The organism is Microbacterium sp. 10L49, from assembly GCF_056395125.1.
Map to the genome: position 1 here is coordinate 846,303 of NZ_JBFTIW010000001.1, position 55,169 is coordinate 901,471.

Annotated in this window: 53 protein-coding genes, 1 pseudogene and 1 riboswitch (2 of these 55 cut by a window edge); of the genes and pseudogenes, 25 read left to right on the forward strand and 29 right to left on the reverse strand. The window is 70.0% G+C overall.

Going from position 1 to position 55,169, the window contains the following annotated elements; all coding sequences use genetic code 11:
- The 3 genes from AC1DCT_RS04025 to AC1DCT_RS04035 all read right to left on the reverse strand — a co-directional run.
- On the reverse strand, window positions 1–787 hold the 5' end (the start) of the coding sequence (locus tag AC1DCT_RS04025; RefSeq protein ID WP_441976048.1) for a ribonuclease J. The gene continues 890 nt to the left of window position 1, outside the view; the window shows 787 of its 1,677 coding nt (coding positions 1–787); its start codon is at window positions 785–787; its stop codon lies beyond the left edge, outside the window.
- Window positions 788–916: 129 nt separating this feature from the next.
- Window positions 917–1,894 (reverse strand): 4-hydroxy-tetrahydrodipicolinate synthase, encoded by a 978-nt coding sequence (gene dapA, locus AC1DCT_RS04030; RefSeq protein ID WP_440732110.1) that lies wholly within the window; start codon window positions 1,892–1,894, stop codon window positions 917–919.
- A 28-nt stretch (window positions 1,895–1,922) separates the two neighbouring features.
- Window positions 1,923–2,345, reverse strand: coding sequence for an EF-Tu/IF-2/RF-3 family GTPase (locus AC1DCT_RS04035; RefSeq protein WP_440732111.1), 423 nt, complete (start codon window positions 2,343–2,345; stop codon window positions 1,923–1,925).
- 39 nt (window positions 2,346–2,384) lie between these two features.
- Here AC1DCT_RS04035 and AC1DCT_RS04040 point away from each other — a divergent pair, with 39 nt between their 5' ends.
- Window positions 2,385–2,924: an NUDIX domain-containing protein gene (locus tag AC1DCT_RS04040; RefSeq protein ID WP_441976047.1), complete on the forward strand. Its 540-nt coding sequence runs from the start codon at window positions 2,385–2,387 to the stop codon at window positions 2,922–2,924.
- A 139-nt stretch (window positions 2,925–3,063) separates the two neighbouring features.
- Here the strand turns inward: AC1DCT_RS04040 and AC1DCT_RS04045 are convergent, their stop codons facing one another.
- The 4 genes from AC1DCT_RS04045 to AC1DCT_RS04060 form a co-directional block, all read right to left on the reverse strand.
- Entirely contained in the window at window positions 3,064–3,978 is a 915-nt protein-coding gene (locus AC1DCT_RS04045) for an endonuclease domain-containing protein (protein WP_477427618.1), read from the reverse strand.
- 284 nt (window positions 3,979–4,262) lie between these two features.
- Window positions 4,263–5,024: an SDR family NAD(P)-dependent oxidoreductase gene (locus tag AC1DCT_RS04050; RefSeq protein WP_477427620.1), complete on the reverse strand. Its 762-nt coding sequence runs from the start codon at window positions 5,022–5,024 to the stop codon at window positions 4,263–4,265.
- Window positions 5,025–5,056: 32 nt separating this feature from the next.
- On the reverse strand, window positions 5,057–5,533 hold the full coding sequence (locus AC1DCT_RS04055; RefSeq protein WP_440732114.1) for a dihydrofolate reductase: 477 nt from the start codon (window positions 5,531–5,533) through the stop codon (window positions 5,057–5,059).
- Window positions 5,530–6,339 carry a thymidylate synthase gene (locus tag AC1DCT_RS04060; RefSeq protein WP_440732115.1) on the reverse strand — a complete coding sequence of 270 codons (810 nt, stop codon included), beginning with the start codon at window positions 6,337–6,339 and terminating at the stop codon, window positions 5,530–5,532. Before AC1DCT_RS04060 ends, AC1DCT_RS04055 begins: the two co-directional genes overlap by 4 nt.
- A gap of 120 nt (window positions 6,340–6,459) precedes the next feature.
- Between AC1DCT_RS04060 and AC1DCT_RS04065 the strand changes: the two genes are divergently transcribed.
- The 3 genes from AC1DCT_RS04065 (at window position 6,460) to AC1DCT_RS04075 (ending at window position 7,938) form a co-directional block, all read left to right on the forward strand.
- Window positions 6,460–6,897 (forward strand): TlpA family protein disulfide reductase, encoded by a 438-nt coding sequence (locus tag AC1DCT_RS04065; RefSeq protein ID WP_477427621.1) that lies wholly within the window; start codon window positions 6,460–6,462, stop codon window positions 6,895–6,897.
- Window positions 6,894–7,445, forward strand: coding sequence for a DUF4395 domain-containing protein (locus AC1DCT_RS04070; RefSeq protein WP_477427623.1), 552 nt, complete (start codon window positions 6,894–6,896; stop codon window positions 7,443–7,445). The genes AC1DCT_RS04065 and AC1DCT_RS04070 overlap by 4 nt, the downstream gene beginning before the upstream one ends.
- Window positions 7,446–7,512: 67 nt before the next feature.
- Complete coding sequence (locus AC1DCT_RS04075; protein ID WP_477427625.1) at window positions 7,513–7,938, forward strand: OsmC family peroxiredoxin; 426 nt, start codon at window positions 7,513–7,515, stop codon at window positions 7,936–7,938.
- A 77-nt stretch (window positions 7,939–8,015) separates the two neighbouring features.
- Here AC1DCT_RS04075 and AC1DCT_RS04080 read toward each other — a convergent pair whose 3' ends face one another.
- Window positions 8,016–8,450, reverse strand: a complete 435-nt coding sequence (locus AC1DCT_RS04080; protein ID WP_440732119.1) for a hypothetical protein — start codon at window positions 8,448–8,450, stop codon at window positions 8,016–8,018.
- Window positions 8,451–8,605: 155 nt separating this feature from the next.
- Here AC1DCT_RS04080 and AC1DCT_RS04085 point away from each other — a divergent pair, with 155 nt between their 5' ends.
- Window positions 8,606–9,610, forward strand: coding sequence for an ATP-binding cassette domain-containing protein (locus AC1DCT_RS04085; RefSeq protein WP_441976042.1), 1,005 nt, complete (start codon window positions 8,606–8,608; stop codon window positions 9,608–9,610).
- Entirely contained in the window at window positions 9,607–10,437 is an 831-nt protein-coding gene (locus AC1DCT_RS04090; RefSeq protein ID WP_477427627.1) for an ABC transporter permease, read from the forward strand. Before AC1DCT_RS04085 ends, AC1DCT_RS04090 begins: the two co-directional genes overlap by 4 nt.
- 54 nt (window positions 10,438–10,491) lie before the next feature.
- Here the strand turns inward: AC1DCT_RS04090 and AC1DCT_RS04095 are convergent, their stop codons facing one another.
- Entirely contained in the window at window positions 10,492–13,662 is a 3,171-nt protein-coding gene (locus tag AC1DCT_RS04095; protein ID WP_477427629.1) for an ATP-binding protein, read from the reverse strand.
- Complete coding sequence (dapB, locus tag AC1DCT_RS04100; protein WP_477427631.1) at window positions 13,659–14,405, reverse strand: 4-hydroxy-tetrahydrodipicolinate reductase; 747 nt, start codon at window positions 14,403–14,405, stop codon at window positions 13,659–13,661. Before dapB ends, AC1DCT_RS04095 begins: the two co-directional genes overlap by 4 nt.
- A gap of 125 nt (window positions 14,406–14,530) precedes the next feature.
- Between dapB and AC1DCT_RS04105 the strand changes: the two genes are divergently transcribed.
- Together AC1DCT_RS04105 and AC1DCT_RS04110 are read left to right on the forward strand one after the other, a co-directional pair.
- Window positions 14,531–15,007, forward strand: coding sequence for a GNAT family N-acetyltransferase (locus AC1DCT_RS04105; RefSeq protein ID WP_477427633.1), 477 nt, complete (start codon window positions 14,531–14,533; stop codon window positions 15,005–15,007).
- The gene (locus AC1DCT_RS04110) at window positions 15,004–15,438 is read left to right on the forward strand and encodes a pyrimidine dimer DNA glycosylase/endonuclease V (RefSeq protein WP_477427635.1); all 435 of its coding nucleotides are present in this window, start codon (window positions 15,004–15,006) and stop codon (window positions 15,436–15,438) included. The genes AC1DCT_RS04105 and AC1DCT_RS04110 overlap by 4 nt, the downstream gene beginning before the upstream one ends.
- Before the next feature lie 32 nt (window positions 15,439–15,470).
- On the opposite strand, the gene AC1DCT_RS04115 is transcribed toward AC1DCT_RS04110, so the two are convergent.
- The 4 genes from AC1DCT_RS04115 to AC1DCT_RS04130 form a co-directional block, all read right to left on the reverse strand.
- Window positions 15,471–16,073 (reverse strand): histidine phosphatase family protein, encoded by a 603-nt coding sequence (locus AC1DCT_RS04115; RefSeq protein ID WP_440732126.1) that lies wholly within the window; start codon window positions 16,071–16,073, stop codon window positions 15,471–15,473.
- 85 nt (window positions 16,074–16,158) lie between these two features.
- Window positions 16,159–17,211 carry an aldo/keto reductase gene (locus AC1DCT_RS04120; protein WP_477427636.1) on the reverse strand — a complete coding sequence of 351 codons (1,053 nt, stop codon included), beginning with the start codon at window positions 17,209–17,211 and terminating at the stop codon, window positions 16,159–16,161.
- Window positions 17,212–17,411: 200 nt separating this feature from the next.
- Complete coding sequence (locus tag AC1DCT_RS04125; RefSeq protein ID WP_440732128.1) at window positions 17,412–19,688, reverse strand: polyribonucleotide nucleotidyltransferase; 2,277 nt, start codon at window positions 19,686–19,688, stop codon at window positions 17,412–17,414.
- A gap of 116 nt (window positions 19,689–19,804) precedes the next feature.
- On the reverse strand, window positions 19,805–21,730 hold the full coding sequence (locus AC1DCT_RS04130) for a glycosyltransferase (RefSeq protein WP_477427638.1): 1,926 nt from the start codon (window positions 21,728–21,730) through the stop codon (window positions 19,805–19,807).
- Between the two features lie 185 nt (window positions 21,731–21,915).
- Here AC1DCT_RS04130 and AC1DCT_RS04135 point away from each other — a divergent pair, with 185 nt between their 5' ends.
- Together AC1DCT_RS04135 and AC1DCT_RS04140 are read left to right on the forward strand one after the other, a co-directional pair.
- On the forward strand, window positions 21,916–22,086 hold the full coding sequence (locus AC1DCT_RS04135) for a DUF5302 domain-containing protein (protein WP_440732130.1): 171 nt from the start codon (window positions 21,916–21,918) through the stop codon (window positions 22,084–22,086).
- Window positions 22,087–22,196: 110 nt separating this feature from the next.
- On the forward strand, window positions 22,197–23,384 hold the full coding sequence (locus AC1DCT_RS04140) for an aggregation-promoting factor C-terminal-like domain-containing protein (RefSeq protein WP_477427639.1): 1,188 nt from the start codon (window positions 22,197–22,199) through the stop codon (window positions 23,382–23,384).
- A 10-nt stretch (window positions 23,385–23,394) separates the two neighbouring features.
- Here the strand turns inward: AC1DCT_RS04140 and AC1DCT_RS04145 are convergent, their stop codons facing one another.
- Both AC1DCT_RS04145 and AC1DCT_RS04150 read right to left on the reverse strand, forming a co-directional pair.
- Window positions 23,395–23,880: an SRPBCC family protein gene (locus AC1DCT_RS04145; protein WP_441976033.1), complete on the reverse strand. Its 486-nt coding sequence runs from the start codon at window positions 23,878–23,880 to the stop codon at window positions 23,395–23,397.
- 110 nt (window positions 23,881–23,990) lie between these two features.
- Window positions 23,991–25,439 (reverse strand): cation:dicarboxylate symporter family transporter, encoded by a 1,449-nt coding sequence (locus tag AC1DCT_RS04150; protein ID WP_440732133.1) that lies wholly within the window; start codon window positions 25,437–25,439, stop codon window positions 23,991–23,993.
- Between the two features lie 180 nt (window positions 25,440–25,619).
- On the opposite strand from AC1DCT_RS04150, the gene AC1DCT_RS04155 reads away from it, so the two are divergent.
- The 3 genes and pseudogenes from AC1DCT_RS04155 to AC1DCT_RS04165 form a co-directional block, all read left to right on the forward strand.
- The gene (locus AC1DCT_RS04155; protein WP_477427641.1) at window positions 25,620–26,915 is read left to right on the forward strand and encodes an ATP-binding protein; all 1,296 of its coding nucleotides are present in this window, start codon (window positions 25,620–25,622) and stop codon (window positions 26,913–26,915) included.
- The gene (locus AC1DCT_RS04160; RefSeq protein WP_477427643.1) at window positions 26,912–27,604 is read left to right on the forward strand and encodes a response regulator; all 693 of its coding nucleotides are present in this window, start codon (window positions 26,912–26,914) and stop codon (window positions 27,602–27,604) included. The genes AC1DCT_RS04155 and AC1DCT_RS04160 overlap by 4 nt, the downstream gene beginning before the upstream one ends.
- A 119-nt stretch (window positions 27,605–27,723) precedes the next feature.
- Window positions 27,724–27,868, forward strand: a riboswitch (FMN riboswitch).
- Between the two features lie 7 nt (window positions 27,869–27,875).
- A pseudogene (locus AC1DCT_RS04165) lies at window positions 27,876–28,316 on the forward strand (6,7-dimethyl-8-ribityllumazine synthase); the annotation flags it as partial.
- Between the two features lie 117 nt (window positions 28,317–28,433).
- Here the strand turns inward: AC1DCT_RS04165 and AC1DCT_RS04170 are convergent.
- From AC1DCT_RS04170 to efeU, 6 genes are all read right to left on the reverse strand, one after another.
- On the reverse strand, window positions 28,434–29,786 hold the full coding sequence (locus AC1DCT_RS04170; RefSeq protein ID WP_477427644.1) for an FAD-binding oxidoreductase: 1,353 nt from the start codon (window positions 29,784–29,786) through the stop codon (window positions 28,434–28,436).
- A gap of 65 nt (window positions 29,787–29,851) precedes the next feature.
- Window positions 29,852–30,496 carry an FMN reductase gene (locus tag AC1DCT_RS04175; protein WP_477427646.1) on the reverse strand — a complete coding sequence of 215 codons (645 nt, stop codon included), beginning with the start codon at window positions 30,494–30,496 and terminating at the stop codon, window positions 29,852–29,854.
- A gap of 1 nt (window position 30,497) precedes the next feature.
- A complete protein-coding gene (locus AC1DCT_RS04180) occupies window positions 30,498–31,712 on the reverse strand; it encodes an LLM class flavin-dependent oxidoreductase (protein ID WP_477230846.1) in 1,215 nt (404 codons plus the stop codon).
- Between the two features lie 184 nt (window positions 31,713–31,896).
- Complete coding sequence (gene efeB, locus AC1DCT_RS04185; protein WP_477427648.1) at window positions 31,897–33,210, reverse strand: iron uptake transporter deferrochelatase/peroxidase subunit; 1,314 nt, start codon at window positions 33,208–33,210, stop codon at window positions 31,897–31,899.
- Between the two features lies 1 nt (window position 33,211).
- Entirely contained in the window at window positions 33,212–34,444 is a 1,233-nt protein-coding gene (gene efeO / locus AC1DCT_RS04190; RefSeq protein WP_477427650.1) for an iron uptake system protein EfeO, read from the reverse strand.
- On the reverse strand, window positions 34,441–35,433 hold the full coding sequence (gene efeU / locus AC1DCT_RS04195) for an iron uptake transporter permease EfeU (RefSeq protein ID WP_441976027.1): 993 nt from the start codon (window positions 35,431–35,433) through the stop codon (window positions 34,441–34,443). Before efeU ends, efeO begins: the two co-directional genes overlap by 4 nt.
- Before the next feature lie 162 nt (window positions 35,434–35,595).
- Here efeU and AC1DCT_RS04200 point away from each other — a divergent pair, with 162 nt between their 5' ends.
- Window positions 35,596–36,600: an isopenicillin N synthase family dioxygenase gene (locus tag AC1DCT_RS04200; protein ID WP_441976026.1), complete on the forward strand. Its 1,005-nt coding sequence runs from the start codon at window positions 35,596–35,598 to the stop codon at window positions 36,598–36,600.
- A gap of 55 nt (window positions 36,601–36,655) precedes the next feature.
- Here the strand turns inward: AC1DCT_RS04200 and AC1DCT_RS04205 are convergent, their stop codons facing one another.
- Window positions 36,656–37,321: a GntR family transcriptional regulator gene (locus AC1DCT_RS04205; protein WP_440732142.1), complete on the reverse strand. Its 666-nt coding sequence runs from the start codon at window positions 37,319–37,321 to the stop codon at window positions 36,656–36,658.
- Window positions 37,305–38,792: a chlorohydrolase family protein gene (locus AC1DCT_RS04210; RefSeq protein WP_441976024.1), complete on the reverse strand. Its 1,488-nt coding sequence runs from the start codon at window positions 38,790–38,792 to the stop codon at window positions 37,305–37,307. Before AC1DCT_RS04210 ends, AC1DCT_RS04205 begins: the two co-directional genes overlap by 17 nt.
- Window positions 38,793–38,964: 172 nt before the next feature.
- On the opposite strand from AC1DCT_RS04210, the gene AC1DCT_RS04215 reads away from it, so the two are divergent.
- The 7 genes from AC1DCT_RS04215 (at window position 38,965) to AC1DCT_RS04245 (ending at window position 47,310) form a co-directional block, all read left to right on the forward strand.
- A complete protein-coding gene (locus tag AC1DCT_RS04215) occupies window positions 38,965–39,972 on the forward strand; it encodes an ABC transporter permease (RefSeq protein ID WP_440732144.1) in 1,008 nt (335 codons plus the stop codon).
- Window positions 39,973–40,045: 73 nt separating this feature from the next.
- Window positions 40,046–41,770: an ABC transporter substrate-binding protein gene (locus AC1DCT_RS04220; RefSeq protein ID WP_441976023.1), complete on the forward strand. Its 1,725-nt coding sequence runs from the start codon at window positions 40,046–40,048 to the stop codon at window positions 41,768–41,770.
- A 62-nt stretch (window positions 41,771–41,832) separates the two neighbouring features.
- Complete coding sequence (locus AC1DCT_RS04225; protein ID WP_441976022.1) at window positions 41,833–42,834, forward strand: ABC transporter permease; 1,002 nt, start codon at window positions 41,833–41,835, stop codon at window positions 42,832–42,834.
- Window positions 42,834–43,850 carry an ABC transporter ATP-binding protein gene (locus tag AC1DCT_RS04230; RefSeq protein WP_440732147.1) on the forward strand — a complete coding sequence of 339 codons (1,017 nt, stop codon included), beginning with the start codon at window positions 42,834–42,836 and terminating at the stop codon, window positions 43,848–43,850. Before AC1DCT_RS04225 ends, AC1DCT_RS04230 begins: the two co-directional genes overlap by 1 nt.
- Entirely contained in the window at window positions 43,847–44,872 is a 1,026-nt protein-coding gene (locus tag AC1DCT_RS04235) for an ABC transporter ATP-binding protein (protein ID WP_477427653.1), read from the forward strand. Before AC1DCT_RS04230 ends, AC1DCT_RS04235 begins: the two co-directional genes overlap by 4 nt.
- Complete coding sequence (locus AC1DCT_RS04240) at window positions 44,859–46,070, forward strand: amidohydrolase family protein (protein ID WP_477427655.1); 1,212 nt, start codon at window positions 44,859–44,861, stop codon at window positions 46,068–46,070. Before AC1DCT_RS04235 ends, AC1DCT_RS04240 begins: the two co-directional genes overlap by 14 nt.
- A 133-nt stretch (window positions 46,071–46,203) precedes the next feature.
- Window positions 46,204–47,310, forward strand: coding sequence for an MFS transporter (locus AC1DCT_RS04245; protein WP_477427656.1), 1,107 nt, complete (start codon window positions 46,204–46,206; stop codon window positions 47,308–47,310).
- A 139-nt stretch (window positions 47,311–47,449) separates the two neighbouring features.
- Here AC1DCT_RS04245 and rpsO read toward each other — a convergent pair whose 3' ends face one another.
- On the reverse strand, window positions 47,450–47,719 hold the full coding sequence (gene rpsO / locus AC1DCT_RS04250; RefSeq protein WP_018187174.1) for a 30S ribosomal protein S15: 270 nt from the start codon (window positions 47,717–47,719) through the stop codon (window positions 47,450–47,452).
- Window positions 47,720–47,881: 162 nt separating this feature from the next.
- Here rpsO and AC1DCT_RS04255 point away from each other — a divergent pair, with 162 nt between their 5' ends.
- Window positions 47,882–49,168 (forward strand): MFS transporter, encoded by a 1,287-nt coding sequence (locus tag AC1DCT_RS04255; RefSeq protein ID WP_477427658.1) that lies wholly within the window; start codon window positions 47,882–47,884, stop codon window positions 49,166–49,168.
- A gap of 37 nt (window positions 49,169–49,205) precedes the next feature.
- Here the strand turns inward: AC1DCT_RS04255 and AC1DCT_RS04260 are convergent, their stop codons facing one another.
- Window positions 49,206–49,700, reverse strand: a complete 495-nt coding sequence (locus tag AC1DCT_RS04260) for a carboxymuconolactone decarboxylase family protein (protein ID WP_477427660.1) — start codon at window positions 49,698–49,700, stop codon at window positions 49,206–49,208.
- A gap of 85 nt (window positions 49,701–49,785) precedes the next feature.
- Here AC1DCT_RS04260 and AC1DCT_RS04265 point away from each other — a divergent pair, with 85 nt between their 5' ends.
- Together AC1DCT_RS04265 and AC1DCT_RS04270 are read left to right on the forward strand one after the other, a co-directional pair.
- Entirely contained in the window at window positions 49,786–50,655 is an 870-nt protein-coding gene (locus AC1DCT_RS04265) for a sigma-70 family RNA polymerase sigma factor (protein ID WP_477427662.1), read from the forward strand.
- Between the two features lie 62 nt (window positions 50,656–50,717).
- The gene (locus AC1DCT_RS04270; RefSeq protein ID WP_477427664.1) at window positions 50,718–51,611 is read left to right on the forward strand and encodes a DNA-3-methyladenine glycosylase family protein; all 894 of its coding nucleotides are present in this window, start codon (window positions 50,718–50,720) and stop codon (window positions 51,609–51,611) included.
- Between the two features lie 78 nt (window positions 51,612–51,689).
- Here AC1DCT_RS04270 and AC1DCT_RS04275 read toward each other — a convergent pair whose 3' ends face one another.
- From AC1DCT_RS04275 to AC1DCT_RS04285, 3 genes are all read right to left on the reverse strand, one after another.
- Complete coding sequence (locus tag AC1DCT_RS04275) at window positions 51,690–52,238, reverse strand: YceI family protein (RefSeq protein WP_440732157.1); 549 nt, start codon at window positions 52,236–52,238, stop codon at window positions 51,690–51,692.
- Window positions 52,239–52,399: 161 nt separating this feature from the next.
- On the reverse strand, window positions 52,400–52,768 hold the full coding sequence (locus AC1DCT_RS04280; RefSeq protein WP_378805776.1) for an FKBP-type peptidyl-prolyl cis-trans isomerase: 369 nt from the start codon (window positions 52,766–52,768) through the stop codon (window positions 52,400–52,402).
- A 198-nt stretch (window positions 52,769–52,966) separates the two neighbouring features.
- Entirely contained in the window at window positions 52,967–54,346 is a 1,380-nt protein-coding gene (locus AC1DCT_RS04285) for a PrsW family intramembrane metalloprotease (protein WP_477427666.1), read from the reverse strand.
- 59 nt (window positions 54,347–54,405) lie between these two features.
- Between AC1DCT_RS04285 and AC1DCT_RS04290 the strand changes: the two genes are divergently transcribed.
- Window positions 54,406–55,169 carry the 5' portion of a fumarylacetoacetate hydrolase family protein gene (locus tag AC1DCT_RS04290; RefSeq protein WP_440732159.1) on the forward strand. 106 nt of this gene lie beyond the right edge of the window, so only the first 764 of its 870 coding nucleotides appear in the window; it begins with the start codon at window positions 54,406–54,408; its stop codon lies off the right edge, out of view.

The following is a 55,169-nucleotide window of genomic DNA, read 5'->3' on the forward strand; positions in this document are numbered from 1 at the left end:
CGAGGAACGCGACCCGGCGGCCGTTCGCGTGCGCGGCGTCGATGACCTGCTGCACGCGGTGCACGTGGCTGGAGAAGCTCGCGACGATGACGCGGCGCGGCGCCTTGCCGATCACCTGGTCGAGCACCGGCCCGATGGAGCGCTCGGTCGGCGTGAACCCGGGCACGTCGGCGTTGGTCGAGTCGACGAGGAACAGGTCCACACCCTCCTCGCCCAGGCGCGAGAACGCACGCAGGTCGGTGATGCGCCCGTCCAGAGGCAACTGGTCCATCTTGAAGTCGCCGGTGGCGAGCACCATGCCTGCGGGCGTGCGGATCGCCACCGCCAGGGCGTCGGGGATGGAGTGGTTGACCGCGACGAACTCGAGGTCGAACGGGCCGACCTTCTCGTGCTGGCCCTCCTTCACCGTGAGGGTGAAGGGCCGGATCCGGTGCTCCTTGAGCTTTGCCTCGACGAGCGCCAGGGTGAGTCCGGAGCCGATCAGCGGGATGTCGCCCTTGAGCCGCAGCAGATACGGCACGGCGCCGATGTGGTCCTCATGCCCGTGCGTGAGCACCACACCGACGATGTCGTCGAGGCGGTCCTTGATGGGCTCGAAGTCGGGCAGGATCAGGTCGACGCCGGGCTGGTGCTCTTCGGGGAACAGCACGCCGCAGTCGACGACGAGGAGCTTGCCGTCGTACTCGAAGACGGTCATGTTGCGGCCGATCTCCCCCAGCCCGCCCAGGGGCGTGACGCGGAGGGTGCCGGGGGCGAGAGCTTCGGGCTCGGCGAGGGGAATGGTCATGTGATGCCTCCTAGGCGGGGCGCGCTGCGCGCCCGATGTTCGTGATTCCCCTGCCGGGTCGGAGCGGATCCTCCCGCGCCTTTCGCGCGGATCCGTCCCGCTCCGGTCCGATGCCCATCGGTCATGACCTCATCGGGTCGTGCCGTGCACCTTGGGGAGGGCGCCGCCGGCGGCGGCATTGCGGTCGGGGCGGAAGTCGGAGAAGTCCGCACCCGGGATGTCCTTGACGAGAGCGAGCTCGTCCTCGATGAGGGCGGCCTCCCACTCCTCCGGCCCCACCAGGGGCAGGCGGACGCGGGGGCTCGTGATGCGGCCGAGGCCGTGCAGGATGTACTTCGCCGACACGGTGCCGGGCACGTGCGTCATGGCGGCCCGGACGAGCGGCTCCAGGCGCTTGTGCTCGGCAGTAGCCGCGGCGAGGTCGCCCCGGTTCACCGCGTCGACGATCGCCCGATACGGCGCCGAGGTGATGTTCGCCGTGACGCCGATGAGGCCGGTGGCACCGATCGAGAGGTGCGGGAGCACGTTCGAGTCGTCGCCGGAGAAGTACATGAGGTCGGTCTGGTTGAGCACGCGGCTGACCTCGGAGAAGTCGCCCTTGGCGTCCTTCACGGCGAGGATGTTGGGGTGCTTGGCGAGGCGCAGGATCGTCTCGTACTTGATCGGCACGCCGGTGCGGCCGGGGATGTCGTAGAGGATCACCGGGAGGTCGGTGGCGTCGGCGACCAGGCGGAAATGCGTGAGGATACCCGCCTGCGTGGGCTTGTTGTAGTACGGCGTGACGATCATGATGCCGTCGGCGCCGAGCTTCTCGCTGGCCTTGTACAGCTCGATCGCGTGCGCGGTCTCGTTGGATCCGCCACCCGTGATGATCTTGGCCCGGCCTCCGGATACGTCCTTGCCGACCTCGACGAGACGCAGCTTCTCGGCGTCGGTGAGCGTCGAGGTCTCTCCGGTCGTGCCGGTGACGACGATGCCGTCGGCACCGTCGCTGATGACGCGGTCGATGTGCTTCTCGGTCGAGGCCCAATCGACCTCGCCGTCGGCCGTCATCGGGGTGATGAGGGCGACGAGCACCTGTCCGAAGGGATTGCCCGTATGCGTCATGCGTCCAGCGTAATGGTTCGGGCGAGGCTCACGCTGTCGCGGAGACGCGGATGACGTCGCCCCTGGCCAGATCGACGCCGGGCTTGAGCAGCAGGCCGGCCATGGTCCCCTCCGGCGCCTCGGTCGCCTTCTTGCGGAACATCTCGATGCCCGTGATCGTACTGACGCCGACCTCGGCCGCGCCCCGGCGCACCGCCACCCGGTCGCCGACGCGCATCGTGCCCGTCGTGGTCTTGCCCGTGGCGACCTGGCCGCGTCCGGTGATCGTGAAGACGTCCTCGACGACGAACTCCGCGGCGCCCACGCCGCTCGTGGAGCGTTGCGCGGCCGAGGCGATGCCCGTGCCCGGCGCGATCCCGGCGGCGGCCAGACGCTCCGCCTCCTGAGCGTTGTACTGCCGGAGCATGTCGTTCGCGTCCAGCGGATCCTTCTTCTTCCCGAACCAGCCCATGACTTCGAGCCTACGGGGACGGCCGTTAGGCTCGCGCTCATGGCCTGGCACACGCGGGAATCGCGCATCGTCTACGACAACCGCTGGATCTCGGTGCGCGAGGATCAGGTCTCCGGCCCCGCCGGCGACGGGATCTACGGCGTGGTGGCCCTGAAGAACCCGGCGGTGTTCGTCGTGGCTCTCGACGAGGAGGAGCGGGTGTGCCTGGTCACGATCGACCGGTACACGACAGGGCGTTCGGTCGAGGTGCCGGCGGGAGGCACGGACGGGGAGGATCCGCTCGTCGCCGCACGACGCGAGCTGCGCGAGGAGACCGGGCTCGAGGCGCAGGAGTGGACGCCGATCGGCACGATGAACGCACTCAACGGCGTGACTGTGGCGCCCGAGCATGTGTTCCTCGCCCGGGACCTGCGCCAGGCCGTCGACAGTGCGCACACGCAGGCCGAGGAGGGCATCGACGACGTCGCGTGGGTGCCGTTCGCCGAGGCGCTGGCGATGATCACCGACGGGCGGATCACCGACGGCGAGACCGTCGCCGCGCTCGCCTATGCCGGCATCCGGCTGGGTCGGTTCGCCTGAACCTGGCCCGTCTCGAGTGTTCGGGTTGCGCGCGCCGTTGTGCAGGGTTCTGCGGTGTTATGCAGGGTCTGTGTCTCTGCTCCGTGAGCGGCCTCGCCCCAATACCGCACGATCACGGCGTCACCGTTCGTGCTGCGGTTCATGGCCCCTGCAGAATGGGTGAGCCGCCCTGCATAACGGCGCCAAGTGCGGCGAGCCTGCCTTGGATGGCGGCCAGCACGCGCGGCCAATCGTGCAGGATCATCGCATAGTCGAAGCGCAGGGTCTCGTACCCCTGAGCCGCAGCGGCCGCATCGCGCATCAGGTCCTTATGCCGCGGCGACGGTCCGTCGTGGTTGAAACGGCCATCGACCTCGAGAATGATCCGCCCTGCGAGCACGAAGTCGACCCGCCCGACTCCGTCGATGTGCACCTGCGCTGACAGATCGATGCCGCACAAGTGCAGGCGGAAGCGCAGCAGGGACTCCAACCCGCTCTCGGAGCGATCCCCGGCGAAGTCCAGCGCCTCGTGCAGCGCGGAGGGGAGGCGGTCTCGTAGCAACCGCAGCCCAGAGGCGCCCACCAGACCGAGGTGCATCGCGGATTCGAGCGCGGCGAAGAATGCCTCTGCCGAAGCGCACCCGGCGTAATGAAGCAGGGCAAGGAGTACGTCGGCGAACCCGAACCCCGCGGCCCTGTCCCACCGATCGTGATGAACGCGACACCGGCAACCAGCGTGCGGATGCTGGCGCCCGGACGGCCCGATCCACACATGTGCCCGCGGCGCGGGTTTGCCCGCCGTGCGAACGTCGGCTGCCCGGGCATCATCGTCGTCGAGCACCCAGATGCCGTGATGGCGAAGCGCCGCACCGCCCGTGGCCTCTCCGCCGTGTCTCGCCGCGGTGAGGACCTCGGGCTCGACCCCGGGCAAAGCGTAGACGCCCTTGCGGACCAGGATGATCGTGCCACGACTCAGCGCGTTCTCGATCGCGGCACGGCGGATGCCTCGGCGTTCCAGAGCGCCACGGCGCGCCACTCCCCCGCATTCGATCATGGTGCGTTCGATCACTGACATGTGTCGAGCATGGCGAAGCGTCACCATGGCGCACGGCCGATCCGCACAACCGGTGCGAAGTCGGCCCCGGGCGGCCGTTGTGCAGGGCGATCGGCTCCGAGACACTCAGGCCGTTATGCAGGGAGGCGGGACCGTTGTGCAGGGCCGGCCGTCGTCACCCGCCCCCGGATCACTGCGGCACGGCAGCGAACGTGCGGCCGCGAAAGCCGGCTCACCCTGCGCAACGGCCGGAGTACCCTGCAGAACGGCACGCACCGCGCCACGCCGCACCACGTGGGCGGGACCTACATCCGGCCGCGACGGGCGATACGCGTGGTGAGCGAGCGCGGGACCAGCCTCGAGCCCGCGATCATCGCCTTGTAGCGAAGCGACGGGATCACCACCGACCTGCCACGGGCCGCAGCACGAAGGCCCTGGCGCACGACATAAGGCGCGTCCAGCCACATGAATGATGGCACGCCCTCCTCGCCGGCGGCGAGGCCCATCCGGGCATGGAAGGTGGTGTGCACGAATCCAGGGCAGAGCGCGGTCACGGTGACGCCGTCGCTGGCGTATTCGTCGTTCGCCCAGCGGCTGAACCCGATGATCCACGCCTTGCACGCGGAGTAGGTCGACCGCGAGATGAAGCCCGCGGACGAGGCGACGTTGATGATCCGCCCACCGCGACCGCGCATCACCCCGAGCGCGGCATGCATGAGCCGCATCGGAGCCTCGACCAGCACCCGGAGATGGCGCACCTCGTCGGCGACGTCGTTGTCGGCGAAGTGCAGCGGCAGCCCGAACCCGGCGTTGTTCACGAGCACGTCGATGGGGCGTCCGGCATCCGCGATCCGTCGCGCGACGCGGTCGACGTCCTGCTCCACCGCAAGGTCGGCGACGAGCACCTCGACCGCGACGCCGTGCCGTGCACCCAGTTCCGCGGCGAGCGCCTGCAGCGCGTCCTCCGAACGGGCGACCAGCACCAGGTCCGCACCGCGGTCCGCGAGCTGGCGGGCGAACTCCGCGCCGATTCCGGCGCTGGCGCCGGTGATGAGGGCGGTAGGCATGCGGATCCTCCTGTCGGGAGCGGGCGATGCGGTCAGCGCTGGTAGCCGAGGAAGCGGAAGCGGATCCCGGTCCTGCTGGTCTGCCACTCCCCCTCGGAGACCAGGCGGAAGCCCTTGCGCGAAGGGGCGAAAGCGTCTCCGGGCACGTCCAGATCGAGCTCGGTCACCTCCAGACGATCGGCCTCGCCGACCACCTCGCGGAAGATCTCGCCACCGCCGATCACCCAGGTCTCCTCGAGTCCGGCGAGCGCGTCGGCGATCGACGCCGCGCGGCGGGCGCCATCGGCGGCCCAGTCGGCCTGCCGGGTGATCACGATGTTCTCACGGCCGGGCAACGGGCGGAACCGCTCCGGCAACGACTCCCAGGTGCGGCGCCCCATGACGACAGGCGCACCCAGGGTGATCTCCTTGAAGTGCGCGAGGTCCTCAGGAACGTGCCACGGCATCGCGCCGCCGGCCCCGATCACTCCGCCATGCGCCTCGGCCCAGATCAGTCCGATCCGAGTCATACCGCGACCGCCGCGCGGATAGCGGGGTGGTGCTGATAGTCCTCGACCACGAAGTCCTCGTATGCGTAGTCGAAGATCGACTCCGGCTTCCGCGTGATCCGCAGGGTCGGGTACGGATACGGCTCGCGGGTGAGCTGCTCCTGCACCTGCGCGACGTGGTTGTCGTAGATGTGGCAGTCTCCACCGGTCCACACGAAGTCGCCCGGCTCGAGGCCGGTCTGCTGCGCGACCATGAGCGTGAGCAGCGCGTACGAGGCGATGTTGAAGGGCACCCCGAGGAACAGGTCGGCGCTGCGCTGGTAGAGCTGGCAGGACAGTTTTCCGTCCGCCACGTAGAACTGGAACAGCGCATGGCAGGGCGCGAGCGCCATGTCGGGGATGTCGGCCGGGTTCCACGCCGACACGATGATGCGGCGGGAGTCCGGGGAGTTCCGGATCTGGTCGATCACCTGCTGCAGCTGGTCGATGTGCCCGCCGTCCGGCGTCGGCCAGGAGCGCCACTGCACGCCGTAGACCGGACCGAGATCGCCGTCGGCGTCGGCCCACTCGTCCCAGATGGTGACGCCGTTCTCCTGCAGCCAGCGCACGTTCGAGTCGCCGCGGAGGAACCACAGCAGCTCGTACGCGATCGACTTGAAGTGCACGCGCTTGGTGGTGATGAGCGGGAAGCCCTGCGACAGGTCGAAGCGGATCTGCCGGCCGAACACGCTCGTCGTGCCCGTGCCGGTGCGATCGTCTTTGTGCGTGCCGCTGGCCAGCACGTCGCGGAGCAGGTCTTCGTACGGCGTGGGGATCGCGGCGCTCATGGTTTTCAGCGTACCGGCGGCGGCGGACAGCCGGGCCGTCCGACGGGCTCCGGGAGCCGGGGCGCGGACTCGAACCGTCATATCCGACCCCAGCGCCTTTTCCAGACGTAGCCTCGGACCATGTCCCTGCCGATCGCGCTCGTCGTGGTCGCCGCTCTGCTCGCGGCGACCGTGCTCGCCGGCGTTCTGCTGCGCGGGCGGGACGGCCGCGCGGTGACCGTGCGCGGCGACCGGCACGTGGATCCCGCCGATCTCATGCGCCCCCTGGGCGCGCAGGCGACACTGGTGCAGTTCAGCACCGAGTTCTGCGCGCGCTGCCCGCAGGTGCGGCGCATGCTCGGATCCGTCGCCGCCGAACGCGAGGGCGTCGTGCACGCCGAGGTGGACCTCACCTCCCGCTCCGACCTCGCCACCCGCTACAAGGTGCTGTCCACCCCGACGACCTTCATCGTCGATCCGGAGGGCCGGATCCGATCCCGCTTCACCGGCGTGCCCACTCGGGCCGCCGTGCTCTCGGCGCTCGACGGCGCCGACGACCTCCAGGAGGCCTCCGCATGACCGCTCCCGCCGGCATCGACCCGCGCGGTCCGCGCTTCGCCGCGTGGATCACGTCCGCCCTGCTGCTCATCGCGACCGTGCTGGGGCTGGTCGAGGCTTCACAGCCGACGACCGCTCAGTTCGGCTGGTTCGCCTATCAGCCGCTCGCGAATACCTTCACGCCAGGATCCGTGCTCGCCTACCGCGCGACCCAGCCCGCGTTCCTGCTCACCCTGGTGATCGCCGCCCTGTTCCTGTGGGGCGTGCTCTCCCCGCGCACGCAGCCGTGGGGCGTGCTGTTCCGCACGCTCGTGCGTCCGCGCCTGGCCCCGCCGTTCGCGCTCGAGGACCCGCGTCCGCCCCGATTCGCCCAGGGCGTGGGCCTGTTCGTGGTCACGGTCGGCCTGATCCTGCACCTGCTCGGCGTGCCGTGGGCGCTGCCGATCGCCACCGCGATGGCGTTCGTCGCCGCCTTCCTGAACGCCGCGTTCGGACTGTGCCTCGGCTGCCAGCTCTATCTGCTGCTGCAGCGCGCCGGGATCCTGGGCCGCACGCCGAGACTTCCCTGAAAAGCGAGGTTCCGCTGCGGGCCGATCGATAGGCTGGCACCTCACCCACCCCGATCGGAGGATCCCCATGTCCATCACCAGCGAAGCCGCAGCCACGTGGACCGGAAGTCTCATCGAGGGTGAGGGATCCGTTTCCTTCTCCTCCTCGCACCTGGGCACGTTCCCCATCAACTGGAAGGCGCGCTCGGAGGGCTCCGACACGACGACCACTCCCGAGGAGCTCATCGCCGCCGCGCACTCGTCCTGCTTCAGCATGGCGCTCTCCCACGCCCTGGCAGGCAACGGCACCCCCGCCGAGCGCGTGAACACCACCGCGTCGGTGACCTTCAAGCCCGGCGTCGGCATCACCGGCAGCCACCTCAACGTGAACGCCTCGGTGCCCGGCCTCGACGCGGAGACCTTCCAGCGCCTCGCGCAGGAGGCCAAGGTCGGCTGCCCCGTCTCCGCGGCGCTTTCCGGCATCGAGATCACCCTCGAGGCGACCCTGGCCTGAGGCTCGCCGTCCCGCCGAGCGGCCGCGTCCCCCGGGGGATGCGGCCGTTCGCATATCGGGCCCCGGGCGTGCCGGAGCTACTTGGCCAGGCGGATCGCCGCGCGGATCGCGGCGCGGGCATCCTTGCGGTGCCCCGCCGCATCGTGCACCACGCCGAGCCGGTACTGTGCGCGCCAGTCCCCCGGCTCCTCGGCAGCCGCCGAGCCGTACTCTGCGAGCAGGCGGTCGGCGTCGTCGGGAAGGAGTCGTCCGTTCGAGCGCAGGTGCTCCGGCGCCTCGGGCATCCCGCCCTCGCCGTCCAGCGTGCGGCCGAGCCGATCGGCGGCAAGGCCGAACTGCAGCTCGCGCACCAGGGCCCAGGCCCCGATCAACGGCATGACGAGCAGAGCGACGCCCATGGTGATTCCGAGAGCCTGGCCGGACCCCAGCAGCACCACCGCACGCCAGCCGACGAGCGCGATGTACAGCACGAGAAGCGCGGCCATGACCACGACGCCGATCCGGGATCCCATCCCTTCATCCTAAGTCGGCGGGCCGTCCCGGCCGACGGCTGCGGCCCTCGCCTCCCGCGCGCGGTCCATACCGGCGCGCACCGCAGGACCGTGCCGGAAAGCGGACGACAGCACCACGACAGTGCTCCGAAAGCGGTGCCGCCGATGCTCGGAGCATGACGAATCCCACCACCGACTGGGCCCTCGAGGCCGACGGACTCGTGAAGGTGTTCGGAGCGAACCGCGCGGTCGACGGCGTCGACCTGCAGGTGCGCACCGGCGCCGTCTACGGTGTCCTCGGCCCCAACGGCGCCGGAAAGACGACCACCATCAACATGCTCGCGACACTGCTGCGTCCGGACGGCGGCACCGGCCGCGTGTTCGGGCACGACGTCGTACGCGAGCCGCACATCGTGCGACAGCTCATCGGCGTGACCGGGCAGTTCGCCTCGGTCGACGAGACGCTGTCCGCCACCGAGAATCTCATGATCTTCGCCCGGCTGCTCGGGCTGAGCCGCACCGCCGCGAGGGCCAAGTCCGCCGATCTGCTCGAGCGCTTCGGTCTGACCGAGGCGGCGAAGCGACCGCTGAAGAACTTCTCGGGCGGCATGCGACGCCGACTCGACCTCGCCGCATCCCTCCTCGCGCAGCCCCCGCTGATCTTCCTCGATGAGCCCACCACCGGTCTCGATCCCCGCACGCGCGGACAGATGTGGGACACGATCCGCGAGCTCGTCAGCACCGGATCCACGGTGCTGCTCACCACCCAGTACCTCGACGAGGCCGATCAGCTCGCCGACCGGATCGCCGTGATCGACCGCGGGAAGGTCGTCGCCGAGGGCACCCCCGACGATCTCAAGGCCTCGGTCGGCACCTCGTCGCTGCAGCTGCGCGTCCGGGATGCTGCCGACACCGACGACGCCCTGCGCGCGATCGAGCAGACCCTCGGCGTCCGCGGCGTCCTCTCCCCTGAAGCGTCCCGGATCACCGCCCCGATGGCGGATCCCGACCGCATCGCCGATCTGCTCATCACGTTCCGCGAGGCCGGCATCGGCCTCACCGAGATGAGCGTCCAGAAGCCCACGCTCGACGAGGTGTTCCTCACGATCACCGGCCACACGGCCGACGAGGCGCCTGCCGCCGATCCCGTCTCCGCACCGTTCCAGGAGGTCCGCGCATGACCACCCTCGCCCCCACCGCCGGCCGTATCGTCCCCGCAGCCGAGCGTCGGCTGAGCCCGCGCGCGAGCCTGTCCCTGACCCTGCGCAACACCCTCACCATGGCCGCCCGCGGTCTGATCAAGATCCGGCGGACGCCGGAGCAGCTGTTCGACGTGACCGTGCAGCCGATCCTGTTCACCCTGATGTTCACATACATCTTCGGCGGCGCGATCTCCGGCAACGTCTCGAACTACCTCCCGGTGATCATCCCGGGGATCCTCGTGCAGACCGTGATCACCACGTCGGTCGTGACGGGAGTCCAATTGCGCGAGGACATGGACAAGGGCGTGTTCGACCGGTTCCGCTCCCTGCCCATCGCGCGCATCGCGCCCCTCTCCGGAGCGCTGCTGGCGGACACGGTCCGCTACGGCATCGCCACGGTCCTGACGTTCGTGATGGGCTTCCTGATGGGCTACCGTCCTGCCGGCGGGATCGGCGCCGTGATCGCGGCGGCCGTGCTCGTGATCGTGTGCGCCTGGGCGATCAGCTGGATCTTCGCCTTCGCCGGCGTCATCGCCCGCACCGCGTCGAGCGTCCAGGGGATCTCGATGATCATCCTGTTCCCGCTCACGTTCCTCTCCAACGCGTTCGTGCCGGTGGACACCATGCCGGGCTGGCTGCAGTGGTTCGTGAACATCAACCCGGTCTCCCACCTGGTCACCGCGGTGCGCAACCTCGCCGACAGCGGCACGGTGGGCGTCGATCTGTGGATGTCGCTGCTCGGCGCCGCCGTGATCGTGGCCGTGTTCGCCCCGCTCACCGTCAAGGCGTACATGCGCAAGGCCTGATCCCGGATCCGGCACGAAGGGGCGTCCTCCGAAGAGGACGCCCCTTCGTCGTGCTCAGCGCCCGCGCAGCAGGGCGAACGCCCGATCGACGCGGCCGGAGAGCGACAGCTCCCTGGCCGCATGGCGCGCGGCCTCAACGGCGGCCCGCCCGCAGATTCGCGTCGCCTCGGCGAAATGCCCGTCCAGGCGCAGGGTCGGCAGATCCTGCCGCGCGCCGAGCGCCTCGGCGACACCCAAGGCCTCGACCGCGCGATCGCGCAACGCCGGATCCTGCAGCGCCCACGCCGCCCATCCGACCAGCACGGTGCCGAGCACGGGGCTGTCGGTGAGCTCCGGACGCATCCGCCAGCCGGCGATCATCCGGCCGCGCATCCGGCGGACCCATCGCGCGAGGTCGGCGGGGTCGGCGCCCGGCACCCGGGCACGCGCGCTGACGTAGCCCGCGATCGCCATGAGAAACCACGGCGAGCGCCGCTGCGAGGACGAGGAGAAGTGTGCGAGCCCCCGTGCGAAGGCGTCGAAGGCCTCGGTCTGCTCGCCCGCCTGCAGGTGGACCGCACCGAGCCCGTACCAGCCGATGGACGCCAGCTCGAGCCCGTCCTGGCTGAGCTCGCGGCTGGTCACGAGACTGCGGAACAGCGCATCCGACTCCTCGATCCGGCCGAGTGCCAGCAACGCCGCGCCGCGCACCCACTTCTGCTGCCGCAGCGCGTCGACCGCGTCGAACTCCGCGAAGATCGCGGCTGCGCGGTCGAGCCACATCAGCGCCTCCGCCGGGCGTGCGGACTGACTCGCCAGCTGCGCGGCTGCATCCGCGGCGGTGGCCGCCGCCCAGCGCTCACCGCTGTCGTTCGCGAGACTCCACGCCGCCTGCGCCGCGATCAGCGCCTCGTCGGGATCGCCCCGGTTCTCCGAGAAGTGCGCCAGCAGCATCTCGGCCATCAGCCGGGAGCGGCGATCATCGGATGACCGCATCGCCTTCAGCTGCTGCTCGACGTGCTGCTGATCCCGCGACGCGGTCATCACGACGACGAGCGCTCGCCACGCCGCGCTGATCGCACCACCGGCTCTGCGCTCCCAGAGGCGCAGCAGCGCGAGCGCGCGCAGGGCCCGCCGGTCATCCATCGCCAGGCTGCCGAGCGTGGCCATGACGAGCGCGATCACGACGATGTCGCAATCGAGCTCCTCGTCGTTCCGTCCTGCGCTCCACAGCCGTTGTGCGGCCTCGATCACCACGACCCGGAACGCGAAGACCTCGCTGAACGCCCCGCGCATGAACCAGCTGGGTCCGATGAGGGCGAACAGTCGCAGCGCCTCCTGTTCCCGATCCTCGCCGAACAGCCGGTGCAGCACGAACACGAGATTGTCATGCTCCTGGCCGATGTCGCCGTGCGCTTCGGCCGTGACGCCGCTGGGGAAGATCGCGCCGGAGGTGAGCCGTTCACCCACGAACTCCGCCGCCCACCGTGTCACCGCGGTCCACGCTGCGTCCTCCTCGCCGGCATCGGCGAGCCTGGCGAGCCCGAACTCGCGCACGGTCTCCAGCATCCGGAAGCGCACCCGTGCACCGCTCTCGGTCACGACCAGCAGCGACTGCGCGGCGAGGCGGTCCAGCACGTCGTCGGCAGGTGCGCCGAGGATCGCGGTCGCGGTATGCGCCGAGAAGCCGCCGGGCAGGAACGACAGCGTCGCGAGCGCCCGCTGCGCCTCGGCATCGAGCAGATCCCAACTCCAGCCGATCACGGCCTCGAGGGTGCGATGCCGCTCCGGAGCAGCGCGGTCTCCCGAAGTCAGCAGGGCGAACCGGTCCGCCAGGCGGTCCTCGAGCTCGGCGAGCGACATGGTGCGCACTCGTGCGGCTGCGAGCTCGATCGCGAGCGGCAATCCGTCCAGATGCGCGCACAGCCGCGCCACGGAGTCGGCATCGAGCATGACGCCCGGTCGGACCGCCTCGGCCCGTTCGGCGAACAGCCGCACCGCCGGAGCGTCCGGATCCGCGGCGATCCCGAGCGGGTCGAGGACGAGGATCCGCTCCGCACCGATCGCCAGCGGGGTGCGGCTCGTGGTCAGCACGCGCAGCGCAGGCACCGCCTGCAGCAGATCCGCCGTCCATGCCGCGACGCCGTCGATAACCTGCTCGCAGTTGTCCAGCACGAGAAGGGCGGGCCGCTCGTTCAGGACGGCCACGATCCTGGCCCGCAGGTCGGGACGCACGTGGGTCTCGGACAGTCGAGCACCCGGCGCCGCCTCGCTGATGCCGAGGGCCGCGGCGATCGCGATCGGAACGCCGGCGTCGTCGCGGACGCCGGCGAGCGGGACCACAGCGACCACGTCGACGCGCGATCCGGCGGCGAGTGCGTGCGCGAGCCGCGTCTTACCGAGCCCGCCAGGGCCGACGATCGTCACGGCGCGGGCGATGGCGAGCAGCGCGCCCGCCTGGCGCATCGCGTCCTCGCGGCCGATGAGCTCGTTGGGCGCGGCCTGTACGCCGATACGCACGCGTGGCCCACTGTCCTGGTCACGCAGCAGCTGCGCGTTGAGCTCGGTGACGGCGGGTCCCGGCGATGCACCCAGGTGCTCGGCCAGCGCGGCGCGCAGCCGGGCGAACACCGCAAGGGCTTCCGCCGCGCGATCGTCGGCCGCGAGCGCCGACATCAGCTCCGCCTGAGCCGTCTCGTCGAACGGACGTGCGGCCGCGAGCTCCGACAGGATCGCAACCGCCTCATGGGAGCGCCCCGCGCTCACGAGCGACGCCGCCAGGTCGCGCTGCAGCGCGTCGCGCAGCTCGCCGGACTCGGCCGCGAGATCATCTGCGATCGGCGCGTCGCCCAGGTCGACGCCCGGTTCGCCGCGCCACAGTCCGATCGCCTCTCCCAGCAGCCGGATGCGGTCGGGATCGCCGTCGCTGAGCGTCTCCGCCTCGGCACGCAACCGGCGTGCGGTGTGCAAGTCGGTGTCGTCGGTGCCGAGCGTATAGCCTCCCGGCGCACTCGCGATGGCGTCGGAGCCGGCCAACGCCCTGGCCCGCGAGACGAGGGTCTGCAGCGCCGCCTTCGGATTCTGCGGCTGGTCGTCGCCCCAGACCTCGGCCGCCAGCGCAGGCACGGAGCGGGTGGTGCCGGTGCCGGCGAGCACGAGCGCCGCCAGCAGCGCGCGCATGGGGGTGCCGCCGGCGTCGCGATCAGCGATCCGCACCGGGCCGAGCACGCCGATGCGCGCGGTCATGCGCGCGGCCGGATCCCCAGATCGATCACGTTCTCCAGGCCGACGACCACGCCGCGCAGGTCGCGCGCATAGGGCAGCGCGAGGCGGATCCCCGGGGCGTACGCCGCGGCGGACTGCACGGTGTCGTGCACGATCGACAGCGACTCGCCGGGGCCGGAGAGGATGACCTCCTGCTTCGCGATCACACCCGGGCGCCGCAGCGAGTGCACGGGCACGCTCGCCACCTGCTGCCCGCGGGCGCGCTGGTCGACGTGCGGCGCGTCCACAGGGCCCTGCTCGGCCCGTGCGGCCGCGATGAGCTCGGCGGTGCGCACGGCTGTGCCGCTGGGCGAGTCGATCTTGGTGTGCTGGTGCGCTTCGATGATCTCCACGGATCCGAAGAACGGCGCGGCGAGAGCGGCCAGGGCCGTGCCGAGCACGGATCCCATCGAGAAGTTGGGCACGAACAGCGCCCCGGTGCCGGCGTCATCGATGGCCGGACGGACCTGGGCGATGCGATCTGCGGACCATCCGGACGTCGCGACGAGGAGGTTGATGCCCCGATCCGTCGCGGCACGCACGATCTCGACGCTGGAGGCCGGGGTGGTCGCGTCGACCACGAGGTCCGCGCCGTCGAGCTCGTCCATGGTGCTGTTCGATCCGAGCACCGCGCCGAGTTGGAATCCGTCGAGGTGCGAGATCACGTCGCCGATGATGGTGCCGAGCTTGCCGGAGGCGCCCACCAGGGCCACGCGCGTCGTCATGTCCACAGTCTATTCAGCGCTTCCGACGCGGATCCCACGGTCGTCACGGTTTCCGATGCGGCAAGTCTCCGACCCCCTCGACGCGTCCGGGCCGCCCGACCCGCGGCATCGATTACCGTCGGATCATGCCCACGTTCCGCATCGCCTCCCCGGAGGACGACGACGCCCACGCCGTGCTGGTCGACTACTTCACCCTGCGCGCGGCGGAGTTCCCCGGCGGCGCCTACTCCCCCACGTTTCCGACGGCGGCGGCGTTCCAGGATCCGGATGGCGTCTTCCTCCTGCTCGAAGACGAAGACGCGATCGTCGGCTGCGGCGGAATCCGCCGCGTCGCGATGCCCGAGGGCGAGACCGACGTGTTCGAGATCAAGCACGTGTTCCTGCGCCCGGAGACCCGGGGCCGCGGCTGGGGCCGGCTGCTGCTGGACGAGTTGGAGCACCGCGCCCGTGGATTCGGCGCCCGCGCGCTCGTGCTCGACACGCACCACACGCTCGAAGCGGCGGGGCACCTGTACCGCAACAGCGGCTTCGCCGAGATCCCGCGCTACAACGACAATCCCAACGCGACCCGGTGGTACCGCAAGGATCTGGAGCAGGCATGAGGCTGTGGTCGGTGCACCCGCGGTATTACGACCGGCAGGCGCTGACGGCGTGCTGGCGCGAAGGCCTGCTCGCCCAGGCGGTGATCGCGGATCCGACCCGCCGCGGCTATGCGCACCACCCGCAGCTCCAGCGTTTCCGGGAGACGAGGGATTCCCTCGCTGCGATCGGCGACTACCTCGCCGCCATCGTCGATGAAGCCGACGCCCGAGGCTACCGTTTCGCGCGTGAGAAGATCCTCAAGACCGGTCCGGTCGAACGGATCCCGGTGGCACGCGGCCAGCTCGAGTACGAGTGGGGGCACCTGCTCCGCAAGCTCGAGGTGCGCAACCCGGAACTCTGGGAGCGATGGCGCACGACCCCGCAGCCGGACCCGCATCCGCTGTTCACGGTCGTCGAGGGTCCGATCGCGGACTGGGAAAGGATCGGCTGAACGCCACTCGACCCCGGTCCCGGCACGTCGGTTCAGACCAGGAGCGGATCCGGCAGACCGGTGCGCAGCTCCATGGGGAGGTGGCTCAGGTCGTTGTGCGCGACCAGACTCCACGGGCGGCCCTGCTTCTGCGAGATGACGGTCAGGCCGCAGTTGGCCTGGTTCAGCGTCATCCAGCGCCACTCCGGGGCTTCCAGCACTTCGCGCACGAACCAGCTGATGACGAAGTTGTGCGTGATGAGAACCTCATGCACGTCTCCGGGCTTGCGCACCAGGAACTCGTTCACGGCGTCGCCCATCTGCGCCCGACCGGCTTCGATCTCCGCGTCGGTGATGGATCCGAAGAAAGGCTCGAAGACGGCCGGCGTCTCCTCCGTCATGCCGGTGGGCACGCAGTCGAACAGCAGCGCCGACGGCTCAGCTTCGACCGAGGGGATCCGCTCCGAGATCGCACGGGCCGTCTCGGCGGCGCGCAGCAGCGGAGAATGCCAGATCGCGTCCAGCGGGAGGCCGGACAGGCGGTCGGCGATGTGCTCGGCCTGACGACGTCCGCGCGGTGAGAGGGGTCCGTCGGCCAGACCGTGCTCGGCGTCCTGATGCTCGCCGTGCCGGACCAGATAGATGTAATGCGTCACAACCGCTCGCCTCGTCTCCGGCTCCGTGGCCGGGGTGCTTCCAGCCTATGTCACAGATCGGACACGGCCCACCCACCGAGTCGGGTCAGCTCGCCGCGCGGGTGAGCTCGGCCAGCTGCGCACGGCCCAGAGCCACGCCCGCGCCTTGCATGAGCTCGTCGACCTGCTCAGTGGCGAAGGCGTTCACGATGGGTGCCGTGATCGTGCGCTGGGCCAGCAGCCAGGCGATCGCGACGGCCGCGACCGGAACCTGCAGCTCCGAGGCGGCGATGTCGAGCGCCCGCAGCACCTTGATGCCGCGACGGTTGATGTTGCCGCGCAGCTGCATGCCGCGCACACCCTGCAGCGACTGCTTGGTGCGGTGCCTGCCGGAGAGGAACCCATGCTCGAGGGCGTGCGACGGTGTGACGGCCAGCCCCTGCGCCGCAGCGACGAGGCGGAGATCGCCTTCGAACCCTGCCCGGCGCATCAGGTTGTACGGCACGTCCAGCACTTCGATGCGCGGATAGCCCGCGGAGGACAGGATGCGTGCTTCGACGAGACGCTCGGCGGTGAAGCCGAAGGCACCGAGTGCCCGCACCTTGCCGGCCTCGACGAGCCATTCGGCCGTGGCCAGCGTGTCTTCGAGGGCGCTGCCGTCGTCGATCGTGCCGTCGAGGTAGAGCACATCGATGCGCTCGACTCCGAGGCGGGTCAGCGACGCTTCCACAGCGCGCACCAGGTTCACCGGTCCGATGCCCGGGTTGTCGGGGTGACCGCCGACGCGCACGCTCAGGACGATGTCGTCGCGGTTGCCCCGCGTGGCGAGCCACCGGCCGATGATGTGCTCGCTGCGTCCTGCGGCGAAGCTGTCGGCCGTGTGCACGGCGTTGCCGCCGAACTCGGCGTAGCGATCGAGGATGTGCAGCGCGGTGTCGGCGTCGGTGTTCCAGCCGAACTCGGCGCCGCCGAGGATGAGCGGGAAGGAACGGATGCCGGTCTCCGCGAGGGGAACGCGCAGGGAGGTTCCGATGCCGGGTCCGACCACCGGGATCGGCGCGGACGGGTGCGGTGTGACGACCGCGGGCGCGCTGGTGACCGCAGGTACGGCGCTACCGAGTGCGGACCCGATTCCGGATCCGACGCTGAAGAGACGCATGCGATCACCCCCGTGTCTGCTGCGTTGGTTTCTGAGACGCACCCCCCGGTGCGTCCCTTAGAGAGTAAAGGAGGCCTCGGACGCTTCCGTTCATTGAGACGGCCAGGAGGAGAACAATGCGTAACGGTTCGGTCACGAAAACCACGGAAGGCCCGTCGTGTCCTCCTTTCGGCGGACACGACGGGCCTTCCGGCGGAGGATCAGACCTCGGCGACCTCAGCGGCGGGCTCGGCCGCCTCTGCCGGAGCCTCGTCGATCACGGGCTCGAGCGAGAGCTTGCCGCGGTCGTCGATCTTCGTGATCTTCACGAGGATCTTCTGGCCGACGGAGAGCACGTCGTCGACGTTCTCCACGCGCTTGCCACCGGCGAGCTTGCGCACCTCGGTGACGTGCAGCAGGCCGTCCTTGCCCGGGAGCAGGGAGACGAACGCGCCGAAGGTCGCGATCTTCACGACCGTGCCCAGGAACTGCTCGCCGACCTCAGGGTTGGTGGGGTTGGCGATCGCGTTGACCTGCGCACGGGCCGCCTCGGCCGAGGGGCCGTCGGTCGCGCCGATGTAGACGGTGCCGTCCTCCTCGATGGAGATCTGCGCGCCGGTCTCGTCCTGGATCGCGTTGATCGTCTTGCCCTTCGGGCCGATCAGCTCGCCGATCTTGTCGACCGGGATCTGCACGCTGATCACGCGCGGCGCGGTCGGCGCCATCTCGTCGGGGCTGTCGATCGCGGCGTTCAGCACGTTGAGGATCGTGAGGCGTGCCTCCTTGGCCTGGGTCAGCGCGCCGGCGAGCACCTCGGAGGGGATGCCGTCGAGCTTCGTGTCCAGCTGGATCGCCGTGACGAACTCGCTCGTTCCGGCGACCTTGAAGTCCATGTCGCCCAGCGCGTCCTCGGCGCCGAGGATGTCGGTGAGCGCCGCGTAGCGGGTCTCACCGTCGACCTGGTCGGACACGAGGCCCATCGCGATGCCGGCAACCGGTGCGCGCAGCGGCACACCCGCGTTCAGCAGCGACAGGGTGGAGGCGCAGACGGAGCCCATCGAGGTGGATCCGTTGGAGCTCAGCGCCTCGGACACCTGACGGATCGCGTACGGGAACTCCTCGCGGGTCGGCAGCACCGGCACGAGCGCGCGCTCGGCGAGGAAGCCGTGCCCGATCTCGCGACGCTTCGGCGAACCCACGCGGCCGGTCTCACCGGTCGAGTAGGGCGGGAAGTTGTAGTGGTGCATGTAGCGCTTGCTCGTCGTCGGGGACAGCGAGTCGATCTGCTGCTCCATCTTGAGCATGTTCAGCGTGGTGACGCCCAGGATCTGGGTCTCGCCGCGCTGGAAGATCGCGGAGCCGTGCACGCGCGGGATGACCTGCACCTCGGCGTCGAGCGGACGGATGTCCGCCAGACCGCGACCGTCGATGCGCACGCCCTCGGTGAGGATGCGGCCGCGCACGATCTTCTTCGTGACCGACTTGTAGGCGGCGGAGAACTCGCTGAGCGCGACCTCGGGCTGCTCGCCCGCCTCGACGGCGGCGACGAGCTCGCCCTTGACGCGGTCCTTGATCGCGTCGTCGGCGTTCTGGCGCTCCTGCTTGTCGGCGATCTGGTAGACGTCGACGAGCTCGGCGTAGGCGCGCTCGGCCACGAAGTCGTACGTGCCCTCGCTGTACGGCAGGAAGACCGGGTACACACCCGGCTCCTTCGACGCCGTGGCGGCAAGCTGGGCCTGCGCCTCGACGAGCTGCTTCAGGAACGGCTTGGCGGCCTCGAGGCCCTGCGCGACGATGTCCTCGCTGGGCTTGGTGGCGCCGGCCTTGATCAGGTTCCAGCTGCCCTCGGTGGCCTCGGCCTCGACCATCATGATCGCGACGTCTTCGGTGCCGTCACCCTTGGTGACGACTCGGCCGGCGACGACGAGATCGAAGACGGCCTGCTCGACCTGCTCGGCGTTCGGGAACGCGACCCACTGGTCTGCGTGCTCACCGTGGCCGGGGATGAACGCGAGGCGCACACCGGCGACGGGGCCGGAGAACGGCAGACCCGAGATCTGGGTCGACGCGGACGCGGCGTTGATCGCGAGCGCGTCGTAGTACTCGCCGGGCGCGATCGAGAGCACCGTGATGACGATCTGAACCTCGTTGCGCAAGCCGTCGACGAACGACGGACGCAGCGGACGGTCGATCAGACGGCAGACGAGGATCGCCTCGGTGGAGGGACGGCCCTCGCGGCGGAAGAACGAGCCGGGGATCTTGCCCGCAGCGTAGGAGCGCTCCTCCACGTCGACGGTCAGCGGGAAGAAGTCGAAGCCCTCACGCGGCGACTTGCCCGCGCTCGTGGCGGAGAGGAGCATCGTCTCCTCGTCCAGGTAAGCGGCGACCGCGCCCTGCGCCTGCTGCGCGAGACGGCCCGTCTCGAAGCGGACGGTGCGGGTGCCGAAGCGGCCGTTGTCGAGAACGGCCTCAGTAGCGGTGATTTCAGGACCTTCCAAGAGGTCTCTCCTTCTTTGTTTAGGCTCGCTCTCCCGTGTGGAGCGCGAGCATGGACGGATGCGCACAGAGGCATCCTGTTCGATCCTATCAGCGCGGCGCGCCTGAGACTGCGCCGTCAGACCTCGCTGGGCTCGCGCACCCCGCGCTCCCGACCGAGGCGGACGTAGTCGTGGTGCTTGGCGCTGCGTCCGTCACCCGCGGCGCGCCCGTGCAGCCGGCGCCAGACCCACGGCAGCGCGTGCCGGCGCCACCACACTCCGGCACCGGTGCGCTCGGTCGCGTGCAGCGCCTCATCGAGCGCGCCGAGTTCGTCGGCCAGCGCCACGCCGAGCGCGACGCCCGCGCGATACGCGAGGAACCGGTGCCCGCGACTGGAGAGGTGCACGAGGTCCTCCCCCCAGTTCGGCCGCTCGGCGAGCTGCGGGTGCAGATCCGTGTCGAGCAGGATCGCGCCCTGACGGCGGGCGATGCCGGCCAGCGCCGTGGCCCAGGCGGAGAACCGACGGGCATAGATGTGTGCCGCCGGGTTTCCGGGCAGGAACGCCGTGACGAGGAGCACGTCGGCGCCGGTCTCGCGCAGCTGTCGCACCGTGTCCTCGAGGCGTGCGGCGAGGAGCGGTATCGCGACCCGCTGCTTCACGAGGTCGTTCGCCCCGACCAGGATCGACACGAGGTCGGGGCGCAGCTGCAGGGCGCGATGCAGCTGGGTTCCGCACACGTCCTCGACCCGCTTGGAGCGGATGGCGAGGTTCGCGTAGTCCAACGGCTCACGGGCGGCCAGCAGCAGGGCGAGACGGTCCGCCCAGCCGCGCAGCGCGCCGTCGGGCCCGGGGTCGCACAGGCCCTCGGTGAGCGAGTCGCCGAGCGCGACATAGCGGCGCCAGTGCTTGCGCTCCCCCGCTGGCGTGGGCTCCGGCCGCACAGCCCGGGGCGCCCGCAGGCCCGCGTCCGCACGGTGCAGCTCCTGCGCCTCGACGAAGTGGCCGAGGAGCTGATCACACACCGCGCTCCAGCTGCGGCCCTCCACCGCATCCCGGCCGGCCCTGCCGAACGCCTGCCGCTTACGCGCGTCGCCGGCGAGATCCCGCACCCGATCGCGCAGATCCTGCAGGTCGCCCGGGCGGTACAGCCAGCCGTCGATGCCCTGGCGCACCAGGTCCAGCGGGCCGCCCCGGCCGGTCGCGACCACGGGGATCCCGCTCGCATGCGCCTCCTGCAGGGTCTGCCCGAACGTCTCGCTCTCGCCCGGGTGCACGAAGACGTCGAACGACGCCATCGCCTCAGCGAGCTCCGGGCCGCTGAGGTGGCCGAGGAACACCGCGTGCGGGAGCAGCGTCTCGAGCCGCGCTCGGGAGGGTCCGTCTCCGACGATCACGAGCCGGATTCCCGGCAGATCCGCGAGGACCTGCAGGTCCTCGACCTGCTTCTCCGGCGCCAGCCTGCCCACGTAGCCAACCACGGCCTCCACGCCGGCACGGTGCTCCCATGCCCCGTCTCGCCGCTCCGGGCGGAAGCGCTCCGCATCCACGCCGCGGCCCCAGCGACGCACCCGATCGACTCCGAGCCGGGCGAGCTGATCCTCCGATTCGGACGACGGGGCGAGGGTGAGGGTGGCGCGCCGGTGCAACCTCGCGATGTGGGCCTCGGCGAGCGCCGTCGTGAGCGAGACCCCGTAACGCGCGGCGTACGCGGCGACATCGGTCTGGTACGCCGCGACCGCGGGCACCCCGATCCGCTCCGCGGCGAGCGCCCCGCGCCAGCCGAGGGCGAACGGCGAGGCGAGGTGCACCACGTCGGGCGCGAAGCGGGCCAGCGACACGGACAGCCGATGCGCGCTGGAGGTGCCGACGCGCACGGTGCGGTAGCCCGGCAGCGCCACGGACGGGATGGGCTCGACCCTGGCGTGCCCGATCATGCGCGGCATGCCCTCCGCAGCGGGGGCGTACACCCGGGCCTCGTGCCCGTGGCGCTCGAGGTGGCGGAGGATCTGCAGAACGGATCCGGTCACGCCGTTCATGTGCGGGAGGAAGGACTCGGTCACGATCGCTGCTCTCACGCGCTCAGGATCCCGCCCGTTTCCGCCCCGCAGCGCCGGAAACCGGTGCGATCACGGAGTGTTCACCGGATGCACCGCGATCGGTCACCGCGTGTCTGCCGGGGCGCCCCCTGCCCGTCCCGCTTCGTTCTTCCAGGACTACGGGATGCCCCCGGCGCTAGGCTGGCGCCATGAGTACCGACGACACCGCCGCCGCGGACATGAAGCGCAAATTCAAGGAGGCGCTCGAAAAGAAGAACGCCCAGCAGCATCAGGGCGAGGCGCACCTGAACGGCGACTCCGCCGTGCACGCCGCGCACGGGGCGCAGACCAGGCGCGAGTTCCGCCGCAAGAGCGGCTGATCCTGTATCCACCGCGAAGGGCGCCGACGAGGGATCGTCGGCGCCCTTCGTCGTCCGCGCATCCACCGGCAGGGGTGGGAATCCACAGCGAGCGGGGTTAGCGTCGAAGGGTGATCCTTCCCTCCGGCGCCGCCGCACCTGCGCCCGGGCGCAGAGCACGCGCCTCGCGCCCGCTCCTGGCGCTCGTGGCCGGCGTGCTGCTGACGGTGCCGCTCGCGGTGGCCGCACCGGCATATGCCGACGACTACCCCTCGTGGCAGGACGTGCAGAACGCCCAGGGAAACGAACAGGCCACGCAAGATCAGATCACCCGCATCAACGACGCCCTCGCGACCGCTCAGCAGAAGGCCGCCGACGCCTCGACCGCGGCGATGAAGGCGGCCCAGGCGGCGGACGCGGCTCGTGCCGACGCGGACGCTGCCGCGCACCGGGCGGACGAGCTGGGCGTGCAGGCCGCGGCAGCCGAGCAGACCGTGCAGCAGACGCACGAGCAAGTCGGTTCGCTGATCGCCGCCCGCGCGCGTGCCGAGACCGCGTCGCCCCTCACCGTGCGGCTCTTCACCTCGGCGGATCCGGACGAGCTGCTCACGCGCCTCGGCGCACTGCAGCAGCTCGACGCGACCTGGGCGAAGCTCGGCGAACGCGCGATCGCCGTGCAGGGCGTCGCCACGTCGCTGCAGGATCAGGCGCAGGTCGCCCGCGCGGCCAGGGACGCCCTCGCGACCTCTGCCGAGGACGCGGCGCAGAAGGCGAAAGCCGCCGCCGACGCGGAAGCCGCCGCCGTCGCCGATCTGCAGGGCCACGTCACCACGTTGTACTCGCAGCTGGCCGCCCTGAAGAACACCACGGCCGACGTGGAGCGACGCTATCGGATCGGCCAGCAGGTCGCCGAGCAGGAGCGGGAGGCCGCGGCGAACAGCGGATCCGACAGCGGCGGCAGCGGCGGCGGGGGCGGGGGCGGCGGCGATCTGGGCAGCGGTGGCGTCGATGTCGATCCGGCCGGAGCCCAGGCGTATGCCGCCGAGCAGCTCGGCAATTACGGCTGGGGCCAGGATCAGTTCCCGTGCCTGTACCGGCTGTGGATGCAGGAGTCGAGCTGGCGGGCGGATGCCCTGAACCCGGACAGCGGGGCCTACGGGATCCCGCAGGCTCTCCCGGCTGACAAGCTCGCGGCGGCGGGGGCGGACTGGCGCACCAACGGGAACACCCAGATCGACTGGGGCCTCAGCTACATCCAGGACCGCTACGGATCCCCCTGCGGAGCCTGGGCGCACGAGGTGTCGAACAACTGGTACTGACCGGCCTGGTTCAGGTCTCGGCGAGCGTTGCACCCGCGGCTTCGAGCACGACCGGATCCGCACAGCCGCGCGCGAAGCCGGCGATCCTGCGGCGGACCTCATACCCGAGAACGACGGTCCCGATCCGCTCCGCGACCGGTGCGAGCCAGGTCGGGCGGCAGGTGAAGTTGTATTTCCAGACCGCGCGCGTGCCTCCGTCTACGGGTTCGAAGCGCCACCCCGCACCGAGCGTGCGGAAGAACCACGGGCCCTTCTCCATCACCATCCCGACGTTCGTCGGCGGCGCGTACGAGACGTAGTGGGTGATCATCGACAGCCCGAATCGCTGCCGGGTGAACGTGCGCACGCCCTTGGCCGGCGTCGTCGCGCCATCAAGAAAGTGCTGCGCCCGGATGAAGCCATCCCAGCGGCGCCGCACCTCTCCTGTGGTCTGCGAAACCGCGTACGCGAGCACGGGCGGGATGGGGACGACGACGGCGGCCTGAACGACGGGCATGCTCCGACGCTATCGCCCCTGGTCGCGGCGAGAGGCTGCGACAGCCGACGAGCCGAAGCGGGGAGCCGTCGTCTGCGCTCCCTGCCCCGGCTCGATCCCGGCGATTCGGGTCAGCCGCGCTCGGCGCGGGCCCGCGCCCGCTGCTGCTTCGCGGCCATCTCCTCGACCGCCGCGTGCCCGAGCGTCTCGGTGCTGACAGGCTCGGCTCCGTCCTGCACGGCCGGCTGCCCGTCGTGCCCCACGCCGTCCAGCAGCGACTCGTCGAACGGCCGTGCGCCGGAGAGCACCTGACGCACCTGCTCCGCATCGATCTGCTTCGTCCAGGTGCCGATGAGGATCGTGGCGACGGCGTTCCCCGTGAAGTTGGTCAGCGCGCGCCCTTCAGACATGAAACGGTCGATCCCCACGATCACTCCGACCCCGTTCACGAGATCGGGACGGTAGGCCTGCAGGCCACCGGCGAGGGTCGCGAGTCCGGCGCCGGTGACGCCGGCCGCGCCCTTGCTCGCGATGATCATGAACACGAGCAGGCCGATCTGCTCCGGGATGGACATCGGCTGCCCCAGACCGGTCGCGATGAACAGTGACGCCATGGTCAGGTAGATCGCGGTGCCGTCGAGGTTGAAGGAGTAGCCGGTCGGCACGGTGATGCCCACCACGGGCTTGGCCACACCCAGATGCTCCATCTTCGCGATCAGCCGAGGCAGTGCCGATTCCGACGAGGACGTCCCGACGATCAGCAGGTACTCACGCCCGAGGTACTTCATCAGCTGGAAGATGTTCACCCCGGCGACGAGCTTCAGGATCCCGCCGAGCACCACGACGATGAACACGATGCAGGTCAGGTAGAACGCGCCGAGGAGGATCCCGAGGCTCCAGATCGCCGCGACGCCGGTCTTGCCGACCACTGCCGCGATCGCGCCGAACGCACCGAGGGGGGCGAGCCACAGGATCATTCCGAGCACGCGGAACACGAGCGTCTGCAGGTGCTTGATCGCTCCCATGATGGGCGCGCCTCGATCTCCGAGCCCCTGCAGCGCGAAACCGACGAGGAGCGCGATGAAGAGCACCTGCAGCACGCTCTCGCCGGTGAAGGCGCCGAAGAACGTGGCGGGGATGATGCCGAGGATGAAGTCCTGCGTCGTCTTGGCCTCGGTCGTGGCCGCCTCGTAGGTCGCGCCGGCCATGTGCAGACCCTCACCCGGGTGGATGATGTTGCCGACGATCAGGCCGATCGCGAGGGCGAAGGTCGACATGACCATGAAGTAGATCAGCGCGAGTCCGCCGATCTTGCCGACCGTCGCCGCCTTGGCGATCGATCCGACGCCGATCACGATCGTGCAGAAGATGATCGGCGCGATCATCATCTTGATGAGGCTCACGAACCCCTTGCCGATGGGCTCGAGGCCCTGTGCGAACTGCGGGAACAGGAGTCCCACCGCTATTCCGAGGCCGACCGCCACGAGTACGGACAAGTAGAGCCAGGTGTGCTTGTCCCAGGAGTTCTTGCCGCGGCGCCAGTCGTGCCGCGGGAGTCTGAAACCTTCGGTGAGAGCCATCATCGCCTCCGCTGAGTGAACAGGACGCCCGCACCACGTCGGGCGGGCCGTGTCGACCATGGTGCGCAGCGACGACGCCCGGCGGCGAGTTCTGTTCGTATTGAAACCGGGGCGAAATCTGAGCAGGCCGCACTGCGCGCCGCGACTCGCGCATACTGTCTGAGGAGGTCCGGATCGGCGATGGCGACGACAAGACGCGGCGGCGTGCGCAGTGCGGCTTCGCGCGTGTTCGCGCTGCTGATCGGATCCGTGCTGCTGATCGGCGTGGCGATCGGCGCGTTCCTCACCTGGGAGGCGCAGACCTCGGCACGGCAGGAGGCCGAGCACGTCACGGCCGCGATCGCGCGGGCGCTCTCCGTCGCCCCGGAGATCGAAACGGCCGTGACCGCGACGGACCGTTCCGCCGCGGAGGCGGACCTGCGCAGCTACGTCGAGTCCGTGCGCACGGGCGCGGGGCTGGACTTCATCACCGTCATGGACGGACACGGCGTGCGGCTCACGCACCCGGATCCGGCGCAGGTCGGCGGGCACTACATCGGCACGATCCCCCGCGACGACCGCGCCCTCACCGAGCAGTACACGGGAACCCTCGGCCCGTCCGTGCGCACCATCGCTCCCGTCCGCGACGCCGCAGGGACGGTCGTCGGCTGGGTGTCGGCAGGGGTGACCGTGGAGTCGCTGGGCGGCGCCCTGCTGCGACGCCTGCCGGTGATCCTGCTCCTCACCCTGGCCGTCGTCGCGCTCGGCGCGCTGGGCGCCGTGTTCGCGCGGCTCGCGACACGGCGCATCACCGGCGATCTCGACGCCCGCGACGTGCGGGAGGCGGTGGCCGGCTACGAGTCGGTGCGCACACTCGGCGAGGCGCTGCGCGCACAGACGCACGAGCACGGCAACCGCCTGCACACGGCGTTGTCGCTCCTGGAACTCGACCGACGCGAGGAGGCGATCGCCCTGCTGTCGGAAACCTCCGCGCAGAGCCAGTCCGTGATCGATCAGATGACGCTGCGGGATGGGGATCCGACGCTCGGCGCACTCCTGCTGGGCAAGGCCTCGCAGGCGAAGGAGCGCGGCGTGCGCTGGCACGTGCACGTGGATCCGGCGGCGCCGCGCGCGGATCTGACCCCCGTCGACGCGGTCGCCCTCGTCGGCAATCTCATCGACAACGCCCTCGACGCCGCGTCTCAGGCGGAGTCCGGCGCCGACCGCTGGGTGCGTGTCGACGTGGCCGCCGCCGACGGCGGAGCCGTCGCGATCACCGTCTCGGACGGAGGCCCCGGCATCCCGGTCGAGCTCCGGGAGCGGATCTTCGAGCACGGCTTCTCCACCAAGCCCAGCGACCGCTCGGGGCGCGGAGTGGGGCTCGCGCTCGTCCGGGACATCGTGACGGCCGCGGGCGGAAGCGTCGAGCTCTCCACCGAGCCCACGGCATTCCGTGTGACGCTGCCCGGCATCGGGCGTGAAGGGAGAACCGCATGATCGGAGTGCTGCTCGTCGACGACGACCCGCTCACACTCGAGCTCCACGCGGCCTACATCGCCCGGCTCGATGGGTTCGAGGTCGTCGGAGAGTGCACCGGCGTGCGGGCGGCGCTCAACGCCCTCTCCGCGGACGCGGGGCGGATCGACCTGGTCCTGCTGGATCTCACGATGCCGGATGGATCGGGCATCGACGTGCTGCGCCGCATCCGCGGTGCCGGCAGTGCGATCGAGGTGATCGCGGTGACCAGCGTGCGTGATGTCGAGGCTGTGCGGCGGATGTCGGCGCTCGGTGTGGCGCAGTACCTGCTCAAGCCCTTCCCGTTCGCGGTCTTCCGCGAGCGTCTGCAGCAGTTCCGCGATCGTCACGAACGCGCGGCCGGTCTCGCCGGCGCCGCCAGCCAGGAGGAGATCGACGCCCTCATCGGAGGTCCGGCGACCGGCACGATCGCCCTGCCGAAGGGGCTCGCCGCCGAGACGCTGCACGCCGTCACCGCAGTGCTGCGCGCGCACGGCGACCTCTCGGCCGGCGAGGCCGCGCCTCTCGTCGGCGTCTCCAGGGTCACTGCGCGCCGATACCTGGAGCACCTCGTCGCGCAGCACGTCGCGATCCGCGCCCCGCGCTACGGCACGCCGGGCCGGCCCGAGACGGCGTACCGCCTGACCGGGGACGCCACCGCGCCGCGCTGAGGCCCGGTGGATCGCCGCTCGGCATTCGAGCCGCGCCCGCGGCCGGCCAGGTCCCGGCCGCCAGGTCCTGCCGCGGAGATGCGGGTGTCCTGGTGGCGCGTCCCACGGTGATAGCGTCGTCGTGTCCTCAGGGCGGGGTGCAAGTCCCCACCGGCGGTGTCGCGGCATGTCCGCGCGAGCCCGCGAACGGTCCCCATGGCGGGGACCGCCGATCCGGTGCGATTCCGGAGCCGACGGTCACAGTCCGGATGAGAGAGGACAGAAGGAGCAGTCCACCATGCCCAGAATCGCCATCGTCGCCGCGCAGTGGCACGCCGAGATCGTCGAGCAGACGGTCTCCGCATTCGTCGAATGTCTCGCGGAGCTCGGCTTCGACGAGGTCGACGTGTTCCGGGTCCCCGGCGCGTTCGAGATCCCCCTGCACGCGAAGCGTCTCGCGCGCACAGGACGCTACCAGGGCATCGCCGCGAGCGCTCTCGTCGTGGACGGCGGGATCTACCGGCACGATTTCGTCGCCGGATCCGTCGTCGACGCCCTCATGCGCGTGCAACTGGAAACGGACGTCCCGGTGTTCTCCGCTGTGCTCACGCCGCACCATTTCCATGAGCACGATGAGCACCAGGACTACTTCCGCCGCCACTTCTCCGTGAAGGGCCGTGAGCTCGCCGAGGCCGTCTCGGCCACGGTGCAGAGCCTCGCCGCGATCGACTGACGACCGCTCGACGCCCGCACCGGGGCCCGACGCGGGTCGGCGTGCGCGCCGAGGCCCCGGCCGTGGCCGACGCCGCCGGGGCGCGGCACAGCTGATCTCTGCGCTGCACAGTGGGCCTCAGCGCGGCAGGCGTCCCTCGTGCAGCACGCCGTCAGGATCCGCGCTCGCTCGGATCGCCCGGAGCCGATCGAGGTCGGCCGCCGTGGCGCACCGCTCGAGCGTCTGACCGGGCGTGAGGAAGGTCGGCACCGTCCGGTCGGCCGCGACCGGGGCGAGCAGTTCGAGGAGGCCCGCGATGCTCGCGTCGCCGGGCTCGGCCGGCGCGCCCGGGAAGTTCGGCACGAGCGCATGCAGAAGCCATGACGCCGAGGCCAGGGAGGCGAAGCCGGACCGCCGTGGTGCGTCGAGGGCGCCCCCCAGCATGCGCAGATCGATCCCGACGATCGGCGACTGCTCGGGCGCCTGGCGGAACTGCACCAGCGCGTCGATCGTGGCATCGTCGAGCCGGTCGAGGGCGAGGGAGGCGCCCCGGCCCGCGGTCGGATCCGTCGGCTCACCCGATGCCGCCGCGAGCCCGGCGGGCGAGGTGGGGCCTGAGGTCTCGCGCTGGACGGCGCCGGCCCGGCGCACGCCCTCCAGGAACGCGTCTGCCGCACCATGGGAGGACAGGGCCTGCACCGTCACGAAGCTCTTTCCGCGGATCTCCTCGGGCAGCATCGGCGCATCCGGCATCCGCATCGAGTTCGTGAACACGTTGAGCGTCGCCGGCGCGGACGCGGCGAGGTCCCGCACGGCGCGGATCACGGCAGCGGAGTCCGCCGCATCGAACGTCAGAGAGGCGCCCCACTGCTCCGGAGCACGAACGAGGTCGATCTCGAGCGCGGTCACGATGCCGACCACGCCGCCGGCGCCGCGGAGCGCCCACATGGCCTCGCGGTCGCTGTCGTCGTCGATGCGCTCGTGCGTACCGTCGGGTCGCAGCACCCACGCCGCGCGCAGGTTGTCGGAGCCGAGTCCGGCGGTGCGGCTGAACCAGGAGTGTCCGCCGCCGAGCGTGTACCCGGCGACCGAGACGACGGGACTCGTGCCCGCGGGGGCCGCCCAGCCGGTGCCTTCCAGGGCGTCCACCACCGCACCCCAGCGCACGCCGCTGCCGACCACCACGACGCCGGCCGCGAGGTCGATGTCGAGCCGGTCGAACGCCGCCGTCCGGACGATCACCGCGCCGGCAAGGTCGCCGGAGGCGCCATGTCCGCTGGGTTGCACGGCGATCGGCGTTCCGGCCTCGTGCGCGGCGGCGAGGATCCTGCGCAGATCGTCGAGACCCGCAGGCGTCGCCACCGCGGCCGGAAGCTGGTCTATCGAGAGGTTCCATGGACGGCGAGCCGCATCGAATCCATCGTCTCCGGCGCGCAGGAGGGAGCCGTCGAGCTCGCTGAGAAGGGCGTCGAACGCAGTGAGAAGGGGCATGACGCCACCGTACGATGTCCCACGGACATTCGTCGGCGGCGTCATGCCCCGATGCGCTGGAGCGGCTACTCCCCCGCGAGGCCTCCGAGCAGATGACCGAAGGAGCGGCCTTCGCCGAGGTAGTTGCCCGGGTCGAACGGATCCTTGTCGGCCGCCGGCTCCCGGCGGGCCATCGCCTCGGCGAGCTCGCGCGCCCCGCGCTCGACGCGCGTGCTGAGCGGCGCGATCTCGTCGGCCTTCGCACCCCAGTCGCTCGACGCCGCGAACACCCCGGTGGGCACCGGCTCGGCGTGCAGGTAGGTGAACAGCGGACGGATCGCGTAGTCGATCGCGAGCGAGTGCCGTGCCGTGCCCGCGTTCGCGCCGATCAGGACGGGCTTGCCGGTGAGCGCATCCGGATCCAGCACGTCGATGAACGACTTGAACAGACCGGAGTAACTCGTCGAGAAGATCGGCGTCACGGCGATCACGCCGTCGGCCGAGATCACCGTGTTGATCGCCGAGTCCAGCGCCGGCGGCGCGAACCCCGTGAGCAGGTTGTTCGTGATGTCGTGCGCGAGATCGCGCAGCTCGATCACGTCGACGCTGACCTCGGAGCCGAGCTCGGTGAGCCGGTGCGCGGTCTCCGCCGCGAGGCGGTCGGCGAGCATCCGCGTGGAGGACGGGTTGCTGAGCCCCGCGGAGATCACCGCGATGCGACGCGCGCCCATCTCAGTTCGCCCCCTTCGTGGCCGCTGCGCCGAAGGAGGAGCCGGCGGCGGCCGGAACCGCGCCGCCGTCCTGGTAGGGCGAGCCGGCGGTCAGGTTGTCACCGCGGTTCGCGCCGGGGCGCGCCTCGCGCGACGGCCCGTCGCCGTACACGGCCTTGACCCGGGCGGCGTGGGTCGGAGCGTCCGGCACGGTGGCGGGGCGGTTCTGCGCGAGCTCCTTGCGGAGCACCGGCACGACCTCGCCGCCCAGGATGTCGAGCTGCTCGAGCACGACCTTGAGCGGGAGCCCCGCGTGGTCCATGAGGAAGAGCTGGCGCTGGTAGTCGCCGTAGTGCTCGCGCATCGCGGCATAGCGGTCGATGACCTGCTGCGGAGAGCCGACCGTGAGCGGCGTCATCTCGGTGAAGTCCTCCATCGACGGGCCGTGGCCGTACACCGGCGCGTTGTCGAAGTAGGGACGGAACTCGTCCACCGCGTCCTGCGAATTCGCCCGCATGAACACCTGTCCGCCGAGGCCGACGATCGCCTGCTCCGGCGTGCCGTGACCGTAATGCGCGTAGCGCTGGCGGTACAGCTCGATGAGGCGCTGGTAGTGCTCCTTGGGCCAGAAGATGTTGTTCGCGAAGAAGCCGTCGCCGTAGTAGGCGGCCTGCTCGGCGATCTCCGGCGTGCGGATGGAGCCGTGCCAGACGAACGGCGCGACGCCGTCGAGCGGGCGCGGGGTGGAGGTGAAGCCCTGCAGCGAGGTGCGGAACTTGCCCTCCCAGTCCACGACGTCCTTGGTCCACAGCTCGTGCAGCAGGGCGTAGTTCTCGATCGCGAGCGGCAGGCCCTGACGGATGTCCTTGCCGAACCAGGGGTAGACCGGGCCGGTGTTGCCGCGGCCCATCATGAGGTCCATACGACCGCCGGAGACGTGCTGCAGCATCGCGTAGTCCTCGGCGATCTTCACCGGGTCGTTCGTCGTGATGAGCGTCGTGGAGGTCGAGACGATGAGACGCTCGGTCTGCGCGGCGAGCGCCGCGAGGAAGGTCGTCGGGCTCGACGACCAGAACGGCGGGTTGTGGTGCTCGCCGATCGCGAAGACGTCGAGGCCGACCTCTTCCGCGTGCTTGGCGATCGTGAGCGTGTTCTGGATCCGCTCACGCTCGCTCGGCGTCTCGCCCGTCACCGGGTTCCGGGTGATGTCGCTGACCGACATGAGGCCGAACTGCATGCCCGACCAGGTGCTCGACTCGCTCACTGCGCTCTCCTTCAGATTTCTATTCACTTGAATATATCTGGTGAAACACCCGCCTGCGAGAAGTATTCCCGGGATCCACGAGATCGGCCAGGGCGGCTGCGAACGCAGGAGCGCCCGCCCGGTGCAGGACGAGCGCTCCGTACGAACAGCGCGCAGGTCAGGCGAACAGCTCGGACCCGACGTACGAGCCCTTGTGCGCCCCGGCCGGGATCGCCCAGATGCCGGATCCGATGTGCTTGATGTACTCGCTCATGAGGTCGGTCGACAGCCTCTTCTGGAGGGCGACGAACTGCTCCGGCGAGCGCTGGTAGGAGAGGAAGAACAGGCCGGCATCGAGACGGCCCAGCTCGTTGTTGCCGTCGACGTAGTTGTAGCCGCGGCGCAGGATGCGGATGCCGTCGTTGACCGTGGGGTGCGCGAGTCGCACATGGGAATGCTCGTCGATGCGACCGCCATGGAACGACGGCTCGGCGAACTCGCCTCCACCCGACAGCGGCGCACCGCTGCCCTTCGCCCGGCCGATGGTGCGGTCCTGCTCGGCCAAGCGCAGACGGTCCCAGGTCTCGATGAGCATCGCGATCTTGCGTGCGACGAGATACGAGCCTCCGGCCATCCAGGCGGGCTCGTCCGTCTCCGATACCCAGACGTGCTCGGCGAGAGCCTCGGTGTCGTCGGCGAGGATGTTCGCGGTGCCGTCTTTGTATCCGAAGAGGTTGCGCGGGGTCTGCTGGTCCGCGGCGGTGCGCGACGTGCGACCGAAGCCGAGCTGCGACCAGCGCAGCCTGGCGCGGCCGAACGCGATCCGGCTGAGGTTGCGCACGGCGTGCACCGCGACCTGAGGATCGTCGGCACAGGCCTGGATGCAGAGGTCACCACCCGTATAGCCGGCATCGAGGGCGTCGCCGACGAACGCCGGCAGATCGGCGAGCACGGACGGACGCCGATCGGCGATGCCGAACCTGTCCCCCTCCGCGAGGAAGAGGGACGGCCCGAGCCCGAAAGTGATCGTGAGGCCCGCCGCCGTGAGCCCCTGCGCCTCGCCGGTGTCGTCCGGCGGCGCCTCCGGGGAGCCCCCGACGGCACCCGAGGCGCTGACATCGAGACCCTTCGCCAGCCGGGACGCGGCGTAGCTCCAGTCCTGCAGCAGTGAGATGAGATCGTCGCTGCTCGCACGCGGCATCATGTCGAAGCTCGCGAAGTGCAGATGCTCCTGCACGCGGGTGGTGATCCCGGCCTGGTGAGCCCCCTCGAACGCGTACTCGTCGACGGGAGCGGATCCGCCGAGCACCCCAGTCGCGGCGACAGCCGCCGCACCGCCGGCACCGACGGCGATGCCGGCGACGCCGCTGCCGAGCGCCCAGCCGATCAGCCCGCGGCGGCTGATGCCGGTGCGCGCGTCGGTGGTCGACGACCCTTCCGGCACCGCGTCGGCGGGGCGAGCGGATCCTTCCGAGGACTCAGGGACCGTCATGTCAGCCGAGGATCGTGCTGGTGAGCTTGGAGAGCGGCTCGGCGAGCGCGTTCAGCAGGTCGGTGAGGTCGCGCTTCTGGGTCTCGGTGACCGTCGAGTACGCCGCGAAGCCGTCCTTCAGCGAGCCGTGCACCGCGAGTTCGGCCTCCAGCGCGGAGAATCCGCGATCGATCTGCTCCACGAGCTTCTTGCCCTCGGAGCCCTTGCTCTCGGCGAACTCGCGCACGACGGAGAAGGCCATCTTGGATCCCTCGACGTTCGCGGCGAAGTCGGAGAGGTCCGTGCCGGACCACCAGTCCTCCTCGCCCGTGATCTTGCCGTTGGCGACCTCGTCAAGGAGCGAGATCGCGCCGTTGGAGATGCCGGCGATGCCCTTGGACTCGAGGTCCTTCACGAAGGCGTCGGAGTGGACGTGGTCGTAGAGCTCCTGCAGGTCGGCGAGGAGCTTGTCGGCGAAGGTCGCGCGCTCGGCAGGCGTCGAGGGCGCCCAGTCAAGGCTCGCCGGGGTGGTGCCGTCAGAGTTCATCGCGCCCGCGGCCGGAGCCCACAGGTCCTTCTCGATGCGGTGGAAGCCGGTCCAGTCGATGCCCTCGGCCTTGGCGTCGAGCTCGCGGAAGTCCAGGCGCGGGTCGAGCGTGCCCAGCTGCTCCGCGATGGGCTCGATGCGCTCGTAGTAGGCGCGCACGGTCGAGAACTGGGCCTTCGCTGCCGCGTCGTCACCGCCACGGTACGCGTCGGCGAAGGTCTTCGCTGCTGGCAGGAACTGGTCGACCTGATCCTTCACGTACGAGGCGTACTGCGTGAGCGCCTTCTGCTTCTGCGCGGCGTCGCCGCCGGTCTCCGCGACCTTCTCGCCGCTGACGGAGAACGCGGTCTTGCCGACACCGGCACCGATCATCCCCGGCTTGCACACCGTGAAGTACTCGCCCGGCTGAGCGACGACGGTGAGAGTGCGCGAGGCGCCCGGCGCCACGTTCTCGACCTCGCCGACGATCCGCACGCCGTCATGGGCCAGCAGATAGAACTCGGTCACCTCATCGCCCTTGTTGCTCACGTCGAAGGCGAGCGTTCCGCTGGTCGCAGTGCCGGCCGAGACGCTGCACGCGTCCGCCGTGGACGCGACGGTCAGGCGTCCGCTCGCGGCGACGTCGGACTTGGCGACGCACCCGGTGAGGGCGAGGCCGAGGGCGGCGACGGCGCCGAGGACGGCGATCGGTCGGCGGGCGATGGTCATGAGGCTCCTTCAGGAGTGGGCGAGACGGTCGTGGCTGCGGCACGGGTGGCCGCCGACTCGGTCTTGACGGGCGTGGCGGAGACGACGGCAGGCGTGGAGGAGGAGCGGGTCGTGCCCGGCGCCGTGCGGCGCAGCCCGCGCACGAACAGCGTGCCGACGATCGCGATGTACAGCACCCAGGCGATGACCTGGAGCCAGCTCATCCGCGGCATGAAGCCGACCGTGGCCTGCAGCAGCACGGCGAGGGCGCTGTCGGGGCGGATCGCGGCGGTGACGTCGAACGCCCAGCCGAACGGCACACCCGCCCAGCCGACGAGCACCGCGCCGGCCGCGTCGAGCGGCGCGGCCGCGGTGAACGGGCCGGGCACGATGCCGGCCTCCTGCAGGTCGCTGAGCGCGTAGGCGAGCACGCCGGCCGCGATGATGACCAGGAGGCCGCCGGTCCAGGTGAAGAAGCGAGCGAGGTCGAGCCGCACGGCGCCGCGGGCGAGCAGCCAGCCGGCGAGCATCGCGACCACGAGCCCGAGAACTGCGCCGAGGATCGCCGACGGGGCGTCGCCGAAGGACTGCACCATGGACCACAGCAGCAACGTGGTCTCCACGCCCTCGCGAGCCACGGAGACGAAGCCGACCAGCACCAGCGCCCACACGGTGCCCGCCTCGAGCGCGCGGTCCACGCCGCCCTGCAGCGTGGCCTTCATGGTGCGACCCGCCTTGCGCATCCAGAAGATCATCCACGTGACCATTCCGACCGTGACCAGCGACAGCGTGCCGCCGATGATCTCCTGGCCCTGGAACGTCAGCGCGTAGGCGCCGAAGGTCAGCACGGCGCCGATGACGAGGGCGAGCAGGATCGCGGCCCCGACACCGGCCCACATCCTCGGCAGCACGTCCTTGCGATCGAGGCGCTTCAGATAGGCGACGAGGATGCCGACGACGAGCGCGGCTTCAAGGCCTTCACGAAGGCCGATGAGGAAGGTGGCGAGCACGAGGGGCGGTTTCCTGGAGAGTCATGAAGTAAGGGATGCCTTACCTCAAAAACTCTAGCATCCGCTTCTCCGGTCTCCAGACACGAGACCGTGACAAATCCGTCCCGGTAATCCTCGGCAACAATCGCCCAGCGCCCGCCGCGCCCGTCCTAGCCTCGCCTCATGGCCGATCTGAACCTCCCGATCCTTGACCTGTCCCGACTCGACGCGGGTCCCGAGGCCGCCGCAGCATTCCGTGACGACCTGCGCGCGGCGACCCACGACGTGGGCTTCTTCTACCTGACCGGTACGGGCGTCACCCCCGAGCTCGAACGTCGCCTGCACCAGGCCGCGAAGGACTTCTTCGCGTTGCCGGAGGATGAAAAACTCGCGATCGAGAACGTGAAGAGCCCGCACTTCCGCGGGTACACGAGGATCGGCGGCGAGCGCACGCAGGGCGCCGTGGACTGGCGCGAGCAGATCGACATCGGGCCGGAGCGCGAGGCCGTCGACGGCGGCCCCGGCTACAACCGCCTGATCGGGCCGAACCTGTGGCCTGAGGCCCAGCCCGAGCTGCGCGAGGTCGTCGCGGAATGGCATGAGCATCTCTCCGGCGTGGCCCGCAAGCTGCTGCGGGCGTGGGCGCTCGCGCTCGGCGCGGAGGAGACGTACTTCGAGCAGAACTTCGGGGATCCGTCGACGCTGATCAAGATCGTCCGCTACCCGGGCACCCACGAGCCCGAGCCCCAGCAGGGTGTCGGCGCCCACAAGGACTCGGGTGTGCTGACGCTGCTCTGGGTCGAGCCGGGCAAGGGAGGTCTGCAGGTCGAGCGCGACGGCTCCTGGGTCGACGCTCCCCCGGTCGACGGAGCGTTCGTGGTCAACATCGGCGAGCTGCTCGAGTACGCGACCGACGGCTACCTCAAGGCGACCAACCATCGGGTGGTGTCGCCGCAGGCTCCGGACGAGCGGATCTCGATCCCGTTCTTCTTCAACCCGGCACTCGATGCGCGCCTGCCGCTGATCGATCTGCCGGCGGAGCTGGCCACGCAGGCGCGAGGCGTCACCAAGGATCCGTCCAACCCGATCCACGCCCTCTACGGCGAGAACGCGTTGAAGTCGCGCCTGCGTGCACATCCGGACGTGGCGGCGATCCACCACGCGGATCTGGTGGGAGCGCCCGCCTGAGCGCAGCCGACGACCCAGCGGTGCGCCGGCACCGCACAGGCCCGACGCCCCTCGCTCAGTTCTCCAGCACGCCGTCCAGCTGCGCGAGGACGGGCTCGCGGCTCATCTCGATGTGCGCGTACATCTGCGCCGCCGCGAGGGGCCCGCGACCGTGTGCGATCGAATCGACGAGCTCGACGTGCTCGTCCGTCTGCTCGCTGTCCCTCGCCTCGCGGGTGAGCCGGAACACCCACTCCATCCTGCCGACGAGCGGACCCAGGCTGCGCAGCAGCAGCCGACTACCGCTGAGCCGGACGATCTCGGAATGGAACTCGAGGCTCGCCGCGCGAGCCGCCGCCGCGTCGCCGACCGATGCCTCCTCGTGCAGCGCTCGGAGCCGGTCGATGCTCTCGACCCCGGCGTGCACGCGCTCCGCGGCGCGCTGCGCGGCGAACGGCTCGAAGCAGAGCCGTGTGTCGAACAGGTCATGGATGTCGGCGCGGGTGAGCGGCGTCACGTTGGCTCCGCGGTGCCTCGAGGTCATCACGAACCCCTCGGCTTCCAACCGCTGCAGCGCCTGGCGCACCGGGATACGGGACACCTGGAAACGCTCGGAGAGCTCGCGCTCCTTCAGCCAGGCACCGGGCGCGACCCCGCCGTCGATGATCGCGCGGAGCAGATCGCGGTAGACGCGGTCGGCGAGCGCGAGGGCGGTGCCCTCCGACTCAGGACCGGTCTCCATCAGCCGCCCTCTTCTCTCCCGCAAGCGGGAACACCGGCGGGAACAGCCCGCCGCCACCCAGGTGGTCGCGCTCGTCGTAGCCGGCGCGCATGATGTCGAACAGGACCTGAGAGTCCTCGCGGACGGCTTCCAGATCGATCCCGTCGATCGCGCCGTCGCGCATCACGACCTTGCCCGCGACCATCGTAAGGCACGCGTCTCGAGCGCTCCCGGCCAGCACGAGGTTGCGCAGCGGGTCCTCGATCGGACCGAAGCGCACGTCGGCGAGCCGGAACGCGGTGAGGTCGGCGGCGGCGCCTTCGGCGATGCGGCCGAGATCGGGCCGGTGCAGCGCGCGCGCGCCGCCGAGCGTCGCCGCCTCCACATAACCGGCCAGGTCGCCGGCAGCAAGCGAGCGGTTCTGCACCTTCGCGACGGAGACGCCGGTGTCGATGCCGCGGATCAGATCGGGCGGGAACGAGTCCGTGCCGAGCGAGATGTTCAGTCCGGCCTCCTTGTAGCGGCCGAACGTCTCCAGCTCGGATCCATAGCGCGCATTGGTGAGCGGGCAGTGCACGATCGAGACCCCCGCCTCGACGAGGGTCGCGAGATCTCCGCGGTCCTCGCCCCACACCCGGGGGTTGACGTCGAGGAAGACGCCGTGCGGGATGATCAGGCGGTCGTCGAGCAGTCCCTGGCGGCGGATCAGCTCGAGCGGCGTGCATCCGTGCTGCTCGAGGATCCAGTCGCGCTCGAAATCGCCCTGGAGGGCATGCAGGCGCACCAGGGCGCCGCGCTCCCTGGCCGCATCCGCGGTCGCCGACAGCAGCTCGGGCGTCAGCGTCTCGATGCGGCAGGGCAGGAAGACCGGCGTGAGAAGAGGATCCGCCCAGGATCGCACCGTGTCATGGAATCGGATCGCGTCGGCGAGCCCTGCCGCGCCCTCTGTCTCGTCGAAGAGGATCGCGCGCCGCCCGTCCTGCACCACGTTGACCCCGGAGCGGTAGGAGGGGCCGAGGAAGCCCCGCAAACCGAGCGTGCGAGAGAAATCCGCCATGGCGAGGAAGTCATCTGCGTTCTCCGCCCATGCGGAGTGCACCTCGGAGGCGATCGGCATGTAGCTCGTGATGCCGTGCAGGGCGAGCTGCACGAGCGCGATCTGCCTGATGCGCCGGCGCTGGGCGGTGCTGAACACGTGCTGTCGACGTGCGAACCAGTCGTCGGACCACTGCAGGCGACGGGCGTGCTCGGGCGTCGACCAGGAGTCGAGGATGAGGTGATCGATGTCGGTGAGCGCGTCCAGGTCGATCAGCCCCGGCATCAGCAGGCTCTCACCGAGCTCCAACGTGCGTTCGGCATCCCGCGGCGCCTCGTCCCGCGACCCCACGAAGGCGATGCGGTCGTCGTCCACCAGCACGGCGCCGTCGCGGAGCGCCGTGTGCGAGGTGCCGTCGAAGGCCAGGACATGATCGGCGGTGATCAGGGTGCGCACGAGTTCTGCTTTCCTCGAAACGGGGCAATTGGTATCCAAAACCTATCGACTCGCTCTCCTGGAGACAACTCATGTCGCCCGTTGGCGGAGCACTCGCGATCGTTGGTATACAAATTCGTCCATCTTGGTATACAATTCCGAAGACCCCCTTTCCCGACCATCAAGGAAGATCGTGACGGAAACGCTGACGACGGTCCCGACCACCGAGGCCCTCACCACCCCGAAGATCGCGACCGGCCGCTCCCTGCTGGGCACCGCCTGGTTGCGGATCCGCCGCAGCCGGATCGCGCTGGCATCATTCGGCGTGGTCATCGCGATCGTGCTGTTCGCGCTCCTGGCCCCGCTGCTCACGGCGATCGAAGGACAGAGTCCGTTCACGACGCACACCGGCCCGGAGACGCTGGACAACTTCAACACCCCGGGTCTGCCGCTGCCGCAGTTCATGTACCCCTCGGCTGAGCACTGGCTCGGCGTGGAGCCGGGTCTCGGCCGCGACCTCTTCGCCCGCCTCGCGTATGGCGCGCAGGTCTCCCTCACCATCGCGCTGCTGGCCACGCTGGTCTCCGTCGTCCTGGGCACCATCATGGGTGCCGCCGCCGGCTTCTTCGGCGGCAAGGTGGACATGGTCATCAGCCGCCTGATCGACCTCTTCCTCGCGTTCCCGCACCTGCTTCTGGTGCTCTCGCTCACCCCGATCCTGCAGTCCCGGCTGCGCGGCACCGCCCTCGGCCAGGGCAGCTTCGTGCCGATCGCCTCGCTGGTGATCATCCTCGGCTTCTTCGGCTGGGCGTATCTCGCTCGCGTCGTGCGCGGGCAGGTGCTCAGCATCCGCGAGCAGGAGTACATCGAGGCCGCGCGATCCTACGGCGCCTCCAAGCGCACCATCCTGTTCACACAGGTGATCCCGAACGTGTCCGGCGTCGTGCTCGTGTACGCGACGATGATGATCCCGACCAACATCTCGGCCGAGGCCGCGCTCTCCTTCCTCGGCGTCGGCGTCAAGGATCCGACACCGTCCTGGGGCCAGATGCTCAACGCAGCCCAGTCGGGTAACTGGTACCTCGTCGACCCCTGGTTCCTGATCGTTCCCGGCACCGCGCTCGTGATCACCGTCCTCGCCTTCAACCTGCTCGGCGACGCGGTCCGCGACGCCCTCGATCCCAAGGCATCGCGCAGCTGAGCGCGACCGTGTCTGCCGGGATCGCCCGCACCCCACGCACTTCCCTGTCCATCCACCCAAGAAGAGAAGAACCATGAGACACAGCCGTCCCCTGTTCGCCGCCTCCGTCGTGGCCGTCGCGCTCGCCGTGACGGGCTGTTCGGCCGGATCCGCCTCCGGCGGCACCGCCACCGGCGGCGCGACCGCGAACAACCCCTACGCCCCGCATGTCGTGAACGAGGGCTTCAGCACCAAGGGCGGCAACGTCAACGTGCTGATGTCCAGCGATTTCCAGACCCTCGACCCTGGCAACAGCAACTACGTGCAGACCGCCAACGTCGGTCAGCTCTACTACCGCACCCTGACCATGGCGAAGGAGACCGCCGGCCAGCCGCCGAAGGTCGTGCCCGACCTCGCCACCGACCTCGGCAAGGCCTCCTCCGACGGCCTCACGTGGACCTACACACTCAAGGACGGCGTCAAGTACGAGGACGGATCCCCGATCACGTCCGCCGACATCAAGTACGGCATCGAGCGCACCTTCGCCCGCGACGTCTACACGCAGGCTCCGCAGGAGCTCAACGCCGTGCTCGACGCCGACACCTACAAGGGCCCGTACTCCGGTGGCGACCTCGCCGCGATCGAGACTCCGGACGCGAAGACGATCATCTTCCACCTGAAGCAGCCGTACCCCGACTTCCCTGCCCTCGCCTCGCGCTCCAACAGCGCTCCGGTGCCGCAGGCGAAGGACACCAAGCTCGACTACACCAACCACCCGATCTCCTCGGGGCCGTACATGATCTCGAGCTACGACCGCGGTCGCGAGCTCAAGCTCGTGCGCAACCCGAACTGGGACGCGAAGACGGATGAGAACCGCACCGCGCTGCCCGACTCGTTCTCCTTCTCGCTGTCGACCGCCCAGGCGACGATCAGCCAGCAGCTGCTGAGCGACTCCGACCCGACCGCGATCACGCTCGACTCGAATGGCGCCCTGCAGGCCTCCGATGCCGCGCGCCTCAGCGACCAGACGATCAAGCCGCGCACCGCGGGGGGCCTGCTCGGCTGCACCGACGTGCTGAACTTCAACACCACCACGATCACGGACCCCGACGTGCGCCACGCCCTGGCGCTCGCGATCGACCGCGCGTCGATCCAGGTGCAGTACGGCGGGCCGCGCTTCGGCAAGCTCACCAACTCCTACCTGAACGACGCCCAGGTGGGCTGGATCAAGCCGACGATCGACCTCGACCCGGCCGGCAAGCCGAAGCTGGACGAGGCCAAGAAGCTGCTGCAGGGCAAGACCGTTCCCACGACGCTCACCTACGGCTACTCGAACGCCACCGAGCGGTTCAAGAACCTCGGCACGGTGTTGCAGCAGAACTTCAAGGAGCTCGGCATCGACCTGCAGATGGTCGCGATCCCCGCGCCGAACTACTACACCACGCTCGCCGGCGACCAGATGCCCGACATCGCCCGCGCCGGCTGGTGCGGCGGCGCCGCCTCCGGCTCGACCCGCACGACGGTGGATCCGAACCTCGGTCCGAGCCTCGACGGCACGACTTACGGGTTCAGCAACATCTCGCGCTACTTCGACCCCACGGTCTCCGGCGAGATGTACAAGCTGCGCGACACCAACGGCTCGTCCGAGGAGCTCAACACCCAGTGGACCGAGCTCTACAACAAGGCCATGGAGACGTACCCGATCGTGCCGCTGTTCCGCACGTACACCTCGAGCGTCGTCGGATCCAAGATCCAGAACGCCCAGGTCGGCTACTTCTTCGGAAGCATCGACCTGTCCACCGTCGGCGTCAAGAACTGACGCCTCCGCACTCCTGAAAGGACGGGGCCGGCCCTTCGCGGCCGGCCCCGCACGGGACAGCAATGATCGGATTCCTCGTCCGCCGGGTGGCGGGCCTCGTCCTCCTCCTCCTCGTCGTGAGCTTCGTCACGTTCGCGCTCTTCCAGATCGGCCCGTCCGATCCCGCCGCCGCGGCGTGCGGCCAGGAGTGCACGCCGGAGCGCATCGAGCAGGCGCGCGTCGCGCTGGGCATGGACAAGCCCTTCTTCGTGCAGTATTTCGCGTACCTCTCCGGCTTCTTCGGGCCGCGCATGATCGGCGCACCGGGCGCGGAGCAGCTCTGCGCATGGCCGTGCCTGGGCAAGTCCTTCCAGACCAACGAGAGCGTCACCGACGTTCTCGCCCGCGCCCTCCCGTACACGCTGTCGATCGCCGTCGGCGCGGTCGTGCTGTGGACGATCGTCGGCGTCGGCCTCGGCCTGCTCGCCGCGATCCGCAAGGGCAGGGCGACCGACAAGCTCATCGTCGGCGCCGCCTCGGTCGGCGTCTCGCTGCCGATCCCGGTGACCGGCCTGCTGCTGCTGCTGGTCTTCGTGAGCACCCTGCACTGGCTGCCGTTCACGAGCAATCAGATCAGCAGCCCGTTCGGACCGGCCGGCCCCGCCGGCTGGTTCCTCAACTATCTGCTGCCCTGGGTCGCCATCGCGGTGCTGTTCAGCGCGCAGTACATCCGCATCACACGCAACAACATGATCGAGACATTCGGCGAGGACTTCATGCGCACCGCCCGGGCCAAGGGCCTGGGTCGCCGCGAGATCGTCTTCCGGCACGGCGTGCGCGCCGGTATCACACCGATCGTGACCATGCTGGGCCTCGACATCGGCGCCCTGCTCGGCGGCGCCGTGCTCACCGAGCAGATCTTCTCGGTCCCGGGCCTCGGCTTCACGGCCGTGCACGCGGCGGTCGCCGGAGACCTTCCCGTCACCATGGCCATCACCATGCTGGCCGCGTTCTTCATCATCACCGCCAACGTCGTCGTCGACCTCGCCTACGCCGGCATCGACCCGAGAGTGAGGGTCAGCTGATGGCCACCCCGTTCCTCGACATCCGCGATCTGCGGGTCGACTTCCCCACCGACGACGGCGTCGTGCACGCGGTCAACGGCATGGACCTCACCCTCGAGCGCGGCGACACGATCGGCATCGTCGGCGAGTCCGGATCCGGCAAGACCGTCACCAGCCAGACGCTGATGGGGCTGCTCAAGGAGACGAGCGCCCGTGTCACCGGGCAGATCCTGTTCGAGGGCACCGATCTCGTGCCGCTCAGCGAGAACGAGATGCGTCCGTTCCGCGGTCGCAAGATCGGGATGATCTTCCAGGACCCGCTCTCCGCGATGCATCCGTTCTACACGGTCGGCACGCAGATCGCCGAAGCGTACCGGGTGCACAACAGGGTGAGCGCGAAAGCCGCCAAGGCGCAGGCCATCGACATGCTGGCGCGCGTCGGCATCCCGGATCCGGTGTCCCGCTACGACTCCTACCCGCATGAGTTCTCCGGCGGCATGCGCCAGCGCGCGATGATCGCGATGGCCCTCATCTGCGAGCCGGAGCTGCTCATCGCCGACGAGCCGACCACCGCGCTCGACGTCACGGTGCAGGCGCAGATCCTCGACCTGATCTCATCGCTGCAGCAGGAGACCGGATCCGCCGTCGTCTACGTGACACACGACCTCGGCGTCGTCGCCGAGGTCTGTCAGCGCGTGATCGTCATGTACGGCGGGCAGTGCGTCGAGCAGGCCGACATGGAGGACGCCTTCCTGCGCACCGCGCACCCGTACACGAAGGGCCTGCTCGCCTCGATGCCGTCGATGGCGGATGAGGCCGGACGCCTCACGCCCATTCCCGGCTTCCCTCCGTCTCTGCTCGACCTGCCGCAGGGCTGCCTGTTCGCCGACCGCTGCCCAGTGGCGCACCTGGTGCCGGGTAACCGCTGCCGCACCGAGCGACCTGCGCTGCACGGCGCGGGATCGCACCGATCGCGCTGCCACCTGTCCGAGGGGCTCGGCACGTCCCAGCCGATCACGATGGAGGCCGCACGATGACCGCCCCGCTGCTGCAGGTCGAGGGCCTCGCCAAGCACTTCCCCGTCTCGCAGGGCATGTTCAAGCCGAAGAGCATCGTCAAGGCCGTCGACGGCGTGTCCTTCACGCTCGAGCGCGGCAAGACCCTGGGCCTGGTGGGTGAGTCCGGCTGCGGCAAGTCGACGACCGGCCGGCTGCTCATGCGCCTGCTGACGCCGACCGCCGGGAGCATCCGCCTGGACGGCGCCGACGTCGCGGGCCTGAAAGGCTCCGAGCTGCAGGACTTCCGCCGCCGCGTGCAGATGGTGTTCCAGAACCCCGCGTCCTCGCTGAACCCGCGCCAGACCGTGGGGGCCGCGATCGCCGCACCGCTGCGCGCCCAGCACATCAGCCCCAAGGAGGGGATGAAGACCCGCGTGCAGTCGCTCATGGACCGGGTGGGACTGCGGCCGGAGCACTACAACCGCTTCCCGCACGAGTTCTCCGGCGGCCAGAAGCAGCGCGTCGGGATCGCCCGGGCGCTGGCACTGGAACCCGACGTGGTGATCTGCGACGAGCCCGTGTCCGCGCTCGACGTGTCGGTGCAGGCGCAGGTGATCAACCTGCTGCAGGACATCCAGGCCGACACCGGCATCTCCTACGTCTTCATCGCGCACGACCTCTCGGTCGTCAAGCACTTCGCCCACGACGTGGCCGTGATGTACCTGGGCAAGGTCATGGAGCTCGGCACTAGGGACGAGGTCTTCGACGCCCCGCGGCATCCCTACACGCAGTCGCTGCTGTCGTCGGTCCCCTCCCCCGATCCGCACGCGGATCGCAGCGGGCGGATCCGTCTCACCGGCGATCTGCCGCATCCGTCGAACCCGCCCAGCGGCTGCGTGTTCCGCACGCGCTGTCCGGTCTTCGAGCTGCTGGACGAGGAGAAGAAGAAGATGTGCGTCGAGCAGGTGCCGTCCGGTGCGGTCGCCTGCCACCACCTGGCCGAGGCCGCCGCGTTCGCGGCGAGCACCCCTGAAGAGAGGAAGATCCTTGCTGATTCGTGACGTCCGCCCCTGGGGCGGTTCCGCATCCGACGTCGTCATCGAGGACGGTCGCATCGCGGCCGTGCGCCCGCACGACGAGACGGCCCCGCTCGGGGCTGGGGATGTGGACGGCCGCGGACGGCTGCTGCTGCCTTCGTTCAGCGACGTGCACGTGCATCTGGACTCCTCCCGCATCGGCCTGCCGTTCCGCGAGCACACCGGAGCCCCCGGCGTGTGGGCCATGATGATGAACGACCGCCGCAACTGGCGCAACACCGACGTGCCGCACGCCGAGATCGTCGCCGGCACGCTGGAGCGCATGATCGCCCGCGGCACCACGCGGGTGCGCACCTACGCGCAGGTCGACGTGGACTGCAAGCTGGAGAAGTTCGACTCGGTGATGGCGGCGAAGGAGAAGTTCGCCGATCAGGCCGACGTGCAGGTGATGACCTTCCCGCAGGCCGGGATCCTCCTGGAAGAGGGCACGGTCGACTACCTCGAGGAGTCGCTCAAGCAGGGCGCCGACGTCATGGGCGGCATCGACCCTTCGCAGCTCGACCGCGATCCGGTGAAGCACCTGGACATCGTGTTCGGTCTGGCCGAGAAGTACCAGGTCGAGATCGATATCCATCTGCACGAACCGGGTCACCTCGGCGTGTTCAGCACTGAGCTCGTGCTGGAGCGAGTGCGCGCGCTCGGCATGCAGGGCAAGGTCACGATGTCCCACGCCTACGAGCTGGGCGGAGTGGACGAGGCCACCAGCCGCCGGCTGATCGACGAGTTCGCCGCACTCGACATCGCCATGGCGAGTGTCGCACCTGCGGCCCGCAACCAGCTGTCGCTCGTCGACCTGGTCTCCTCGGGCGTGCGATTCGGGCTCGGCGAGGACGGCCAGCGCGACTACTGGAGCCCGTACGGCAACTGCGACCTGCTCGATCGCACCTGGCAGCTGGCGTTCACGAACAACTTCCGCCGCGACGAGCACATCGAGATGTGCCTGGCGATCGCGACCATCGGTGGCGCCAGCATCATGTCGCACGACGTGCCCCGCCTGAACGGAGTGCAGGACCGCCCTGGCACGGCCGTCGGCGATCGCGCCGACCTGGTTCTCGTCGACGGTCAGACGCCGACCAGCGCCGTGATGGACCGCGGCACCGATCGCACCGTCCTCCATGACGGGCGCGTCGTCGCCGATGGGCTCCGTGTCCTCGCGAGCTGATCGGGCGGAGGGCGACGCTCTCCCGGCTGGACCTGCGGCGGAGCACGCCCGGCCCGCGCCGGACCGCTCCCGGCCGGTGCCGGCCGGGAGCGCCGCCCGAGCCCTTGCGCTCGGGGCCGCGCTCCTGGTCGGCATGAACCTGCGTCCGGCGATCACGTCGGTCTCGGCGCTGCTGGACCAGGCGACGAGCGAGTTCGGTCTCGGCGGCGTGGAGCGCAGCCTCCTCGCGACGCTGCCCGTGATCGCCTTCGGCCTGACCGCACCTCTCGGCCCTCTGCTGGCGCGGCGCCTGGGCACGACCCGCGCGATCCTCATGGCGATGGCCGTGCTGGCGGCGGGACTCGTGCTGCGAGTGCTGAGCGGCTGGATGCTGCTGCCCGGCACGTTCCTCGCCGGTGCCGCCATCATGGTGGCGGCCACCCTGCTGCCGCCCTACCTGAAGGCGCTCGGCGCCAGCGGACTCTGGGTGGGCCTCAGCAGCATGTCGTTCGGCATCGGCGCCGCCCTGGGGGCCTCTCTCGCCGTGCCGCTGGACGAGACATTCGGCCTCGCACCCGCCCTCGCCGCCTGGGCTGCGCTCGCGGTGATCGCTGCGCTGGCCATGCTCGCCGTGGGCCGCGGCTCGGCGACCGCTGCGCCGATGGGGGCGCCGATCGCGATTCCCGTCGGCGCACGCGCCACGGTGGCGCTCATGACGACCGTGTTCTCGCTGCAGGCGCTGCTCTACTTCGCCGTGACCACGTGGCTTCCGCTGATCCTGGCTTCGCATGGCGAGTCCCGCGCCTCAGCGGGCGGTCTGCTGGGCTGGTTCAGCCTGATCGGCTTGATTCCGACACTGGTCGCACCGGTGATGGCACGCCGTCGGCGGATCCTGACCTGGTTCGGCCCCGGGCTGGGGATCGTGATGGCCGCTGGGTTCACCTGGTTCGCCTTCGATGGCGGCCACGACGCCGTGGTCGTCACCGTGCTCGGTATCGCTCAGAACGCCGGCTTCGGTCTGGCGATGGGACTGCTCGTGAGCCTGTCCGCGGACGAGGCCTCCGCCGGGATACTCTCCGCGATCGCGCAGGGAGTCGGCTACGCGCTCGCCGGCGCGGGAAGCCTGCTGCTCGGCATCGTGCACGACGCGAGCGGCACCTGGACTGCCAGCCTGCTGATCATGGCGCTCTGCGCGCTTCTGCTCGCCATCTCGGTGGTGCTCGTCATCCGTCGTCGCCCGGTTTCACTGATCCGGCGCTGAGCGAACGGCCCGGCGCCGTCAAGACGCAGCGCTTGCAGGCGCGCAGGACACGCGAACCGAAAGGTCGAGGCCCGCCCCACACCGTGGGACGGGCTTCGCAAGAATGTTTAGCGCGATTGTACGCTGGCTGCGCTGCTGCTTAGCGGCGGAGTCCGAGACGCTCGATCAACGACCGGTAACGGTTGATGTCGACGTCCTGGAGGTAGCCGAGCAGACGACGGCGCTGACCGACGAGCAGGAACAGGCCACGACGCGAGTGGTGGTCGTGCTTGTGCTCCTTGAGGTGCTCGGTGAGGTCCTTGATGCGCTGCGTCAGCATGGCAACCTGCACCTCGGGGGATCCGGTGTCACCGGGGTGCGTCGCGTACTCTTCGATGATCGCCTTCTTGACGTCTGCTTCCAGTGCCATAGGTGATCCCCTTCCTCTTTGCTGCGCGGTGCCCGACGCCTGATGCGTGGGCTCTCTTTATCCGCGGCCGATCGAACGGCAACCGCACAAGTCTATCAGCACCGGGCGGCTCCGTGCGCCGAGCCGGATCCCGGCCGCTCGTCACGCCGATACGCTCGATGAGTGAGTCACCTGATCGACCTGAGCCCCTTCCGGCAGAGCCCGGCCTTCGCCCGGATGTGGATCGGATCCACTCTCAGCGGCATCGGCGGTCAGCTCACGGTCGTCACGGTCATGCTGCACGTGTTCGCGCTCACGCACAGCACCTTCGCCGTGTCCATGATCGCGGTCGCCGGGCTGGTGCCGATGATCCTCGCCGGCCTGTACGGCGGCATGCTCGCCGACGCATTCGACCGGCGACGCGTCGCGCTCATCGCGGCTGTCATCACCTTCGTCGCGACCGCACTGCTCGCGACGCTCACCTGGACGCACGCGGAGACGATCTGGTGGCTCTACGCCCTGAGCATGATCATCGCCGCGTCGAACTCGGTCGGCATGGCCACGCGCACCGCGATCATCCCGCGCCTGCTCTCCCGGGACATGCTGGCGCCCGCCTCGGCACTGAACGGCGTGGCCTTCGGCATGACCGTCATGGCAGGCCCCGCCCTGGCCGGTCTCCTCGTCGCACTCACCGGCTATGGCTGGACCTACACGATCGACGTGATCCTCATGCTGTCGATGTTCCTCGGCCTGTGGACGCTGCCCGCCCTCAAGCCCGAGGGCGAGATCGTGCGCCCAGGACTCGCCTCGCTCGTCGACGGCTGGCGCTTCCTGCGCCGCGCGGGAAACATCCGGATGCAGTACGTCCTCGACGTGTGCGCGATGACGTTCGGCCAGCCCCTGGCCCTGTTCCCGGCGCTCGGCACGGTGATCCTGGGCGGCGGCGCGGTCACCACCGGCCTGCTCACCGCGGCGGTCGCCGTGGGCACCTTCCTGTCGAGTCTGTTCTCGGGGCGCATCGTGCACTACCGCTGGCACGGCCGCGGCATCGCCAGGGCGGTGCAGGCGTACGGCGCGATGATCGCGCTGTTCGGCGTGGTCCTGCTCGTGGGCGCTCTGCTTCCGGGCGCGCCCGCGACCGCGAGCTCGCCGAACGTGCTGCTGATCGCGCTGGGGTGCGTCGCTCTGGGGTTCTCCGGTGCGGCCGACAACGTCAGCTCGATCTACCGGAACACGATGATGCAGGCCGCCGTGCCCGACACCATGCGCGGTCGCCTGCAGGGGGTGTTCATCATCGTCGTCGCGGGCGGGCCGCGTCTCGGCGCCTTGTACGCCGGAGTGCTGGCCTCGCTCACTGCGCTGTGGTGCCCGCCGCTCGTGGGCGGAATGCTCGTGATCGGGCTCGTGGCGCTGTTCACCCGGCTGAGCCCGCGCTTCCGGGCTTACGACGCCGAGGATCCGCAGCCCTGAACGACCCGTGGGCGGAAGCTGCGGATCCTCGCACTCGTCAGCGCTGTCCGGCGGGCTGGCGGATCGCGACGTTGATGCGGTTCCAGACGTTGATCGCGCTGATCGCCAGGATCAGCGCGGACAGCTGCCGCTTGTCGAACTGCGCCGACACCTCGGCCCACAGCTCGTCGGGCACCGGATCCGCCTTGTCAGCGATCCTGGTGAGGGCTTCGGTGAGCGCGAGTGCCGCCCGCTCCCGCGCTGTGAACAGCGGCGCCTCGCGCCAGGCGGCGACGCCGAACACGCGCTCGTCGCTGGCGCCGTCGCCGCGCATCTCCTTGGCGTGCTCGATCGTGCACCAGCTGCATCCGTTGATCTGGCTGGCCCGCAGATGCACGAGATGCAGCAGCTCCTCCGGCAGATCGGTCGAGCCCGCCACCTTGCTGAGCCCGGTGAGCGCGTCGAAGCCGCCCTCGAGCAGGAATGCGGGGTGCGGCATCCGCGCCTTGATGGCGACGGCGGTGGTGGTGTCGATGGTCTGGTCGATGGTCATGTCAGACTCTTCCCGTTCTTCTCATGAGACGCCGTCCCGATTCGGACGGTCACTCTGATGACACGCGGGCCGGAGGAGATGTGACATGACGGACGAGAATTCTCTTGCGGAGCGCTTCGAGGAGCATCGTCCCCGGCTGCGCCGGCTCGCGCAGCGCATGCTCGGATCCACCGCGGAGGCCGACGACATCGTGCAGGAAGTGTGGCTGCGGGCTTCCGCGGCCGGCGCGGACGACGTGAAGAACTTCGGCGGCTGGTTGACCACGATCGCTTCCCGCGCCTGCCTGAACGTGCTGCGTTCTCGCGCCTCGCGAGGCGAGATCCCGCTCGACGACGAAAGGACGGGCCCGGTCATCGAGATGGAAGAGCGGGCACCGGATCCCATGCAGGAGGCGCAGCAGGCGGAGGCCGTCGGCGCCGCACTCACGGTCGTGCACGAACGCCTCTCCCCCGCCGAGCGTGTCGCCTTCGTCCTGCACGACTCCTTCGATGTGCCCTTCGAGCAGATCGCCGACCTGCTCGAACGCTCCCCCGATGCGGTACGACAGCTGGCCAGCCGCGCGCGCCGCCGAGTGCGCTCGGCCGACGTCGCCGGCATCCGCCCTGCCAGGGAGCGACGTCCCGTGGTCGATGCGTTCTTCGCGGCCGCGCGCGCGGGCGACTTCGACCGCCTGGTGTCGTTGCTCGCCCCCGATGTCGAGCTGCGGATCGAGCAGGGCCTCTCCGTCACGGCGCTCGTGCGCGGCGGCGCGGCCGTCGCGGGCCGGGCGCTCATGTTCGCGATTCCGGACGCCGTGCTCCGTCCCGTGCTCGTGGACGGTCTCCCCGGCGTCGTGGTCACCGTCCGCGGACAGGCGGTGTCGATGATGGCGTTCGACGTCGATGGAGACCGGATCGCGGCGATCGATGCGTTCGCGGGTCCGGCGCGCGTGGCCGAGCTGTCGCTGCCGCGTTGACACCAGCGGGATCCTCAGGCCCTACGACGGGCGATGTCCCCGCCCGGGTGCACACTGACGGCATGAGCACCACGAGCCGCACGACCACGCTGCCCCTGACCGGGCCGTACGACCTCCGCGAGGTCGCACTCATGGGATTCGGCCATCGCGACGAATCCGCCTTCGACGGCGTGATGCGACTGGCCTTCTGCACCGACGCGCTCGACGCGCAGGTCGGCGTCGAGGTGCGCCAGCAGGAGGGCGCGCTCGCGCTCACGGTGCGCGGTGACGGCGACCTCGATGCGATCGCGGCGCAGGTGGCCCGGGTCGTCTCCGCCGACCACGACGGCGACGCGTGGGCGGCGGTGTGCGCTGCGGATCCCGTGCTCGCGCGCGTGCACGCGGAAGCCCCGGGGTTCCGTCCTTCGAACTTCTACAGCCCGTACGAAGCCGCGGTCTGGGCGGTCCTCTCGGCCCGCCGCGCACGCCGGCAGGGCATCGCACTGCGCCGACGCCTGTCCGAGCAGCACGGCGCCGTGTTCACGCTCGCCGGACGCCCCGAGGCGGCCCTGCCGCTACCTGGGCAGCTTCTCGGCCTCGACGCGATTCCCGGACTGCCCGCGGACCGGATGCCCCGACTGCACGCCATCGCGCGCGCCGCACTGGACGGGCAGCTCGACGTGCAGCGGCTGGCTCGCATGACGCCCGCCGAGGCGATGCTCGACGTGCAGCGCCTGCCCGGCATCGGCCCGTTCTACGCTGCGCTCATCGTGATCCGCGCGTGCGGACTCGCCGACGTGCTGTCCACCCAGGAGGATCACACCCGAGCCGCGGTCCAGGCGCTATACGGCCTCGATCACAGGCCGGGCGATGCCGAGCTGGAGCGGATCGCCGAGGCCTGGCGTCCGTTCCGCACCTGGGCGGCCGTGTCACTGCGAGCGGTCGGGACCCGGCTCGTCGATCAGCCCGCGGCCTGACCAGCACCGGGAGAGCCTCTCGAGACGCGAAAGGGCGGGGCCGCGCGATGCGGCACCCGCCCAAGGGATGAACCCGGATTACGCCTCGAGGGCGCCCTGCAGGTCGAGCGTGATCGTGACGTCCTTGCCGACGAGCACGCCGCCGGTCTCCAGCGCCGCGTTCCAGGTGAGGCCGAAGTCCTCGCGGTTGATGACGGCCTTGGCAGACGCGCCGGCCTTGTAGTTGCCGTACGGGTCGGAGCCGAAGCCACCGAAGTCGAGCTCGAAGGTGACCGGCTTGGTCACGCCGTGGATGGTCAGGTCGCCGTCGACGAACAGGTCGCCGCCCTCGGCACGCGCGCCGGTGGAGACGAAGTCCATCGTGGGGTACTTCTCCGCGTCGAAGAAGTCGCCCGACATCAGGTGACCGTCGCGGCCGGCGTCACCGGTGCTCAGCGAGGTGACGTCGACGCTCGCCTCGACGCGGGCCTCGAGCGGGTTCTCCGGGGCGACGAGCGTGGCGCTCTTGACGCCGAACGTGCCGCGCACCTTCGAGATCATCATGTGGCGGACACTGAAGGTCACCTCGCTGTGGGCGGGGTCCAGGGTCCAGGTGCCGCTGCGGTAACCGGGGATGTCGATGCTCATTGCTGCTCCTCGTGCGAAGTTCTGGGCCACCGCTCCTGCGGCGACATCACCGTACAACTTACATTCAACTGAATGCATTCCCGATTCGCCGAACTTTTTCCGAGATCACCTCCGACACGACGAAGGCCCCGTTCAAGACGGGGCCTTCGCGATCGAGCTCGTCAGCCGACGGCGATGAGATCGATGATGAAAATGAGGGTCTTGCCGCCGAGGAAGTGACCGGATCCGGCAGGTCCGTAGGCGAGCTGCGGGGGGATGATCAACTCGCGGCGTCCACCGACCTTCATGCCGGGAATGCCTTCCTGCCAGCCCTGGATCAGACCGCGGAGCGGGAACTGGATGGTCTCGCCACGGCCCCAGGAGGAGTCGAACTCCTCGCCGGTGTCGTGCTCGACACCCGCATAGTGCACGGTCACGGTGTCGCCGGGCTTCGCCTCGTCGCCGGTTCCCTCGATGATGTCGCGGATCACGAGCTCCGTGGGAGCGGGTCCGGTGGGGGCGTCGAACTCGGGCTTGGTGCGCTCAGTCATGCCTCCATACAACCCGACGGGTGCGGCTCGGTCAACGCGAGGCCCTGCGCCGACGGCGAACAGCGCTCGGCACGTGTCGCGGAGAGTCGCGGGCCCGATCCTTGACATCCCCGCCCCACGGGTGCAACCTGTTTTCAGATCAACTCAGCGCCCGGAGGACTTGCAGGCATCGCCGCAGCACCGGGCGCTGAGTCTGTCTCAGACCGCGAGCAGGGCGTCGCGCGCCGCGTGGGTGCGCTGCAGCAGAACCTGCTCATCCTGGGTCGCCAGCTGATCCCTTCCCGTGATGATGCGCTGCCGCACGGAGGCGAGCGTGGTCGCGTCCTTGATGAACCCGCGCATGATCGGGCGACGGTCGCCGCGTAGTCCCGACGCCCACCGCAGACCGACGCGCCGGCCCGCAGGCGTCGCGAGCATCGACACCTCCTGCGGCGTGAACCAGCCTGCAGTCGCATAGTCGCTGAGCCGGGCGTAAGTGAGGCGCGCCTCCTCCTTGCGCAGCAGGATGATCACGACGATGAAGCCGACGAACAGCGGAACCTGCAGCACGAGGTACAGCACGAAGAAGTTGCCGATCATCGAGGAGCCGTTCCAGAGCGCGTGCAGCGCCATCGCCCCCAGCACGCCTACCGCGCCGAAGCCGAGCGCGCGCGCTGCCGAGGCGCCGCGACGCGCGGCAAGCCCGATCGCGAACCCGGTCACCGAGGTGAACATCGCGTGAGCGAAAGGCGACATGAGTCCGCGCAGCACGAAGGTGACGGTCAGATCCGGCGCCCCGCCCTCGATGAGACTGATCGCGAAGTACTGGATGTTCTCGGTGAAGGCGAAACCCGCGCCGACCAGCGCGCCGTACACGATGCCATCGATCGGGCCATCGAAACTGCGACGAGCCATCACGAAGATCAGGAAGACGCCGAGGCCCTTCGCCGTCTCCTCGACCATCGGTGCCTGGAGCACCGCGGTCAGGTCGTCGCTGCGCTGGCCGAGCAGCAGCGTCAGCAGGAGATGGACCACGAGCGCGAGGCCCACCGATGCGATCGCACCCCACGCGATCGCGAACGCGACCAGCGACTTCGGCTCCGGCTCCCACCGGTCGATGAAGAACACACCGAAGAACACGATCGTCAGGGGCACGAGCGCGAGCACCATGCCGATCATCGACGCGGCAGGGCCGAGCGCCCACACGAAGTAGGCGATGAGGCCCAGGAGCACGAATCCGAGCGCGCCGAACGCCCAGACCGAGGCGTGCCGGCCTTTCGCGGACGGCACCGGCAGCGCCGGCACCGCCTGGACGGGAGCGGGCGGTGTGTACGCGTCATAGGCGACGGCGCCGTGGTGCTCCGGGCGCTGAGCGAGCACCGAGCCGTACACCGGCGAGATCGGCGTCGATGCCGTCTGCGGGTAGTTCTGGGGCTGCACGTACTGCGGCTGCTGAGCGTACTGCGGCTGGGCGGGCGCCTGCCCCGTCATCGGCGAGGGCTGCGCGGCCTCAGGCGGCTGGTACGGCGACGGCGCGGCGGGCGACGGGCGCGGGGCAGGGCGCTGCGCGGCGGGATCGCCGTGTCCTCCAAAGCTCATGCCCAAAGCCTAGAGGCTCACCGCCACGGAGCAGCGGATACGCCCGGTAGCGTGGAGGCATGCGGTTCGCTCATCTGCGCCGTCCCGAATCCGACCTTCCCGCCCTCGCCGTCATCGACGGTGCCGGGGCGACGCTCGTCTCCGATCTCGTGGATCCGGCCCCTGCCACCCTCCAGCAGCTCATCGAAGGCGGCGACGTCCTTCTCGACGCCGTCCGCGACGCGCACGCGCGCGGCGAGGCTCCCGTGCACGCACTCGACGGCTTCGCCTACAGCGCCGCGGTACTCGCTCCGCCGGTCGTGCTGGCCGTGGGGCTGAACTACGCCGCGCACTCGAGTGAGCTCGGGCTGAAGACCGATACAGCGCCGACCGTGTTCACGCTGTGGCCGAACTCCCTGACCGGCCACGAGCAGACCACGTCGTGGCCGCGCGCCCTGTCGGAGTCGGTGGACTACGAGGCCGAACTCGGCGTGGTGATCGGCGCCGCCGCGAAGGACGTGTCCGCCGAGGATGCCCTCGACCATGTCTGGGGCTACACCGTGGTCAACGACATCACCGCACGCGACATCCAGTTCGCCGAGGCGCAGTGGTCGCGCTGCAAGTCCTTCGACGGCTTCTCCCCCACCGGGCCGGTCGTCGTCACGGCCGATGAGATCCCGGATCCGCAGGATCTGCACATCTGGACCGTCGTCGACGGCCACCGGGTGCAGGACGCGTCGACCGGGCAGATGGTGCGCCCGGTCTCGGCGCTCATCGCGCACCTCTCCCGCTCGCTCACGCTGCGTCCTGGAACCCTGATCTCGACCGGCAGCCCCGGCGGCGC

Excerpts from the sequence above, each read along its gene's own strand:
- AC1DCT_RS04170 (WP_477427644.1), bottom strand. The coding sequence starts at position 29,786 with ATGCCCCTTCTCACTGCGTTCGACGCCCTTCTCAGCGAGCTCGACGGC.
- efeB (WP_477427648.1), bottom strand. The coding sequence starts at position 33,210 with ATGACGGTCCCTGAGTCCTCGGAAGGATCCGCTCGCCCCGCCGACGCG.
- efeO (WP_477427650.1), bottom strand. The coding sequence starts at position 34,444 with ATGACCATCGCCCGCCGACCGATCGCCGTCCTCGGCGCCGTCGCCGCC.
- AC1DCT_RS04065 (WP_477427621.1), top strand. The coding sequence starts at position 6,460 with ATGTCCCTGCCGATCGCGCTCGTCGTGGTCGCCGCTCTGCTCGCGGCG.
- dapA (WP_440732110.1), bottom strand. The coding sequence starts at position 1,894 with ATGACGCATACGGGCAATCCCTTCGGACAGGTGCTCGTCGCCCTCATC.
- AC1DCT_RS04260 (WP_477427660.1), bottom strand. The coding sequence starts at position 49,700 with ATGACCATCGACCAGACCATCGACACCACCACCGCCGTCGCCATCAAG.
- AC1DCT_RS04275 (WP_440732157.1), bottom strand. The coding sequence starts at position 52,238 with ATGAGCATCGACATCCCCGGTTACCGCAGCGGCACCTGGACCCTGGAC.
- AC1DCT_RS04230 (WP_440732147.1), top strand. The coding sequence starts at position 42,834 with ATGGCCACCCCGTTCCTCGACATCCGCGATCTGCGGGTCGACTTCCCC.
- AC1DCT_RS04180 (WP_477230846.1), bottom strand. The coding sequence starts at position 31,712 with ATGCAGTTCGGCCTCATGTCGGTCAGCGACATCACCCGGAACCCGGTG.
- AC1DCT_RS04175 (WP_477427646.1), bottom strand. The coding sequence starts at position 30,496 with ATGGGCGCGCGTCGCATCGCGGTGATCTCCGCGGGGCTCAGCAACCCG.
- AC1DCT_RS04265 (WP_477427662.1), top strand. The coding sequence starts at position 49,786 with ATGACGGACGAGAATTCTCTTGCGGAGCGCTTCGAGGAGCATCGTCCC.
- rpsO (WP_018187174.1), bottom strand. The coding sequence starts at position 47,719 with ATGGCACTGGAAGCAGACGTCAAGAAGGCGATCATCGAAGAGTACGCG.
- AC1DCT_RS04200 (WP_441976026.1), top strand. The coding sequence starts at position 35,596 with ATGGCCGATCTGAACCTCCCGATCCTTGACCTGTCCCGACTCGACGCG.
- AC1DCT_RS04150 (WP_440732133.1), bottom strand. The coding sequence starts at position 25,439 with ATGGCTCTCACCGAAGGTTTCAGACTCCCGCGGCACGACTGGCGCCGC.
- AC1DCT_RS04040 (WP_441976047.1), top strand. The coding sequence starts at position 2,385 with ATGGCCTGGCACACGCGGGAATCGCGCATCGTCTACGACAACCGCTGG.
- dapB (WP_477427631.1), bottom strand. The coding sequence starts at position 14,405 with ATGACGACGCGCGTGGCCCTGGTGGGCGCCTCCGGCAAGCTCGGCACC.
- AC1DCT_RS04070 (WP_477427623.1), top strand. The coding sequence starts at position 6,894 with ATGACCGCTCCCGCCGGCATCGACCCGCGCGGTCCGCGCTTCGCCGCG.
- AC1DCT_RS04235 (WP_477427653.1), top strand. The coding sequence starts at position 43,847 with ATGACCGCCCCGCTGCTGCAGGTCGAGGGCCTCGCCAAGCACTTCCCC.
- AC1DCT_RS04220 (WP_441976023.1), top strand. The coding sequence starts at position 40,046 with ATGAGACACAGCCGTCCCCTGTTCGCCGCCTCCGTCGTGGCCGTCGCG.
- AC1DCT_RS04245 (WP_477427656.1), top strand. The coding sequence starts at position 46,204 with ATGAACCTGCGTCCGGCGATCACGTCGGTCTCGGCGCTGCTGGACCAG.
- AC1DCT_RS04055 (WP_440732114.1), bottom strand. The coding sequence starts at position 5,533 with ATGACTCGGATCGGACTGATCTGGGCCGAGGCGCATGGCGGAGTGATC.
- AC1DCT_RS04160 (WP_477427643.1), top strand. The coding sequence starts at position 26,912 with ATGATCGGAGTGCTGCTCGTCGACGACGACCCGCTCACACTCGAGCTC.
- AC1DCT_RS04145 (WP_441976033.1), bottom strand. The coding sequence starts at position 23,880 with ATGCCCGTCGTTCAGGCCGCCGTCGTCGTCCCCATCCCGCCCGTGCTC.
- AC1DCT_RS04090 (WP_477427627.1), top strand. The coding sequence starts at position 9,607 with ATGACCACCCTCGCCCCCACCGCCGGCCGTATCGTCCCCGCAGCCGAG.
- AC1DCT_RS04205 (WP_440732142.1), bottom strand. The coding sequence starts at position 37,321 with ATGGAGACCGGTCCTGAGTCGGAGGGCACCGCCCTCGCGCTCGCCGAC.
- AC1DCT_RS04035 (WP_440732111.1), bottom strand. The coding sequence starts at position 2,345 with ATGGGCTGGTTCGGGAAGAAGAAGGATCCGCTGGACGCGAACGACATG.
- AC1DCT_RS04085 (WP_441976042.1), top strand. The coding sequence starts at position 8,606 with ATGACGAATCCCACCACCGACTGGGCCCTCGAGGCCGACGGACTCGTG.
- AC1DCT_RS04280 (WP_378805776.1), bottom strand. The coding sequence starts at position 52,768 with ATGACTGAGCGCACCAAGCCCGAGTTCGACGCCCCCACCGGACCCGCT.
- AC1DCT_RS04045 (WP_477427618.1), bottom strand. The coding sequence starts at position 3,978 with ATGTCAGTGATCGAACGCACCATGATCGAATGCGGGGGAGTGGCGCGC.
- AC1DCT_RS04060 (WP_440732115.1), bottom strand. The coding sequence starts at position 6,339 with ATGAGCGCCGCGATCCCCACGCCGTACGAAGACCTGCTCCGCGACGTG.
- AC1DCT_RS04135 (WP_440732130.1), top strand. The coding sequence starts at position 21,916 with ATGAGTACCGACGACACCGCCGCCGCGGACATGAAGCGCAAATTCAAG.
- AC1DCT_RS04285 (WP_477427666.1), bottom strand. The coding sequence starts at position 54,346 with ATGAGCTTTGGAGGACACGGCGATCCCGCCGCGCAGCGCCCTGCCCCG.
- AC1DCT_RS04095 (WP_477427629.1), bottom strand. The coding sequence starts at position 13,662 with ATGACCGCGCGCATCGGCGTGCTCGGCCCGGTGCGGATCGCTGATCGC.
- AC1DCT_RS04105 (WP_477427633.1), top strand. The coding sequence starts at position 14,531 with ATGCCCACGTTCCGCATCGCCTCCCCGGAGGACGACGACGCCCACGCC.
- AC1DCT_RS04225 (WP_441976022.1), top strand. The coding sequence starts at position 41,833 with ATGATCGGATTCCTCGTCCGCCGGGTGGCGGGCCTCGTCCTCCTCCTC.
- AC1DCT_RS04155 (WP_477427641.1), top strand. The coding sequence starts at position 25,620 with ATGGCGACGACAAGACGCGGCGGCGTGCGCAGTGCGGCTTCGCGCGTG.
- AC1DCT_RS04075 (WP_477427625.1), top strand. The coding sequence starts at position 7,513 with ATGTCCATCACCAGCGAAGCCGCAGCCACGTGGACCGGAAGTCTCATC.
- AC1DCT_RS04110 (WP_477427635.1), top strand. The coding sequence starts at position 15,004 with ATGAGGCTGTGGTCGGTGCACCCGCGGTATTACGACCGGCAGGCGCTG.
- AC1DCT_RS04050 (WP_477427620.1), bottom strand. The coding sequence starts at position 5,024 with ATGCCTACCGCCCTCATCACCGGCGCCAGCGCCGGAATCGGCGCGGAG.
- AC1DCT_RS04120 (WP_477427636.1), bottom strand. The coding sequence starts at position 17,211 with ATGCGTCTCTTCAGCGTCGGATCCGGAATCGGGTCCGCACTCGGTAGC.
- AC1DCT_RS04270 (WP_477427664.1), top strand. The coding sequence starts at position 50,718 with ATGAGCACCACGAGCCGCACGACCACGCTGCCCCTGACCGGGCCGTAC.
- AC1DCT_RS04080 (WP_440732119.1), bottom strand. The coding sequence starts at position 8,450 with ATGGGATCCCGGATCGGCGTCGTGGTCATGGCCGCGCTTCTCGTGCTG.